Origin of the sequence: Legionella steelei, from assembly GCF_001468005.1 — a bacterium.
Lineage (GTDB): Bacteria > Pseudomonadota > Gammaproteobacteria > Legionellales > Legionellaceae > Legionella > Legionella steelei.
Map to the genome: position 1 here is coordinate 400,116 of NZ_LNYY01000019.1, position 57,671 is coordinate 457,786.

Here is a 57,671-nt window from a genome sequence, read left to right on the forward strand (position 1 = left end):
ATCAGTTTATAGTTCGCTTCAAAACTTGCTTGAGTTCGGTTATTGCCGTCAGAGTATTTACCATAAATCCCTTTGCCCCATAAAGATAAATTTTGTGTCGGCTGATAATACATTGTACCACTATAATCATCGGTTCGTATATTTAAACCAACCGCACCAATCGCTACAATATAATTGTAAATTTGGATACTAAAAGGAGGTTCGGTGTCGATGATGTCAGAATGGTTGAACGTTATAGTTGCATTCAGAGTTTCTGACCAAGAATATTTCAATGCTACATTGCCATTAAGATTATTAAAGCCATTGTTATAAACTTTGTCGGAAATTCCCGCAAACAGCTGCCAATGCTCTGTAAATAGTTTTGACCCTTGCAATTGCACCATATTTCTAGAAACACTATCGAATCCATTTTGCTCGAATCCTGAATAAACTTCTGAAAGATTTAGCCTGGTATTGGTCATTGCATAAAAATCAGCAGCTACACCAACATCTTGGCGGCGAAAAGTATTTGAACTATCATAAAAGTCCGCACTGATTGGTATCATAGGAGACTGATAGTAATCGACCAGCTGCTGCTGCAAAAATGGGCGCTCCCAATTATAAACTTCTTGCCAACGATCGTAGGCAACTCGGTTGCCTTCATATTCATGTGCTGCAGCCGTAGACGATAAAACACCCCATAACGCATCGCTGTTGTAAGGATACTTCTGTAAAACTTTTTGATAATAAATATTTGCCCGCATGTATTGCCCACATTTGCGATAAACATCACCCATTCCCAACAAGTAGCCAGAACTGCGTTTATCCGATATATCCGATAGCAAATAGAATGCGGTATCACAATTTCCTTTTTGAGCTTCTAATTTCGCCAAAGCTTCTTTTGCTTCGGGACTTGGATAATCATCTAGGGATTGGGTTAACATTTTATATGCAGCATCATATTGCCCAAGCTCAACTAATTTGCTGCCCCATTCATAAGAGAGAAATGCATTGTGTGGAAATCGTTGCATAAGCTGCTGATATTGAGCTGCTGCCAGAGCATATTGCTTATTCTTAAACAATGTTCTGGCAAATTCTAGCCGAGTAAAATTATCAGTTTTTTTGTTGGCTATTAAGGTTCTACCGAGCGCGATCGCATGATTATATTCATTATGGTATATGTAATTATTAAACAAATCTTTTTGTAGTGCTAAATTATTTGGATCGCGTGCCAGCTTTTGTTTCAGTTCATAAATTTTTAATTCATTTTCTGTATTGGCCAGCAGAGGAGCTTTAATGAAAGCATTGGTATAGTTACTATTTAGCCAGCGAGAAGAGTAAAAGTGTTTGAAATCTCTTTGAGATTCGGCAAGATTTCCCAAATAAAATTCATCCCAAGCTAAGCCCTGATACATATTAGTTCCTTGGGGGTGGTTCAATGCTTTCTGGAAAGCCACGGTGGCTTGCTCCGTAAAGCCAAATAGATGTAAAAACCAAGCATCATGGGTTAAATAACCAGGATTTTTAGGGTCGAGGGCCGATGCGTTTCGGAAAGCATTTCTAGCTTCAAATGCATATAAGGCTTGCTCATAATTGACCCCCTTGAGGTAGGACTTATATGCAATTGCTTTTGCATTGTCGGCAAAAACAGCACTTGATACTAAATGGAATACAAAAAAGGAGAGTTGTTTTTTAAAAGCTCCATGCATAATATATATACCTTGTGGTAAGTTCTTATCGTCTAGCTATGCATTCAACCCACGGTCTTAATGCCAGTTTGATAATTTCTCTCATTCCATCCGAATCCTCTTTAATCAATTACTATATTTCAATAGGCCGATTATCTCAATCATACTATATTAAAATTAATCATGAATTCAATTATGTAAAGAAAGTTTATTGGCAAAATATTCTATTGTACGTTTTAACCCATCTCGCAAATCAACTTGTGGCTGCCAATTTAACTTGGTTTTTGCCAATGTAATATCCGGTCGTCGTTGCTTTGGATCATCAATCGGCAAACTGTGAAATACCGTATGAGTCGTTCCACCAACTAATTCGATAATAATTTTCGCTAATTCCATAATCGTAAATTCATTAGGGTTCCCAAGGTTAATTGGCCCAGAACACTCTTTATCGGTAGCCATTAATTTGATCAATCCATCTACTAAATCGCTGATATAGCAAAAACTGCGTGTTTGATTGCCTGTCCCATAGACACTGAGATCCTGGTTTTGTAATGCCTGAATGACAAAATTACTGACCACTCGTCCATCATTTGCTTGCATTTTTGGACCATAAGTATTGAAAATCCGGGCAATTTTCACCTCTAGACCATATTTATGTAGATAATTTGTAAAAATAGTTTCAGCACAACGCTTGCCTTCATCATAGCAAGCGCGAGGTCCAATGGGATTCACATTGCCCCAGTAAGATTCTGGTTGTGGATGTATGGTTGGATCACCATAGACTTCTGATGTGGAAGTTTGCAAAATTTTCGCTCTATTCTTTCTAGCCAATTCCAACAAATTGAAAGCGCCAAGAACCGAGGTTTTAATAGTAAAAAGTGGATCCTTTTGATACTGGATGGGTGATGCAGGACAAGCAATATTATAAATTTCATCGATATTTTTTAAATCAAGCGGCGTACAAATATCATGCTCAATAACAGTAAAGTTCTTATTTTCTTGCATAGGAGCAATATTTTCCAATGTACCAGTAAAAAAATTGTCTAAACAGATCACTTTGTAATTTTGTTCAAGCAGTGCCTCACACAAGTTTGTGCCAATAAAACCAGCACCTCCGGCGACTAATACAGTTTTTACTGTTTTCATAAGATTGTGCTCCATGCCTAAAGTGTTTTTCTGAATAAGAAATTGTCATGCGGTTGATAAATCCCTTTTCATTTGAATCTTTCATTGACTTAAATTTATACTATAATTGCTATTGTATCAACTAACTATACATTGTTATCCATTTCCTCACTCGCTTTCAACCAAGGAAGTGAGGAACGAGCGAGGTTGGTCCCTGGTGGCCTTAGGAGCATATGTTTTGCTGTATAAGACATGCGAAAAGGCGTCAGTTATTTGTGGTAGCGCTATTTTTGAACCTCAAGGGGAGCTCAAAAATGAGCGGATTAGGATTGTCCTGGGACTGCCGGAGTTATATTTGTTGCTTGTATTGTTCCTTCTGGGGTTGGATGTTTTGGAAGGCTCTCAAAAACTGGCGACGCGCTTGTGGGAGACCTTTTAAGCATGAATAAAATCACCGTTCACGGAATTGGATATGTGGGACTGGTTTTAGGGAGCGGATTGGCTGAACTTGGTAATCAAGTAATTTGTCTTGATACCGATGAAAAGAAAATTGAACAACTCAATGAAGGCATTGTGTCGTTCTTTGAGCCAGGGCTGGAAGAATTGCTGAAGAAAAATTTAGCGAATAATCGTATCTCATTCACTACTGATCCCGTCAAAGCGGTGCAACATGGAGATTATCAATTTATCACCGTGGGTACACCTCCTGCTGAGGCTGGTTCTGCCGATTTATCTTACGTTTTTGCAGCGAGCAAAAATATTGGTCAATTTATTGACAAAGACTGTATCGTCATCACGAAATCAACCATTCCTATAGGCACAACACATAAAGTAAAAGCCATTATTGACACCGAATTAGCTGAGAGAAAATCAAATATAAAAGTAGGAATTGCTTTTAATCCTGAGTTCTTACAGGAAGGGAATGCTGTTCATAATTTTATGTATCCTAATCGCATTATCATTGGCTCTGAAGATCCTGATATTATTCATAAAATGAAAGAGTTATTTAAAGCAACACTAACTTCTGATAAGCAATTTATTACCATGAGCACCTGTTCTGCTGAACTCGTTAAATATGCCTCTAACACTTTCCTAGCATTGAAAATAAGCTTTATTAATGAAATCGCTAACATTGCTGACTATATGGGTGCAAATATCAATAGTATAAAAGAAGGAATGGGGGCGGATGAACGTATTAATCCTTTTTTTCTTAGTGCTGGCGGTGGTTATGGAGGATCCTGTTTTTCCAAAGATATTAAAGCACTGTTAAAAGCTGAAAAAAGAATTCATTATTCTTTTCCAATACTAAATGCAATCGAGCGAGTAAATGAACGGCAAAAACATGTCTTATTTTACAAAGTGTTTCGATATTTTAATGAGTATTTGTATGATAAAACGATTGCTGTATGGGGGCTGGCATTTAAGCCCAATTCCTCTGATATGCGTGATGCCGTCAGCATTACCTTATTACAAGAATTATGGCAGCACGGCGCCAAGGTTAGAGCTTATGATCCAGCTGCCATGCCTGAAGCTAGAGCCTTATTTGGGACACGGGACGATTTAATTTTCTGCACGAGCAAAGAAGATGCCTTGATAGGTGTGGATGCGCTAATAATTGTTACTGAATGGGAGGACTTCTTAAACCCTGATTTTCAACTAATAAAAAAATCGTTAAAATATCCTGTTATTTTTGATGGTAGAAATATATATAATCGTGAGTATCTAACAAGTTTAGGTATCGAGTATTTAAGTATTGGCAGAGGTACTTGTCGAATCTGTGAGGAAACAAAAAAACACGCCTCCTCTAACTAACTTCATAAACAGTTGAGCTGTGAGAGATGGCGCAAGCCATCGTAAGAACTGGTGAGGTTTATAGCTAATGGTATTGGACTCACACTCAAATAATGGGCTATATCATTTTGTGATTCGCCACTCTAATGCTTCAAGGCCATCGACTATATTGTTAGATGAAAATACCTCATAAGATTTAATGGGTTTAACAAGATCCTTAGCTACAAGAATAGTATCAGGAAGAGCATTTTTTTGCATGTGTCCAGCAATGTCAATGACTCTATCACTAAACTCTTCTAATGGGGTTGATAAATCATAATATACAAAACCAGTATTTATCCCACACCGAATATGAAAATCTTGTTTCATCATTTTAGTTGACTGATTAAAATCAGGTAAACTCGATAGAATGTCTTTTGCCGCTTCAAAGGCTTGTTCTGTTGTATTAAAACAACACATGACTCCGTCAGGTGTCCAGCTTGCTTTAATGTAGCCATGCTCTTTAATCTTGCATAAAATGAAATCATGATATTGATTAAAATCATTTTCAACAATTGTCGGATCTTCGCCAATCTTCATGTTAGTAGAATCTACCACGTCAATTGCTAAAAATGAGAGGTTTCTACCTGTTTTTTCAAGTTCTTTTTTAAGTTGGGCAAATTCCTTTAAAAGCGTTTGTCTGTTTTTTTCCTTAGGTTCATCTTTATCAAGGGTTTCTTCTATCTTTTTAACTAAAGTTTGTTGTTCTTTTGTTATAGCTTGTTTTTTAAACTCATTTAAGCTACGCATCATTTTTGCTTTTTGGATTAAAAGAATGTAATTAGAAAGAATGGAGGATAGAATCAACAAGCCAATTATTGGAATCGCTCTGGAAAGATCCCAACCAGCCACTCGTGTAGGTATATAGTGTTTTATAGTGACATTAATTGCTTTGTCGGTTTGAATTACCGGTTTTAAAAAAGAGTAAGAGGACAAGTTACTGATATAAGGCGCAATAATTCCCAGAAATAGAGTTAATATAAAACACCATACTAGGAGCTTTAGTCCCTTTAGAATATAAATACTGAAGAGATAAACTGCTTTCATATTATTTTATCTAAACCAATTTATTGGTAATTAATATAATTATAGTTGACTTTTTTTAGATCATTTATTTTTTATTATTTACTCACGTACCCGATCTCATTGTGAGTTTGCATTTTCAATGGCGGATAAAAAACGTGGCATTAACTCCAGGTAAATTAGTGTGTCCTGCCCATATTTTCTTATATCATTTTATCAAAATGGGAACACTCTCAGCAGATAGAGCTGTTCTTTTTAGATGTCTCATTGATTAAACTTCCATAGCCAACAATATATCTGGAAGAGTAGGTACATTCATGCAATTTGTACCCTGTAAACTAAAAAGATTGGAGTTATTTTACATAAAGTCTTACTGGCGTCCCGGAGAGGATTTGAACCTCCGACCTGCCCCTTAGGAGGGGGCTGCGCTATCCAGCTGTGCCACCGGGACCTTGATTGACGCGGTAAGTCTACCGTTATCCTTGAAAAATAACAACTTCCGAAGTTATGAATGCATCGAAAATGAATTAATTGTGATCATTTTGCATGTTAATTATGGTATAATGAAATGCCTATTTTTTTGAGCATCTGTAATGGACACTTTCGATCTAAAACATCCATTTCATTCAGCCTGGAATTTTTTATGGCAAGTCATTAAACCATATCGCTGGTGGTATGTTTTAATGTTTCAGGCACCGTTGCTCACCGCGTTTTATATTTTTGCGAATAATTATTCTTTTAAACTGCTGGTTGATGCATTTTCTAATGAAACGATCACTTCATACTACCAATTAGTGTTTCCTATTGTGCTGTTTATCACCGCACAAATTGTATTGGATGTTGTTTGGCGCATTAGTGATTTTGCTGAATGGAAGGCAGAGCCATATGCACGGCAAAGATTGTTATCTTCTGCTTACAATTATGTACAGCATCATTCGTATACCTATTTTCAAAATACGCCTAGTGGTACGGTACTTAGTAAACTGAAAGGGTTATTGGATGGATACGATAGTGTGTTCGCCAATCTTCATCATATTGTTGGAAAACATCTTTGTGTCGTTGTTGTTTCTGTTTTTGTCTTGCTGGTTGTCAATTTCAGTGTGTTTTGTTTTATGTTGGCTTGGTGTGTGTTGGTTATGATAATCATGCTGCCCATGGCGCTTAAATTGAATCAACTGTCGAATGATATGGCAGAGAGCAAACACCAGGTCATGGGGTCTTTTTCAGATAATATTACCAATATTTTTTCTCTATTTTATTTCGCAAAACGACGTGCCGAGCATCGACGGGTGAATGAGCTGATGTCAGATGATTTTGTGCCTCGGCAAATTGCCCTTTATCAGTATGATTTTAAATTTAATGTTGTTGGATCCGTACTTTATTGGTTCATGCTGATTGCCATTTTTATATTTATGATTTATCTACGAACACATGGGGTGATCTCTACAGGAGACTTTTTGTTTGTCATGCTCACTGCCATTGCTATTTCTTTTGATTTATGGGCACTTATGAGCAGTCTGTGTACGTTTTTAAAAGAAATAGGGGATTTCAAATCATCTTTTAGTATTTTAGCGATGCCACATGATGAGATTGATGAACACCATGCACAAGCATACTCAATACATCAGGGGAAAATTGAGTTTCGCAAGCTTTCTTTTGCATATGGCGAAGGAACTTCTGTATTTAAGAATCTTAATTTATTAATCAAACCAGGAGAAAAAATTGGCTTGGTTGGTCATTCTGGTGCAGGTAAGTCAACACTGATTTCTTTATTACTCAAGAATTTTAGGCCAACTGAGGGACAAATCTTAATCGATGATAAACCGATTTCTGAGATTACTTCAGATTCTTTGCGCCAGCAAATAGCACTTATTCCCCAAGATATTATGCTTTTTCACCGTTCTATCGGGGAGAACATTGGTTATGCGAAAGAAAATGCAACACTTGAAGAGATAAAGCGCGCTGCTGCGATGGCGAATATCGATGATTTTATTGAATTATTGCCAGAAAAATATGACACCTTAGTTGGTGAGCGTGGCGTGAAGCTTTCTGGAGGACAGCGTCAACGTATTGCAATTGCACGTGCTTTTTTGAAAAATGCGTCACTTGTGGTTTTAGACGAAGCGACCTCAAGTCTGGATACGCTGTCAGAACAAGAAATTCAACAATCGATTAATGCAATGCTCGAACAAAACAATGCTACGGTCATAGCAATTGCTCATAGATTGTCTACAATTCGACACATGGATCGAATTGTAGTGATGGAGGGTGGGGCGATTATTGAAGAAGGGACTTTTAATGAATTAGTAAATAAGGAGCAGGGCTATTTCAAAAGGCTTTGGGACAGTCAGGTAAATGGAATGGTTTTATAAAGAGCGTAACCGAGAATTATCTCGGCTATGCTTTATATAGAGCTTTTAGTGGAGTTTACTCTGAATAACAATATATATTGTTTCCACCAGGAATACCAGCACGGAATATGAGCGCATTAACACCAACAATGTCTTTTTTCTCTTTTAAACAACGGTAACCTGGGTAAGTATAATAAAACTCACCTTCAGGCAACGCGACTCCTTTTTCAATAGTATAAGTATGAGCCTGTTCATTTACAGTGATAGGAACACTTTGCCAACTTTTGGTTTGTGTAACAATCACACTGTCGTCAGCTAATGCAGCTGTAGTGAATGTTAATAGTAACGCCGTTAGTAAAATTTTCATTTTGAATCCCTCCTACTTTTCATATGTCCATAAGTAGTATTTTTACATAAAATACGATTGGTCAATTATAGCACAAAAAGGTGGGTATTTCCTCTTTGTGAGGATAAAATGAAATGTATGTGCCCACGAATATACATTATCTAAAATGTAGAGAAGCTCCGGTTACATTGCTGGGGCCTATGTTTATTTTTTGACAACAACGGGTAGCCTGGGTGAAGGTCCAAAGGACCGAAACCCGGGTTTCACGTTCGTTCCACCCAGGCTACAAGAACATTGATTATTGGGAAATGAACTCATTTAAAAAGGCCTATGAGCGCCATCATGACCATGCGTATGGTTGCCATCATGACCATGTGTATGACTTCCATTGTGGCTATGACTGTGCATGCTATCGTGCACAGGAATAGTACCTTGAGAAGAAGGATGTCCGTGTGAGCGTTCGCTACCGATGTATACGCTACTATTGGCATCGGTATCATAATAAGAAGAATAGCCAGGATCAGTGGAATAAAAACTATAATTTCTGTACCCTCTGTATCCCCCGTAACCTCTATACCCAGGAGTTGTGGTCGTTCTTATCGTAGTCTGCGTGTTGTTGTTACAACCAAATAAAAAGGGCAATACAAATAAGAGTCCAACCGCAATCAATGCAATTGGGGCTACAGGTGTAAAAGCAAAGGGTGATAAAAGCAGGGTTTTCGCAGCGATTGCTGTGGCTGCTGCAGCAGATTTTAGTATTACTGCGGCAATAATTCCTGCTGCAACTAGAGCTGCGGTAGTGAGTGCAGCCATGTATTTGAGTAAAAAGCTATAATTAGTATCATCTTCCTTGTTCTTGGCCATAGGTCACCTCATGTGTTGTGCCAGATTAAATAAACAATTCCATTTGTGCTTGTCGATTTTGTATTCGACTGCTTTAAGATTGTACTATAGGAATATAGTAAAGAAAAATGCCATCTTTTTTACTTGTTGAAGGAGTGAATTTTATTGAGATGTCGTTACTTGAATTACGAGGGGACTATGATCATTTCTACGTCCCGCGCATAAAGCACGGTACGTAGACTATCGGTTTAATAAAAGAATTAATCTTCGTCATCCCAGCTTAAAGTACCACCTGCTTGATATTCAATGACGCGAGTTTCAAAGAAATTTTTCTCTTTTTTCAAGTCCATCATTTCACTCATCCAGGGGAATGGGTTTTCAGCACCAGGGTATTGTTCTTGCAATCCAATTTGGTTTAAACGACGGTTCGCAATGAAGTGTATGTATTCTTCAAACATTTCTGCATTCATTCCCAATATGCCTTGAGGCATGGTGTCTTTGGCATATTGATACTCCATTTCCACACCTTGACGGATCAGTTGGATTATTTCTTCTTTGAATTCAGGTGTCCATAAATGTGGGTTCTCAATTTTAATTTGGTTGATGACATCAATACCGAAATTCATATGCATGGATTCATCACGCAAAATATATTGGAACTGCTCTGAAGTTCCTACCATTTTATTGCGACGCCCCATGGAGAGGATTTGTGTGAAACCAACATAGAAGAAGATTCCTTCAAATATTACATAGAAGGCAATTAAATCACGCAATAAGCGCTGGTCATCTTGTATGCTACCGGTATGGAATGTTTCATCACCCAAGCTTTGAGTAAAGGGTAATGCCCAAGCGGCTTTAGTCGCTACGGATGGGATTTCACGATACATATTAAAGACTTCTGCTTCATCAAGTCCCAAACTTTCAATGACGTATTGGTACGCATGCGTATGCAATGCTTCCTCAAATGCCTGACGTAATAAGTATTGTCTGCATTCAGGATTCGTAATATGTCGATAAACGGCGAGTACCAGATTATTCGCAACCAATGAATCTGCTGTTGAGAAAAATCCCAAATTACGTTTGATAATCAAACGCTCGGCTTCTGTAAGTCCATTAGGATCTTTCCAGAGCGCCACGTCAGCGCTCATGTTGATTTCATTGGGCATCCAGTGGTTTGCACAAGCAGTTAAATACTTATCCCAAGCCCATTTATATTTAAAAGGGACGAGTTGGTTTAAGTCAGCCCGGCAGTTGATGATACGTTTATCATCAACGTGAATACGTGCTGCGCCCATTTCAAGAGGTTCATATCCTGTTGCACCAGTATGAATTATATCTTGTTGTTGTATGATATTTTCTGACATTTAAATTCTCCTGATTATTGGCACGCTTCACAGTCTGGATCGAGAATGGAGCATACCTTAGGTTCCTCCGCTATTTTAACCGCATTGAGTGCACCATCAGTCACTGTGGATTTCTCTGCGTTGGATGCACCTAAGCTACGCAAATAATAAGTAGTTTTTAATCCACGTATCCATGCATGCATGTAGAGTTGGTCCAGTTTTTTACCTGATGGTTGAGCCATGTAGATGTTCAATGACTGTGCTTGATCGATCCATTTTTGACGACGAGAAGCCGCATCAACTAACCAAATGGGGTCAATTTCAAAGGAAGTGGCATAACGTTGTTTTAAGTCAGCAGGAATACGGCTGATTGGTTGTACGCTACCATTAAAGTATTTCAAATCATTGACCATTACTTCATCCCAAAGATTCAAGGCTTTCAAATCCGCAACCAAATAAGGATTTACGACAGTGAATTCTCCGGACAAATTGGATTTGACATACAAGTTCTGGTACGTAGGCTCAATGGATTGTGATACGCCACAAATATTGGAAATTGTAGCTGTAGGTGCTATAGCCATCACATTGGAGTTACGCATTCCCTGGGTACGCACTTTAATGCGTAAACTTTCCCAGTCTAAACGTTGTGAACGATCTTGTTCTAAGTATTTGTTACGTGCTTGTTGTAGCAGGTTAATAGAATCAATTGGTAGTATGCCTTTACTCCATAAAGAACCTTCGTAACTGGAATAACTACCTCGTTCTGCAGCCAAATCACAAGAGGCTTCAATTGCATAATAACTGATTAATTCCATGGATGAGTCTGCAAACTCCACAGCTTCTGGGGAAGCATAATCAATTTTTAATTCATACAAAGCATCTTGGAATCCCATTAAGCCTAAACCAATTGGTCTATGCTTCAAGTTGGAGTTACGTGCTTGTGGCACAGAGTAATAGTTAATATCAATGACGTTATCCAGCATACGAATAGCTGTTTTAATGGTGCGCTTTAATTTTTCAGTATCCAGCTTGCCCTTTGTGATGTGCGCAGGAAGATTGACACTGCCCAGATTACATACAGCAATCTCTTCTTCGGAGGTATTTAACGTAATCTCCGTACACAAATTCGAGCTATGAACGACACCAGCATGTTGTTGTGGTGAACGTAAGTTGCATGGATCTTTAAAGGTCATCCATGGATGGCCAGTTTCAAAAAGCATGGATAACATTTTACGCCACAGCTTGACTGCAGATAATGTTTTTGCATTTTTTATGAGACCTTGACGTGCTTTTTCTTCATACTCACGATAGAGTGCTTCAAAGGCTTTACCATATTGATCATGCAAAGTAGGTACTTCATCAGGTGAGAATAAAGTCCAATCCCCATTTTCACGTACACGAGCCATAAATAAATCAGGTATCCACAATGCAGTATTCATATCGTGCGTACGACGACGATCATCCCCAGTATTTTTTCTTAACTCAAGGAACTCTTCTACATCTTTATGCCAGCATTCCAGATAAGCACAGACTGCTCCTTTGCGCTTACCACCTTGGTTGACTGCAACTGCGGTTGCGTCAGCAACATTTAAGAAAGGAACTACGCCTTGTGACTTCCCATTGGTGCCTTTAATGTGTGAACCCATTGCACGAACTGGAGTCCAGTCATTACCCAAACCGCCAGCATATTTGGAAAGCAGGGCATTATCTTTAATGGCACTATAAATACCATCCAAATGATCAGGAACAGTAGTCAAGTAGCAACTGGATAATTGAGGTCTAACGGTTCCTGAATTAAACAGAGTCGGTGTTGATGACATGTAATCAAAAGAAGACAGCAATTGATAAAACTCAATGGCTTTATTATCTTTATCTTGTTCACGCATAGCTAACCCCATAGCAACACGCATAAAGAATGCCTGAGGCAATTCATAACGTACGCCATGGTCATGAATGAAGTAGCGATCATATAAGGTTTGTAAACTCAAATAACTGAACTTCATATCGCGTTCAGGTAACAGGGCTTTGCCGAGTTTTTCTAAATCAAAGTCGGCCATTTTCGCATCCAGCATTCCTTGTTTGATGCCGTGAGCAATATACACTTTGAAATAAGCTGGATAGAGTTTACTCATCTCATCAAAGGTTGCATCTGCTTGGATTTCTAGTTTAGCGAGTGCTTCTATACGCAAGCTGTCTAATAACAAGCGGGCACTGACATAGGTATAGTTCGGCTCTTTTTCAACCAATGTGCGTGCTGCCATAATCAATGCTTTGTGCACATCTTCAAATTTTGCTTGATTGTAAAGGTTGCGCATTGCGTCTTTGATGACAGGCTCTGCTTGAACATGTTCTAAATTACGACATGCTTCATCAACAATCGTGTTCAAGCGCTCAGTATCCAATGGCTTTAATTCACCATCAGGCATTGTAATTAAAAGGGATTTATTGTCATTAGCTTGTTGTTTTAATTCATTTGCGCGTGCTTTACGATGTTCTTCTCGGTACAACACATAAGCGCGAGCAACTTTGTAATGACCAGTGCGCATGAGTGCTAATTCGACTTGATCCTGAATGTCCTCAATATGAACTGCACCACCACTGGGTAAGCGACGTTTAAACACTTGCGTTATTTGATGGGTAAGTTCTTCAATTTGTTGATGAATACGATCTGAGGTAGAGGCTGTACCACCTTCGTCAGCAATAAATGCCTTAGTGATTGCCACTTTAATTTTCGAATCATCATAATTTACTACTTTACCATTGCGCTTAATGGTTTTTAATATACCAGGGGCATTAGCGGTCAATTCCAGTTGACTCGCTTGCGGTACATCATTTACCGGATCAAGAGTTGCGGACATTTTTCCTCCACGCATTTTTATTGTTATTTTATTATTAACAGGCAACTAAATTTATTCACTATTAATCTGATTATAGCACAACATATTGGGTTGTTCTTGGTGTAAAATAACAAGATAATGTGTTTTTGCTTAATGGTCAAGAGAATAATATGGGAGTATATTGTGGATAAGTTGTGGGTTTATTCACATTGTTCTTTATAAAAGAGATGTATCCTGGATTAGGGTAAACCGTAACTTGAGGAAACTATGAAAGAAAAAATCAGTTACGATTAACGGCTAACCTTAATTACGTTTTTTTACAATAATTGCATCACTGACATTAGAAAAGCCGTGAACATTTAGCAAGAATGAGCCAATGTGAGCATAAAGTTGGCTTGAGCTTCCTCCATCCAGGTTAATCGCATCAATACACGATAAGGGCGGGGATTTAAGTAATTGAGCAAGCTTGTTCGTAGTCATTGCTGTATTAGTTGAAACCAGAATAATGACTCTCCCATCAGCAGTGATTCCAAGCGCAGAACGGTCAGCTATGCCTGGTTTGAGGGAGGGGATTTTTCCTTTAATTAATAATCGTGGTCCACTTTGAATGGCAAAATCAATATCACTGTCATGGCTAAAACGGTTTAAGCTGGAAATATTCGCTGTATTATTTTTTACGTAAAAAATTCCCCACCAACTAATTCGTTTTAAAGGATTGATTAATTTCTTATTATTGATTCTTAGACCAAGTGGGTTAAATTCATGATCAAAAAAACCCCCATTAATACTCAAAAGAGCTTTACTGTGTTCAGCAAATTGATCTGCAGAGGCATTTTTTAAGGATAGTTTTTTGGCGCTGATCAAGGCCAGTTTATTTTTATTGAGATCAATACGAAATGCATAAATATGTGCCCAGGGTGAAAGAATACCACCAGAAAGATCCTGATATTCAATGCCGGCACTTAATTTACGCCAGTATCCTTCAGCATAGGAAGAATGAAGGGGTGTAAAGACGATACAAAGAACAAAGAGTAAACGGAACAAATATGATTTGTTTGCAGGATAAACATTGGTTTGTGAAGACATGTTATTGTATCCTTATGTACATCATTCAATACCACGGAATCTCTTATGCAAATAAAAACGCAACATAACAATAGTGAAGCACATAAGTCAACAACAGATTTAACCCGTTTGATGAATGAGGTGCTTGAACTTGCTAAAAAAGAAGGCGCAACTGACGCTATGGTCGCAGTAAATAATGATAAGGGTTTTTCAGTTGATGTGCGTATGGGAGAGGTTGAAACTGTTGCATTTAGCGAGGATAAAGGTGTTGGTTTGTCGGTTTATATTGGCCAGCGTAAAGGTGGGGCAAGTAGTACAGATACGTCACCTGCAGCTTTGGAGGCAATGGTAAAAGCAGCATGTGACATCGCGCGAGTCAGTGCCGAAGATCCATGTTTTGGACTAGCAGATAAAGAATTGATGTCTAAAAATCATCCAGATCTTGATTTATATCATCCTTGGGATATAAATCCACAACAAGCAATTGAAATGGCTTTAAAATGTGAAAAATATGCATTATCACTAGATAAGCGAATAACTAATTCAGATGGTGTGAACGTATCGTCTTATGAATCACATCATGGATTTGCTAATACACATGGTGGATCTGGATTCATCCATAGTACCCGTCATGGGCTAAGTTGCTCCTTAATTGCAAAATCAGGCGAGGAAATGCAACGTGATTATGACTATACAACGGTACGTAATTCACAAGATTTAGTTGACCCTTATATTATTGCAAAAAATGCCGTTGATCGCGCGATAAGTCGTTTAGATGCACGGCAGATTGCAACTCAAGCAACCCCTGTTATTTTTTCGTCACGTATTTCTAGTGGTTTATTTGCAAGTTTTATTAGTGCAATTAGTGGTTCAAATCTTTATAGAAAAAATACGTTCTTGTTGGATTCTATAGGGCAACAAGTATTTCCAGAGTTTATTCGTATTTATGAGCAGCCTCACTTACTAGGTGCTTTGGGTAGTTCCCCATTTGATAGTGAAGGAGTTCCAACACGACCTAATATTCTGGTTGAAAATGGTCGTGTGATGCAATACACATTAGGTAGTTATTCTGCTCGCAGAATGGGATTAAAAACCACTGCAAATGCCGATGGAGTTCATAATTTAACAATTGATCCTACAGCAGGCGATCTGGCCGATGTATTAAAAATAATGGGCAAAGGGTTATTGGTTACCGAATTGATGGGACAAGGAGTAAATATTGTAACGGGTGATTATTCACGGGGCGCCAGCGGCTATTGGATTGAAAATGGTAAAATCCAATATCCAGTTGATGAAATTACTATTGCAGGGAATTTAAAGGATATATTCAAAGCCATTCTTGCTGTAGGTAACGATATTAATCCAAATATTGCAACACGATGTGGATCCGTATTAATTGAAAAAATGATGATTGCCGGAAAATAAGTTCAGGATTTAATACCTGAGGTATTCTCACTTTTTTATTTCCCCTCATCCTAAGGAGAGAGGCGAGCGAAAATGTGGATACCTCAGGACTTAATGTCCTGTGTATATCCTGCAAGAAAATCTCAAAAAAATTTACACAATGCACTTGGGTGTGCTCATTAATGTAAACGTAAGTGCGCGCTTGACAAAGGCAGCACTTATTATAATTTCCGAAGTCTATTTAAATGGCATTGTGTCCTTATTAAAATCATTGTTACTTGCTTTGTTGATTCTTTATTCTACGCTTTAGGTAAGAGGATTGATCGGAGACAACGGCATGCGCAGGGTAATTTTGGCAGCATTGCTGGTAGTGAATACTGCTTTTGCAGGGAGTGAGATTGTTGGTTTTGCAGCCTATGAAAATGGAGATTACACCACTGCTTATCCTTATTTAATGCAATCAGCACGGGATGGAAATCCTGAGGCCATGTATTTAGTTGGCCGCATGTATCAATACGGTGAAGGTATCGCTAAAAACTATACTGAAGCAATAAGTTGGTATCAAAAATCAGCAGATAAAAATAATGCTTTGGCACAACTGAGTCTCGGTTTTATGTACGATCTGGGACAAGGAATAAAGCAAAATTTTCCAGAGGCATTTAAATGGTATATGAAGTCAGCAAACCAAGGTAATGCGATCGCACAGAGAAACATTGGTCTAATGTATGTAACGGGTGATGGTGTTAAAGAAAATAAAAAAACTGCCTTCGAGTGGTTCGAAAAATCTGCAAAGCAAGGATACAGTAAAGCACAGGTAAATCTTGCCTATGACTACATTTTGGGTGAAGGAACTACAAAAGATATTAATAAGGCTTTATATTGGTATCAGAAAGCTGCAGAGCAGGGTGATGTGCGAGCTGAGTATAGCTTAGGTCTTTTGTATACCGGACAACAACCAGGTGTTGCTCAAGATGATAAACTAGCATTTTATTGGTTTTCCCAGGCAGCCAATCAGGGACATGTCAAAGCAGAAACTTATCTGGCTTATTACTATCTTAAAGGCTATGGCGTTGAGGCAGATCCACAAAAAGCTGCATACTGGTACCAGGCTGCAGCGCTTAGCGGACAATCTGAAGCGCAAGTCGAAATGGGGCAATTACTTCTAACAGGAACTGGAATTGATAAGGATTACGAACAAGCGGCATATTGGTTTACTAAATCTGCTGCTCAAGGAAATCCAGTTGGACAAGCCAAATTAGGTTATATGTACCTTGCTGGATTGGGTGTTGATAAAGATTGGATAAAAGCTTATGCCTTGTTTAAGATTGCGGCACAGAGCAAAAATCAGGAAGCAATAAAAGAGCTGAAGATGTTGAAAAATAAACTATCTGATGCGGACGTTAAAGCAGGGAATGAGTTGGCCAAAGAAATATCTCAAAACAATAACTTTAAGCCACCTAAAAAAGAAAAATAATTGCACTCTTGGAGTGCAACATTCATTTACGCGAGCATATACGTGTCTAGCACATATCCTGGATTGTTAACTTTTTGTAAAAATTGTTAAAGTGCAATAATGATATTCTTTATTACTGTTTAAAATAAATACTATTGTAATTTAAGGGCTCATGATCGAAGAGATCATTTCTATGAGCTGAAGTGGTGTTTTATGCTAGAACGACAGGAGTTAATGAAAGAAATGCTTAATAATGCAAATACTCCTGCATTATCGTTGTCTTGGTGTCAAAAAGGCACACGCAATGCTGTAGCTTATGGAAAGACTGACACCTCAGCACCAAGTACTGTTGATACAAATACTTTATTCCAAGCAGCATCTTTAAGTAAGCCGGTATCATCAGCTATTATTTTAGATTTGGTTCATCAAGGTCAATGGGACTTAGACACCCCTTTGGCACTTATTACTGAATATGGCCCCCCAGAGCTTACAAAAGATCCTCATTATCGAACGCTTACAACTCGTATGGTCATAGGACAATGTTCTGGACTAGCAAACTTTGGCCAACCTGGTGATGATGGAACAAAGTTTATCGAAATACCTAATACTCGATTTACCTATTCAGGAGTTGCACTAGATTTTTTAAAAGAGGTTGTTGAGAAAAAAACGGGAAAAAAATGGGAAGAAATTGCCCAGGATTTTTTTAAAAGAGCTGGTATGAAGAGCTCTACCTTTCAGAGGCAGTTGCCAGATGACTATCTGAATGGTATTCGTCGAGATGTTGCCAAAGCGCACGAAGTGGGTCCATCTCCTGATGATCATTTCACTCCTTTACCACCATTACCAGACAATACACCTGGGATTCCTGCAGGATCTATGCTTACCACCGCCGAGGACTACATCTCCTTTCTGCAGTATTGCTTTAAAAATGATTATCTTAAATCAACACTACTGACAGGCGCTCTATCAGAACTACCCCAAACAACCTCCCCTGAAACCACACAAATTCAATGGGGTTTGGGAATGGGAGTTTATAGTAGCAGAGATCTAGAAAAGACTATTGCATTTCATTGGGGAAATAATAAAGGCTCTGTTGCATTTTGTGCGATGGATATGACGACCGGTGATTGTGCTGCAAGCTTTTCAAACTCAATGAACGGACCGTCTGTGTTTCAGCAGGTAGCAGAATCTATTGTTGGTGATATAAAACCATTATTTCAATGGTTATCTACTTATTGTTGTTTTAAAGATGTAAACGAACCCAAAGCACCAGCCGCCATTGCAGAGACAGTTCACTCAATTCACGCATTAACCGATATAAGTTCTGTGGCGCATGGCATAGAAATAACAAATCACTTCAAACAAGGAGTGAAACAATTACAGAACGGTGATCTCACTTCCACTATTTCTTCCGATGATGGCAAAACTTTTATAATGTAATGAGTGATGTTTGTATATAGCAAACGTAGATCGGGTCAATTTTTTCGGGTACGCATAGGCGGCACACATATGTTCGCGTTAGTATGGCGTGATAAATTGCCAACAGCCTAATAAACATTGAAACTTTGTCGAATTACATTGACCGAGATTTTTCCATTCTTATCTTTGGTTCTTTTCAACACGGTATATACGGTAAAATTTAGATTATCGCTCTTTGCGTTGGCTACACTGAGGAAGTAACTACTCTCTAGAGTTATTTGATCACTAGCTATATCAAGTTTTTTGAGTAATTCTGAGATTTTTGCTAAGTCTTTAATTCCCTCTTCTTTTCTTACCTTGATTAGTTCATTAAGCTGAGTTTCCTTCATGCCGCTACCTAGTGATTTGAGTACTTTGATGGGGGCTGTATTAATATTAATTGGCGTGGCTTCAGGTAAGGCAGTAATTAACGGCTCTAGTGCTAAATAAAGTGGCGCATTCACGTCTTTGACTAGACGCAATTCAGACTTACTGCTCATGAGCTGATGACTGGGATAATAGGGAGGTTTTTGATTCGTGTAATAGGATAAATAGTTATCTTTACCTCGTGCGAGATCATAAGTGGAGATCCAATCATTAATTGCTAATGCTAACTTTACTTTTTCTGATTCAGCATTTTGTGGCATGGCAGCGCTGATAAGATTTGTAAAACCTAGCATCGATTTTCTATTTCCTAAGTTATTCACATTATATTGGGCCTGTAAATCATAAAGCGCACCTTTCAATGCAACAGTGTTGTAAAAGTTTTCCATAGTAGGCGGATAAATGCTGACAATTCCCTGAGGTGTCGCTTTATTAAATTTATTCTTTTTATCTGCTAATTGGCCCATAGCCCAAAAAGTAACCGCTTGTGAAGCAAGATAGAGCCTATCGTGAGTGACTATCAGTCTTGTACGGTAAATGTCTAATTGCACCTTGGTACTCATTGCGGTGGCGACAATTGCAACTAGAGTCATAATAAACAGCGCGGTGAGGAGGGCACTACCTTTTATTTTAGTTCGTAGCATAAAGCGCACCTGGTAGAATAAAAAGTAAAGTGATTTCGCCCTGGTCTTGCAAAGTCATATTTACCTGTATGGCTTTGGGAAAGGGCTCTTTACTTTGGTTTGAGCCTACAGCTTGTTCTCTCCATTCAGGCAGTATCTGTAAATTTTGATTTAAATAACCGAAATGACAATGAGTAAGGCGAGTCAACAAAGACTTATCTTCATAAATATTTTGATTGATTCTATCAAGCGTGCTCCAGGTTCTGCGAATTAAAGCGCCTTGCTGACAGACATAAGCAACCCGCTTTAGTGTACTACGCTTTTCGATGTTACCAGGGTTTACATCCCCATCACGAGTGAACTCTACGTAGCTTGTTTGCCCTATAAACGCAGATAACAAGCGCATATCATTGCTACGAATAGGACGCTCCACTGTTTGGCTTGTATCTTGTTGAATGAGACTTATCGCAAGTTGCAACTCATTTAAACGTTCACTTTGCTCATTGACTCGGGTGCGTGTTGTAAATGCATTATACAAAACGGAAGAAGTAATTGTTGCCAAAATGGCAAACACAGCAAGCGCGATTAAAATTTCAATGAGAGTAAAACCATGAAGCACTGCTGAATTGATATTCTTTTTCATGATACATACCGGAACGCTTGTAGTTCTTCTCTAAACTGACTTGATTTTTCTTTGCTCACTGATATCACTATTTTTTGAATATTTTTTTGTGGCGTCGAACTTACTTTGGCTCGCCAGTACCAGTGTTCTCCCAACATGGTTGTATCCTGAGTTGTTTCTTGGCTTTGATTAATCTGTAATAAATTGAGCTGAATCATCGCCACACCTTGCATAGCTACCCAATGGCTCACTGTCTTTTCTTTAACGCGACGAGTTGTTTCTACATTTTGTGATATTGCTTTAAGCAGGGCAGTTAATGCAATTGCTATTATAGAAAGTGCTAATAATACCTCTATTAAAGTGAACCCTGACTTATTTGATTGTGTACTCATTTAGTGCGTACCAAATTAAGTTGTAACTCGCCATTACGTTTGCCAATCAATGAGCCTAAATTTTCCTGCTTGATTCCAAAATTCAAAGTGAAAGGGGTCATATCACCACTTGCAGAGATAATAATGGCAGGAGTGCCTATCGAAGTGGCGTTATTGGTTTTCAAAGTAATATGTGTGCCTTGGGGAAAATAAGTCATTTTAAACACCCCTTTTTCGGAAATGGGTTTCCATTGAGCATTATTATTGAGTTGTAAAACCTGATAACTGACATTATCAATTCGCAAACCAAGTGTACCGGTTTCTAAAATGGCCTGCTGTTGTGCTAGACGCAGTGTATTGGCTAATTGTTCCGCAGAAAACAAGACACGTCGACTTTCACCAAAATCACCAAAAGCAATCAAGGCAAAACCAAAGGTGATGCCTATAATCACTAAAACAATCAAGATTTCAATTAGGGTAAAACCTTGATTCGATTTCTTCGGGGCTGTTGCTACCGTGGAGCGCTGCATGGAGCATAGACGCTCACGTACTTGTGTATACACATTGGCCTTGCGCGCTGTTTTTACTTGCACTTCTTTCTCGGTAGCTTCTTGCTGAAGAAATCTATTTTTTCTCATCCCAGTTACCAATTTCGGCATTAATACCCGTACCTCCAGGTTGTCCTTCAGCACCGTAGGTGAATATATCAACATCACCATGTTGACCAGGATTTAAATATAAGTAGTCTCGGCCCCATGGGTCTTTGGGGAGTGACTTAAGATATTGTTTCCAATTATTTGGCGTTGGATTTGACGTGGGTTTTTCAACAAGTGCCATTAAGCCCTGATCAGTAGATGGATAATTACCATTATCAAGCTTATATAAATCCAGAGCATTTTGTATCGCAAGTACGTCTTGCTTGGCTTTTACTTTTCGCGCTTCATCTGGGCGTCCCATAATTTTAGGTACAACTATAGAAGCTAGGATACCTAATATAACAACAACAACCATGATTTCAATTAATGAGAAACCTTTTTGTCTATTCATTTTTACTCCAATTAAACGTAGACTGAATTAAACTTCGAAAAAGCCGTTAAAGCTTTAGCGTGCTCGCCATTGTTTCAACTATTTTCCTAAGTTAAATGATGAGAAACCCGATACTTAACAGGCTACACGTTTTTAACTTTAAGTAATTAATTGTTCCATTGAGAAAATAGGTAATAATGTCGCGAGTACAATAAACAGGACAACCGCTCCCATTATCAAAATCACCAAAGGTTCCAATAATGTTAATGAGGTGTCAATTAACCGCTTAACTTCATTATCCAGATGTACGGCTGCACGCTCCATCATATTGGATAACTGGCCACTTTTCTCACCACTGGCAATTAAATGGATTGCCATAGGACTAATATAACCTGTTTCTTTTAAGGCTTCACTAATCCCACATCCTTCCCTAACTTTAATTGTAGCAGTATCGAACGCCTGCCGCATCACGACATTAGTTACTAGACTTGCTGCAACACGCATGGTTTCTAGAACGCTCACACCCGCTGCGAAAAGTATACCAAAAGTATGTATGTAACGCGAAATATTAACTGTTTTTACTAAGTATGAAACGATAGGTAATTTCAATAATAGGCGATGCCAAAGAGTTTTAATTTTTTCATTGGCAAGGCTTTTCTTAAAGCCAATACATATCAGGATAATGCCAATTAAAGCATATAGGCCATAATTTTTAATGAAATGGCTTATATTAATTAGTATTAGCGTCATTTCAGGAAGGGTTTGTCCTCCGCTGGTGAAAACCTCGATGATTTTAGGAACTACAAAACTCAGCAAAAAACAAATAATAGCAATTGAAACGAGGATCATAATAAGCGGATAAATCAAGGCTTGCTGGACTTTTTGCCGTGTTTGCTGTTGATTTTCAGTGTAATCAGCTAATTTTTCTAAAACTACATCGAGGTGTCCAGTTTGTTCACCTGAGCCTACCGTGGACCGATATAATTCTGGGAATGCATGTGGAAATTGTGCCATAGCTTGTGCTAATCCATAGCCTTCAAGTACTTTTGCGCGAACACCGATAATCAGTTCCCTTACTTTATCTTTTTCTGTTTGCTCACTAACCCCGCGTAACGACTCCTCAACAGGGATGCCAGCGGCAAGCAAGGTAGCTAATTGACGAGTGAATAGCGCAAGGTCAGCTGCAGAAATTTTACCTTTGGCTTGGCTACCTGAACGTTGCTGGGCTAACGCACGAATTTGGGTAGGAATAAGTCCTTGATCACGCAAAAGTTGGCGCGCGTGACGTTCAGAGTCTGCTTCCAATACACCTTTAGTTGCGTTACCGCTTTTTTGAATGGCCTGATATTGATAAGCACCCATAATTTTTATGGTTTATGTTAAAACATAGAGTTTAATCTATTGGGTTTAATAAGTCACTTAAGGTACACTATATACCCAGACTATCCTGGAGAGCAATAATGAGCAAAAATACAGTACTTGAGGCGATTAAGGAACATGATGCCAAATTAATTGATCTGCGATTTACAGATATTCGCGGAAAAGAACAGCATATCACCATTCCAGTTTCATCTGTGGATGACGATTTTGTGGAAAATGGGAAAATGATTGATGGATCATCTTTTGAAGGATGGCAGAAAATACATCAGTCTGATTTGGCTTTAATGCCTGATCTGGAAACAATTAAGCTTGATCCTTTTTTTCAAGACAATACGTTATTTATTCGATGTAATGTAGTTGACCCAAAAACCATGATGGGATACGAACGTTGTCCCAGATCGCTTGCTTTGCGAGCTGAAGCTTATTTGCAATCTACTGGTATTGCAGATACTTGTCTTTTTGGACCTGAGCCAGAGTTTTTTGTTTTTGATAGCGTACAATGGGAAACAACCATCGGTGGCGCTTTTTATAAAATCGACTCAGAAGAGGCTCAATGGTATTCAGGAAAAGCGTTAGAAGGGGGCAATATCGGCCATCGCCCAGCAATAAAAGGTGGTTATTTCCCTGTTCCTCCAGTAGATTCCTCGCATGATCTGCGTTCTGCAATGAGCTTAACTCTTGAATCATTGGGCATGGTAGTCGAAGCACACCATCATGAAGTTGCTACGGCAAACCAATGTGAAATTGCTACTCGATTTAATACGTTGACAAAGAAAGCAGATGAACTGCTTATTTTAAAATATGTAGTGCATAACGTAGCCCATAATTATGGAAAAACAGCTACCTTTATGCCTAAGCCTTTAGTTGGTGATAATGGAAGTGGGATGCATTGCCATCAATCATTAGTTAAAGATGGGGTGAATCTGTTTTCTGGTGATCAATATGCTGGTCTTTCAGAAACAGCACTTTATTATATTGGTGGAATTATCAAGCATGCTCGTGCTTTAAACGCATTTACTAACCCATCAACTAACAGTTACAAACGCTTAGTACCAGGTTTTGAGGCTCCAGTTCTACTGGCTTATTCAGCAAGAAATCGTTCTGCTGCGATTCGTATTCCTCATGTGAACAATCCTAAAGCGCGTCGTATTGAAGTACGTTTCCCTGATCCTACAGCAAACCCATACTTAGCATTTGCTGCTATGATGATGGCAGGATTGGATGGAATCCAACGAAAAATTCATCCAGGCCATGCAATGGATAAAGATCTCTATGATTTACCTCCAGAAGAACTTGTTGATGTACCCACAGTATGTGCTTCTTTGGAACAATCTATGGAAAATCTGGCAATGGATTATGATTTCTTGTTACAAGGTGATGTGTTTACCCAAGATTTCATTAATAACTACATTAGTATGAAGCAAAAGGAAATTAGTAAAATCAGAAGCCTGACTCATCCATACGAGTTTGAGCTTTATTACAGCCTTTAGGGATAAACGGTGATGAATAAATTTTTTGTTTTTCTATCATTGACGATGGTGATTTGCGCATCTTATGCGCAAATTTACAGATGGACGGACAGCCAAGGAAATGTTCATTTCAGCGATACCCCACATCCGGGAGCTGAAGTAATAACGATTCCTGATGCACAAAGTTTTTCATCACCAACCCCTTCAACTGCACCAACAGAACCAGAACATGGGGAGCATGCAGTAAAGTTAAAACATACTTATACTAAATTAGCGATTGCCCAGCCTCAAACAAGTACAACAATTCGTAATAATCAAGGGTTTGTTGCAGTGACTGTAGAAGTAGAACCTGATTTATTCCCAGGGGATAAGTTGCAATTAATATACGATAACGGTGCCCTTGGCGAGCCGCAAAGAAATCCTGTGTTTGAAGTAAACGGTATGTATCGAGGAACTCATACATTAGCAGTACAAATTTTGGATGCAGATGGAAATGTGATTGAAACAAGCGATCCTATAACTATTTATGTTTTTAGACCACGAGTAGGCATGGTTCCTGGTGGAGGAGCACGTTAGGTCTGTAAATAGGCTCTAAGTTTCTAGGGAAAAATAAATTATGCTAATTCTATTATCGCCAGCTAAAAAATTATTAAATACTTCTAAACCGTATACTGAAACTACATCGCAACCTATATTTTTGGATAAAACAAATACTCTTGCTCAATTGATGAAAACAAAATCAGTGACAGAGATAGCTGCTCTGATGGATTTGTCTAAGGATTTAGCTGAATTAAATTATCATCGTTATCAATCTTTTGATTTGGATAAAAAAGTATTGCCACACTCATATCCTGCTTTATTTTTATTTCAGGGAGATGTGTATCAGGGTTTAAACGCGGCAAGCTGGGAACAAAAGACTGTGGCATATTCACAAAATCACCTGCGAATATTATCTGGGCTCTATGGTTTATTGAAACCTCTTGACAGCATTCAGCCTTATAGACTTGAAATGGGGGTACGCTTAGAGAATCCTTCTGGCAAAAATCTATATGATTTTTGGCAAGAAGCAGTGACTCATGCACTGAATCAACAATTGGCTATGCAAAATAATCCTGTGTTGATTAATCTTGCCTCCACGGAATATTTTAAAGCAGTTGATGAAAAAAAATTGAATTATCCAATTGTTACGATTAATTTTTATGAAAAGAAGAATGAGCAACTGAAAATGATTGGCATTCATGCTAAAAAAGCTCGCGGAACAATGGCAAAATTTCTTATGCAAAATCAATTTGATGATTTGACCCAGCTTAAGCAATTTAATGAATTGGGCTATAAGTTTCATAAATCAACTTCAACTGAGCAACATCTTGATTTTGTCAGGGATGCTCATTAATTATTATTTCACATGTAGCTTGGTGTCGCGCAGCGTTTAGTAAATATGATTTCCTGGTTTCGCTACGCTGCACCCAGGCTACATGTATCATTTATTTTATTCTTATGTGGAATTTATCCAGTCGAGTACATCACTTAAATCATTTTCCTGCTCAGGAGGTGAATTGTTATGTTAAGCGTGATGATGAGTTAGGATGTGGTATTAGTGGGTCAAAATTGCGTAAATATGCCAGTCTTTTCCCTTTTTTAATAAAGCAGGGAATACAGCACTTAATTATTATTGCAGGACCACAATCTAATAATTTACTCGCCGCACTACAGTTGGCCAGAGAGTTTAAGCTAAATGTTACTGTTTTTCTAATTCAGCCCTGGAAATTAGAGCTACAGGGGAACTATAAATTAAGTCGTTTATTTCTCGATGAACGGGAGATTGTGTGGGTTAATCGTGATCAATGGCCACAGGTTAATGAATTGGCATATAACTACTTACACGCACTAAAAGAACCTGGATTTGTTTTAGAGGAAGGCGCAAGTGTTCTAGAAGCAATGAGCGGAGCATTGACCCTCGCTGATGATATTATTTTGAATGAGCACTCTTTAGATTTAAAATTCCAACATATTTTTATGGACGCAGGCACTGGGTTTTCAGCTACAGCTCTGATTAATGGATTGAACCGATTAAATCATTTAGCACAAGTTCATGTACTGCTGCTTGCTGATAACGAATCAATTTTTAGAAATAAATTAGAACAATGGATTGGATTTATCCCTCAAAATTTTCTTTGCTTTTACCCTACTACAGCAAAAGCTTTTGGTTCTGTAAATCAAACCATTAAAAATGAAGTCAAACGCATGGCGCGAGAGGAGGGTATTTTGGCTGATCCCATCTATGCAGCAAAGCTATTTTATGAATCAAGAAAATGCATTGAAAGCCAGAAATTAAAAGGCAATGTCTTAATTATTCACTCCGGCGGTACTTTAACGATGCCTGGGTTTAATTACATAGAGAACAAATGATAATTTCATTCTATTTCCCCCTTGAAATTTATTAAATCAAACCCTATATGTAGAACATCATCATAAAATGTGTAACTAGGAGATCAGGTAAATGTCGAGTAAGCAACAAACTATGGGCTTTCAAACAGAAGTAAAGCAAATGTTGCATTTGGTAGTGCATTCGCTTTATAGCAACAAGGAAATATTTTTACGAGAGCTGGTATCTAATGCTTCGGATGCATTAGATAAATTAAGATTTTTGGCTTTATCAAACAGTACACTTTATGAAAATGATTCTGATTTAAAAATTACTATTGATGTGAATGAAAAGTTAAAAACAATCACCATTAAAGATAATGGCATTGGTTTAAGTTGGGATGAAGCGGTTGAAAACTTAGGAACAATTGCAAAATCAGGCACTAGGGAATTTATGAGCCATTTAACAGGTGAAAGTGCAAAAGATTCACAGTTAATAGGGCAATTTGGTGTAGGTTTTTATTCAGCATTCATCGTTGCAGATAAAGTCACTGTAAAAAGTCGACGCGCAGGCATGAAACCTGAAGAGGGAATCGTTTGGGAATCTAATGGTGAAGGCGAATTTACCATTGCCTCTGAAAATAAAACAACACGCGGTACGGAAATTACCTTACATATCAAAGACGATTGTGATGAGTTTCTTAGTGATTGGCGTTTACGAAGTATTATCAGCAAATATTCAGATCATATTTGCTGGCCTATCATGATGAAGAAAGTTGCTGAAGATGATAAAGAGTCAAACGAATATGAAACGGTAAATAAAGCGACTGCTTTATGGACGATGCAAAAATCAGATATTACCGATGAAGAGTATAAACAACTCTATAAACACATTTCACATGACTTTCAGGAGCCTCTCATCTGGTCTCATAACCATGTTGAAGGTAAGAATGATTATGTTTCTTTACTTTATATTCCTGCTCATGCTCCGTTTGATATGTGGCAAAATGAAATGAAGCATGGTTTAAAACTTTATGTGAAACGTGTTTTTATTATGGATGATGCCACCCAATTTTTACCTCGTTATTTACGTTTTGTAAAAGGTATTGTTGATGCGAGTGATTTACCACTTAATGTGTCACGAGAAATTTTACAAGACAACAAACAAGTAGAAAGCATTCGCTCTGCATGTACAAAACGTGTTTTATCAATGCTTGAAAAAATGAGTACACAGGATAAAGAAACGTATCAAAAGTTTTGGAATGAATTTGGATTGGTTTTAAAAGAAGGCCCCATCGAGGATTTTACTAATAAAGAAGCCATTGCCAAATTACTTCGTTTTGCTACGACTGCGACTAATTCAGAGAAGCAAGAAGTTACATTAGATGAGTACATCAGTCGCATGAAAGAAGGGCAAGATAAGATTTATTACATTACGGCTTCCAGTTACAATGCTGCAAAAAATAGCCCTCATTTGGAAATTTTTAGGAAAAAAGGAATAGAAGTATTATTGCTGAGTGATAAGATCGACGAGTGGTTGGTTGGTTATTTAAGTGAATATGCTGAAAAGAAACTACAGTCTATTTCCAAGGGAAAAGTTGAATTAGATGATGATTCTTCAGAGCAAATTAAAGAACAAGAAAAAACACTCGAGCCTTTATTGAAGCATATTAAGAAGGTTTTAGATTTGCGAGTTAAAGAGGTGCTGGTGACAAATAGGCTAACTGATTCGCCTGCATGTATTGTTGCGGATGAGCAAGATATGGGCTTAGAAATGCAACGCATCCTACAAGCTGCTGGCCAACAAGTACCTGTGAGCAAACCTGTGTTTGAAATTAATCCTGAACATGCCTTAATTAAACGTTTGGATGATATTCAAGATGATGATTTATTTGAATTATGGGTCACTATGCTATTCGAACAAGCTGTTTTAGCTGAAGGCGGACAATTAGATAATCCTGCCGATTTTGTAAATCGAATCAATAAGTTATTGGTTTCATCTGCAGTGTAACAACAATTCTTCGCAGCCTGGGTTAGGTGTAACCGTAACCCGGGAGAGAAGCCATTCATTTATTAAAATCCCGGATTACGCTGTGCTAATCCGGGCCATAAATGAATCCGAGGCACAACCAACTAAAAAGTAAGTGCTTCTTTTTTATCTTCATCTTCCTCTTCCTCTGCCTCCATAAATGGAGCTGATGGTTGAGTTGACGTTTGAAATGTATCTTGAGACGTTTGCTCAATAAAGAGTTGCTGTTGGCTGGGTTTTGTAATGGTTACAAGTTTTGCCGTATTAAGTTGGAGTTCGGCCAGTTGGTGTAATTCATTGATGCGTATATCAAGTGTACTGAGATTACGTTCAGCGTCACTTATTTCATTGCTTATTGCAGGAATTGTTTCTTTTTCAAGTGAAATTATGTTGCTGCTTTGTCGCTCAATTGTGGCGAGATTATCTTTTATTGTTGTTTGGTTTTTACTTAATTGATTGCTGTCCATATTGCTCTTGATTGTATAAACCAATGCCGCAATGAAAAGACTCAACGTGATAACACCAAGCACAGCAGCAGGGGCTAAAAGTAGGGAAACAATCAATCCTCCTTCAATAACTATCCCTGTTACGGCAGCCCCACTAGTAAAAATAAGAAAAAGTAGTCCTATTTGTAAAAGGCTATTTCTATAGCCATGTTGCACTTCAATGGTTAGTGCTAATTGTTTATTTTGTTCTTCTAATGTTACATTTTGTAATGCGAGTTGTGGGTTTGTTCTTTTAAATTGAACAACAATATTTTCTTTTTGACGCTTTTCCCCAATTAATTTTTCTTTCTTAAGCTCCGCTGCATTATGCTCAAGTATTACCTTTTGTTCTTCTGCTTTAGTTGAAAGATGCTTGCGGATCAAACTAATAATTTGTTTAAGCGAAGAGTTTTCTTGGTAAGAGAGAGGTGTCACTGATTGTAAATAAATTTCAAGTCGGTCCAGATAAGTTTGATAACTGCTTTCAAGTGCTGTCTGCATTAATTGCTGTTGTTTTTTTTGCAGTTCCTTATGTTTTCCTGAAATGGCTTCATTCAATAAATGGAGATTGCTCTGCGAAAGTTGCAATAAATCTGGATCATTAGTTAAACGAGCTCTAGCTCTTGTTTCTCGCTCCAAAGCTCGGTGTTTTCTTTGTGCTATTTTTTCAAGTAGTAATTTTAGTTGAGTTTCATATTCATTATGTTTTTTATGCCCTGTTGAGGAGCTACTTTGGAGTGACTCCAGTTTCGCCTCAAGTTTTCTTTTTAGCACCGCGAGGTCTGATTCTTGGTGGCCATGATGCGATTTTTCTTGATGAGTATGAGTTGTTTTTAAATGCTGAGCAGACTCAGAATGAGCGTGAGTTGTTTTAGCATGCTGTTCAGTGTGTTCTGAATGTTCATGAACTGTTTTGGCATGCTGATCAATGGGATCGGGATGAGCATGAGTTGTTTTGGCACTCTGCTCGGGATGAGTATGGGTTCCTTGGGAGTGTGTATTTTGATGTTGATTTGATTCCTCATCAATTTTCTTACGGGCTTTTTCTTGCAGTGCAATGCGCGTTTTAATTTCTTCAATTTGAAGACCGAGCTCCCACATCTCTCGATCAACGATTCTAATTTTTTCTTGAGTGGAACTTAGATCAAATAATAACTGCTTCGATGTTGCTGAGTCGTTTTGCTCTTCTATTAGATCATCTTTTTCTTCGTTCAAGTCATGCTGTAGTTGTTTTTTACACGCATCTAATGTTAATTGTAACGAAGCCTCTGGTTGTTCCATTTTAAGGCGCAGCTCAAGTCGTCTTTCAACATTGTTGGTTACAGAAGAAATCGGGGACATGAGAATACATGAATCGCGTAGTTCAGAGTAATTAGCATGGCCAATGAATGAATCTGTAAGTTGCTCGACCAAATCTTTAATATTCAGTTTTGATAGTGACATGCTCGATTATCCTTATAAAAAAATGAAACTGATTCTGGAAAAACATACATTCCAGAATCAGTTTAGGGGAGGGATATTCGATGACTAAGCGTATGGAAGTACCAATACGGTTGTTCCTACATCAATGAAATTCTCATTCAGCCATTTTGCTGCACCGGGTAAAACACGGATACAACCATGACTGCTGTTGTATTTAGGAACTTCATAAGCCGCATGAATTGCATAACCATCATGGAAATGCATGCAATATGGCATTTTTGCGCCACCAACTACATGTCCATCTCGAGCAATAGGATATTCATTGGATTTACAGTCAGCACCTTTTTTATTGAACACATGGTAGGTTCCTGTAACTGTTCTACATGATTCATGAATATCATCACAGTAATTCATCCCACCCGATGCGCTGCCAGTCATAACTCTGTTTCCTTGCGCATCATAAGCGGCCCATGCATTAGCCTTAGGGTCAAAAACGAAGAGCTTTTTCCCATGTACATCACGCTTTGTAGAGAAAGCTTTACGCCCTCGTTTATCATCTTTATAAGGGGTTGTGTAATGTAAATTACCCGCATCATCTGTAATAACATCAGGTTTATCGGTCACGCAGGAGGTTAATAGTAAGCTGATTAGAGGGCTTAGATATATTATTTTTTTCATTAAAAATCCTTAAAAACTGTTCATAGACAGCAAAAAAAAGGCTCGAATCTCGAGCCTTTTTAACAGAACTATGGCCTGTAAACAGGTCCTAGTTTCCGAATTAAAATTTATTATTCATCAGTTAGACGAAAATATTTAGTTCCAAAATATCTTTGGAGTTTCTTACGGATGGTGCCACGGCTAATACCCAGCATCTTAGCAGCTTGTAGTTGATTGCCACGACGTTTTTCCATAACTGCTTGCAGTAATGGTGGCTCAACTTCAGATAATATCATGTCGTAAAGGTCATCAATGTTTTTGGTCTTGTTTTCAGCAAGAAAACGAGTAACTAAATTGTAGACTAAATCTTGGAGACCTTGGTCTTGCTTAGTCATGCTTAGAGTAGTATCAGGTGTTTCAATGACAGTCATCTTAACTTCCTTATTATTAATTAAATCACACATTCCAATTGCTAACATTTAAAATGAAAGCAAAATTAATTGTACATGAAGGATAATTGATATTCTATATTTTTAAGAGAAAACTATGCATTATTTTCGAGCAATTCATTCACCACAAGACCAAATAATGAGCGATCAGATTTTTCTGAGGACAATGATTTTTTTACCTTGGATAATTTAGAAATCATCTTTTGAGGTTGTTCTGGATCATTATAAAAACGATCAATATATCGAGTTAATTCATAGGCATTGCAATCGTATTGTAAAAATTCAGGAACAATCATACTGTTCGCTAAAAGATTGCACAGACCAAAAAATTTTACTTTGATGAACTGCATTGCTAGGGCGTAGGAAATAAGTGACGATTTATAAATAATACACATAGGCTTTTCTAATAAAGCACACTCAAGAGAGGCGGTTCCGGATGCAACAATGATAAAATCTGCGGCGGCCATGCAGTTTATTGCCTTACCTTGTACAAAGCTGATAGGCAAATTTGTATTAGAAAAATAATGTTTAATTGTTTCTGGATTAATTGTATCTGCAACGGGAATTACAAAATGCAGGTTAGGGTAGCGTTGTTGCAAAATTTGCGCCGTATCACGCAGTATTGGCATATGATATTTAATTTCGTTAGTACGACTTCCTGGAAGCAGTGCAAAAATATTGGCGTCCTGAGGAAGTCCCAGTGCTGTACGTTGAGATTGACTATCGTCTACCGATATTATTTTTTCTACTAAAGGATGGCCAACGAAGTTTACTGGAACTTGAGCCTTTTCGTATATCGTTTTCTCAAAAGGCAGGATAACTGCCATTTGGTCCACACATTTTTTTATAATATGAATGCGATTTGCTTTCCAAGCCCAAATTTGAGGGCTTATATAATAAAGAATTTTGATACCTAATTTTTGTTTTGCATATTTAGCCAGCCTCAAATTAAAGCCTGGGTAATCTACTAAAATAAGCAAATCTGGTTTTTGTTGCTTTAAATGTTTTTTGATGGCAGTAAATGCTTTACGAATTACATTAAGGTGGCGAATAACCGCTGTAAGTCCTGTAACTCCAAAACGCGCCAGATCAGAAATGATTTGGGCTCCGGCCTTTTGCATATGGTGACCACCAATTCCACTAATCTCTATATCGGGATAGGTAGATTTTAATTGCCTAATTAAAACTGATGCATGAACATCACCTGATTCTTCACCCGCAATAATGACAACGCGTTTAGATTTTTGCATGACGTTCCATCAAATTATTCTGAATAAGCGCAGTAATTTTCTCTGCGGTTTCGAGCGCAAGACGACCATCTTCACCAGTAACCAATGGTATGCTGTTTTCTTCAATACATTGGAGGAATGACTTTATTTCTTCAAACAAAGCATCGCCTTTTTCAAATTCTTTTTCATCACGAGCGATATCAGGAATACCAGGAAATAATTCGCCATTTCCTTTTTTAAATACAGCAAATTTTTTGTTTTGATAATCGATTGAAAGATATGAATTAGGCTGAAATATCCTTGTTTTGCGTTCTGTTTTAAAGCTTACTCGACTTGCTGTAATATTGGCAACACACTGATTGGCAAATGTAATATGGGCATTGGCAATATCGATAGCATTAGTAATGACTGGCGTCCCGTGGGCATGAATTGATGCAATAGGACTTTTTACTATATTTTGTACTAAATCGATGTCATGAATCATAATGTCAAGAATCACGTTAACATCTGCACCTCGTGGGTTAAATGGAGCTAAGCGTTCTGATTGAATAAATAAAGGTGTATCTAAATATTCATCTAAAGCCAAACGCGCAGAGTTAAAGCGTTCAAGATGACCTACTTGCAATTTCACATGGTTTTTCTTGGCAAGACGAATTAATTCTTCGGCTTGCTCTATGGTTTCAGTAATTGGTTTTTCAATTAACACATGTATGCCATGTTCTAAGCATGCTTTGGCGATATCAAAATGCTTATTAGTCGTTGCGGCAATGCTTACTGCATCAACATTACCAAATAAGTCTCGATAATCATTATAGCCTGGTACCTGTAATTCTTGTGATACGGCCTTTAATGCTTGCTGATTTAGGTCGCAAACCCCAACTAACTCGGCATTTGGAAGGAGTTTATATTTTTGTGCATGAAATCTACCCAAATAACCTACACCAATTACTGCGCAACGAATTTTACTCATTAATGTCTATATGCTAATTATTTGTGCGAATGATCGCATTTCCTGGATGATAAATCAATTTTAAAAGAGTATTATTAGTCAACATTAAAGCCATGGCTATACTGAATTTAAAGAACGAGAAGAATATTATGCTTATAGCTGGAGTAGATGAAGTAGGACGTGGTCCTTTGGCAGGTGCAGTGGTTACCGCAGCAGTTATTTTAAAAGAACCTATTGATGGTCTTGCAGACTCAAAAAAATTAAGTGCGAAAAAGCGTGAATTGTTATCTGCTCAAATAAAAGAGCAAGCTATAGCTTATGCATTTGGTAGAGCAGAAGTAGATGAAATTGATACCCTCAATATTCATCATGCTACTTTGTTGGCGATGCAACGCGCAGTTGAAGCGTTACCAATTCAGCCAGATCAAGTTTTGGTTGATGGCATACATCTCCCGAAGTTAAGTATTCCTTGTAGGGCAATTGTGCAAGGTGATAATTTGATTCCTGAAATTAGTGCTGCCTCTATTCTTGCAAAAGTATTTAGGGATGCAGAAATGGCTGAGCTTGATGCGATTTATCCTGGATATGGATTTGCGGCACATAAAGGATATGCGACCGTAGCGCATCAGGAAGCTTTAAACCGACTCGGCCCGTGCATTATTCATCGTCGAAGTTTTGAGCCAATTGCAGCATTGCTTTAGGTTCCTGTCGAACTCAATAACCGTAGGCTGGGCTTCTAAGCCCAGCATGTAACAAGGTCAATGTATGAACATTATCGATAAGTTACTTGTTAATTGAGATAACAGTGATGGACATTATGAGGCGCTCAGCAAATGCTGGGCTTAACAACCCAGCCTACTACAGGGTTTCGCTGCTGCGCCAGGCTATCTTAATTCAGGCGATTAAATAAAATCTTATGTGAACTAATGGACATTAAGATCCCGAAACTCGCCAAAAAGGTAACCATTGCTGTACCGCCATAACTGACTAGAGGCAAGGGAATACCAACAACAGGAATAATTCCCATAACCATGCCAATATTAACAAATCCGGACATAAAGAATGACATGGCAAGACTTGCGGCTAAGAGACGAGTATAAGTAGTCTGTGCGTGTGACGCGATGTTTAGACTTCTTAGTGAAATTAAAACAATCAGTGCGATAATAGCGAATCCACCTGCGAATCCAAATTCTTCACTTGTTACTGCAAAGATAAAATCTGTAGCATGTTCTGGTAAAAAGTTAAGATGAGATTGGCTTCCTTGCAACCAGCCTTTTCCTGCAAGACCTCCTGAACCGATGGCGATTTTGGACTGAATAATATGATATCCAGCTCCTAATGGATCTTGTTCAGGGTCAAGCAGTGTATAAACACGTTGTTTTTGATAATCATGCATGACATGCCAAACTACGGGGATTGTCGCACCGACTAAGAGCATGAGTAATAAAATAATCTTAAAACGAATTCCAGCTAAAAATACGACGCATACACCAGCAGCAGCGACCATAATTGCGGTCCCCAAATCGGGTTGCTTGGCAATAAGCAGGGCAGGGACACAGATAATGAGCCCCGCGACAGCAAGTGATTTAAAACTACTGGGCCGTGCTTGTCGATCAAAATACCAAGCAGCCATCATAGGAACGGCCAATTTCATGATTTCGGAAGGTTGAAAGCGAAACAAACCCAGTTCAAGCCAGCGTTGCGCTCCCTTACCAATTTTTCCCATAAGCATCACCGCGATTAATAAGGTTAGTCCTACACTATAGATCCATGGAGTCCATATTTTATATTTATGAGGCGGAATAAAGCCAAGCACAATCATGATGAGCGATGCAAAAATAAGTCTCATTGATTGTCGTAAAATCATGCCTGCATTGGCATTGGAGGCGCTGTATAATATTAAAAGGCCAAAAGCACCTAGTACAAGCAATAATCCCAATAAGGGAAAGTCTAGATGAAGTGATTTTGCGGTAAAACGATAAACGGGTTTACTGTGTCTTCTGTTCATGAGTTTTCATCGGATAAAGTTGGTAGTAAGTATCGAGTACTTTGCGTGCGACTGTGGAAGCAGCAACATCATTCTCAACAACAACTGCAAGTGCAATTTCAGGCTCTTCGACTGGAGTAAATGCGATAAACAGTGAGTTATCGCGCAATGCTTCAGGAATGTCCTCATATTTTGCTTTTTCATATTGTCTACCGCTAAATACTTGTGCGGTACCGGTTTTTCCTGCAACTGGATAAGGGGGATTACGTCCAAAGCGATATCCCGTACCTTCATTGCTGATTAATACATTATGCATTGCATCGGCAACAATATCCCAATTTGCTTCATCTTTAAGATAAATGGGATACTCTTCAACAGGCTTATACTGTTTGGTTTCACCACTATCGCTGTTTACAGTTTTTGTTAATAAATGAGGTCTAAATCGTTGTCCATGCTGACTTAAAGATGCTGTTGCATTAGCCATTTGTAACGGTGTAGCCAACATAAAACCCTGACCTATAGAAGAGATTAAGGTATCGCCAGGATACCAGGGTACACCTTTAGTCTGTTTTTTCCACCGCAAGCTGGGCACAATACCTGAGGCTTCCTCATAAAGATCAATATGACTTAAATGACCTAAGCCAAATTTGACGAGCATGTCTTCAATATTTGAAATACCCATTTTATTGCCGAGTTGATAAAAATAGGTATCACAAGACACAGTGATCGCACGTTTAAAATTGATCATTCCATGGCCTGTTTTTTTCCAATCTCTATAAATGTGGCTGGCAGTAGGGAGTTTATATCGGCCTGGATCATAAATGGTTGTTGCTGTTGTGACAAAGCCTTTATCCAATCCTGCTAATCCCACAAACGGTTTAATTGTTGAAGCGGGCGGGTATACACCTCGTACTGCTCGATTAAACAAAGGCCTTTGTAATGTATTGGAGAGTTTTTTATAATCTTTAGAGCTGACACCGCCTACAAAAATATTAGGATCAAAACTTGGAGAGCTTACCATTGCTAAAACTTCTCCATTCTTAGAGTTAATCAGGACAACCGCTCCACGTTTGTCTTTTAGCGCTTCATAAGCTGCTTGCTGCAGTCTAGCATCAATACTTAGGTAGAGTTTTTCTCCTGAGCGCGGATTAATTTTATCAACGACTCTTAGTGTTCGCCCACTGACATCAGTTTCCACCATTTGGTATCCAACTTTGCCATGGAGTACATCTTCATAATATTTTTCTATGCCGGCTTTACCAATAAAGTTTGTAGCACGATAATTGGTTGGATCGACTGCTTTTAATTCTTCAATATTAATCCGGCCGACATAACCTAAAACATGGGCGGTTATCTCTCCTAAAGGATAATGACGCATCAGGCGCGCTTTAATACTGACGCCAGGAAAATGATATTGATTGATAGCAAAAAGGGCTACTTCTTCTTGAGTTAATTTCAATTTAATTGGTATGGGTACAAAAGATCGGTTTTGTTTTCGAATTCGTTTGAAATTTTTTATATCTTCATCGGAGATTGAGGGAATGAGTTTTTGTAATTCGATTAATGTTTGATCGATGTTTTTAACATGCTCAGGAATAATTTCCAGAACATAAACAGGAATATTTTCTGCAAGTAATACTCCATTCCTATCAAGAATTACTCCTCTAGGTGGCGCGATGGGAATAATACTCATCTGGTTTTTTAAAGACAATGTCTGATATTTTTTGAATTCAGATATTTGTAGAAATGCGAGTCTTAAAACAAGAATTAAGGATAAAATAATAAGGAACGCAACCAACAAGTTAATTCTAAAAAGTTGGTGCTGAGATTCTGACCGGTAATTTTTAAAAGATTTATTTAGACTCATTGACGCACAGTCAGTTAAGCTGGACCCAAAAACACGGAATATTAACTTAAAATTTGATTGTTTACTAGCACTGTAGTCTTGGAGTTAGGCTACAACGATTACTTATGATATGGATGATTGTTAATAATAGACCAAGCTCTATATAAAGTTTCTAGCAAAATAATACGTACTAATGGATGAGGAAGAGTGAGTTTTGATAAAGACCAGCGGTCATCACATAATTTTAGAATGTCTTGTGACAGCCCCTCTGGTCCTCCAATTAAAAAGCAGAGATGACTTGTTGTTTGATTCAACTGCGAGATTTTTAGGGCTAATTCTTCACTACTAAATGCTTTACCTTCTATTTCTAAAGCAATAATTCGAGCGTTATTGGGTAAGGCATCTTTCATTAAAGCAGATTCTTTCTCCATTATCCGCGACAAATCTGATGACTTACTGCGTCGAATTAGAGGTATTTCAATTATTTTTAGTTGAATGCCATCATTGAGTCGTTTGGCATACTCATTCGATCCTTGAGTAACCCAATCGGGCATTTTATTGCCTAAAGTAATAATCGTGATTTTTAGCATAATGGATTATCAGTCTTTCGGAGATTCTTCCCACAGACCTTCCAGATTATAGTATTGCCTGTACTCAGGTTGCATGACATGAACTATAAAGTCGCTAAAATCAATAAGAACCCAATCACCAGTTTCCAAGCCAGTACAATTCATAGCTGGGGAACCAGCAGCTTTCATATCTTCCATTAATTTTTGTGCGATTGCTTTGACATGGCGAGATGCACGTCCTGAAGCAATAATCATATAGTCAGTAATTGTTGTTTGCTTTCGAACGTCAATTACTTTAACGTCAATGGCTTGATTATCATCAAGAAGTTGCAATAGTTTTGTTAATGTTGGATTTTGATCTGACATAAGTACACGAATTATTTATAAAAAGCGCTGAATGATAGCAGCATTTTCTCTATATAAAAAGAGTTGAAGCGGATCCTATTGTTTGTTTCCACGTAATTTCCTGAATTATAAAAAATATATTATATAAATATCAAAGTTGGGTGAAACAAAAAGAGCCTACTGGCTACACTTTATTTCACCCTAAAAGTGTTTATTCTGTTAAGTGAACATGGGTTAATAAGAATTTAATTACTGCAAATAGCACCAAACAGCCTAAAGCAGCAATAAACAGTATTCCTAGTTGCTGAGTGAATGCAGCAGCATAAAGCGTTTTTAATATAGCAATGTTTTTTTCACCTGAAGGAATAGCGGTTAATGAAGCAAGTTTGCCTGATAGAAACCCACCAATCCCCAAAGAAACAAAAAAGATCCCCATTAAGGTGCTCACTTTATTCTTATCTGCTAGAAGTGTAATAGCAGATAAACCCACGGGAGATAAAAGAAGTTCTGATAATGAAAACATTAAATAAGCTGGGATGATTAAAAGTGGAGAAAGTAGTGCATTTTTGTCAGTGAAATTACTCACTAAAGCGATCACTGCATAGGCTATAGTAGTAATACATATAGCGAGCAGAAATTTTTTCCCAATACTTAACCCACGTTCTTTCAGATTAAGCTTAGGATTTTTTCTTGCTAGAAAGTAGCCAATAATCAACATCCCAAAACTTTGAATAGTCACGTAATACGGTGGTGGAAATTGAATCCCAAGAAATGTTGGCTCAACAACTCGTGAAATAAACAGAGTTAATGACATAAACATTTGAAAGTAAAAGGACCAGAATACAACAGAAATAATACACAATAAGCCAATGACTAGAGTTTGTCTGGATTGATTTGCATTTTCTTTGCTTACTGAATAAAAAATGTAAGCAGCAGAAAATAAAACAACAAGACCAAAAATAATATTAGCTAATTGTGGCGAATTGAGGATATAAAAAGATAAAGACCACAAAAACACCATGAGTAGAGCAGCAGCAATAATTTTTTTATATTGAAAAACAAAAGGATTGTAATCTTTAATGTTGTATTTTTTGACTCCATAAAAGAAAATGAAAAAGGCGATAACCATACCAATCGCCGCACTTATAAATGAGGCTATCCAACCCAAGTGTGTGTTTAAGATACTTGGGACTGTAGTACCTAAAATAATACCGGTGGTAATTCCCATATAAAAAATAGTGAAACCACTTTCACGACGTGCAGAACCCATAAGATACTCGTTACCCAACAGTGAAGAAATATTGGGTTTGAGTAAACCTGTCCCTACGGCAATTGCAGCTAGTGAAGCAGTAAGTACTGTAGTGTTATCCACGAGTGATAAAATACAGTAGCTTATAAAAAGTACGGTGGCCCCAAGCAAAACAGCTCTTTTTTGACCTATTAATTTGTCTGCTATCCATCCACCCACTACTGGAGAAAGATAAGTCAATGCAGTAAATGAACCCACTAAAGCATAAATTTGCTTGTCAGGCCATTTAAAGTGTAAGGCTAAATAAAGTGCTAGAAGCGATTGAACGACATAAAAACCGTATCGTTCCCACATTTCAGTAGCAAAGAAAATACGGAGTGACTTGGGATGTTTTTCAGAGTAGGTGTGCACTGTACTTACATGGTTCGTTAACGTAAGCCGGAGTATACCATATAATCTTGTATAACAATAGACAATGTGTGCTCATAATGGTCACTGTGAATACAGTGGTTTAGGTTGATTTATGAAGTAAATGATTACAAAAAATATCCATTGAACTGACTCAGATTTCTCCTAAGTTTCTAATACTCAAATTGTATCTATGCGCTGAAATAGCTCTGGTGTATGATGCTTCTATTTTTAGTTCATTACGGAGCATTCTTAATGGAAGAATACACTACGAATCGAATCATTAAAGCAAATCACGGCACAGAAAAACAAGCCCAAAGTTGGCTTACTGAGGCGGCACTTCGCATGTTGTGCAATAATCTGGACCCAGATGTGGCAGAAAACCCTGATTCTCTAATTGTTTATGGTGGCTTGGGAAAAGCTGCACGTAACTGGGATTGTTTCAATAGAATTGTAGAAGTGCTCAAAACCTTAAATGATCAGCAAACTTTATTGATTCAATCGGGAAAACCTGTGGGCGTTTTTACAACTCATGAAGATGCTCCCCGAGTGCTTATTGCTAATTCCAATTTGGTACCTCGTTGGGCTACCTGGGAACATTTTAATGAATTAGATAAAAAAGGTTTAATGATGTACGGGCAGATGACTGCTGGGAGCTGGATTTACATTGGCTCGCAGGGCATTGTGCAAGGAACGTATGAAACTTTTGTTGCGGCAGCTCGTAAACACTATGCAGGAAGTCTAGACGGACGTTGGATCCTAACCGGTGGGCTAGGTGGTATGGGTGGTGCACAAACCTTAGCCGGAACAATGGCTGGAGCCAGTGTTGTAGCTGTTGAATGTGATCGCTCACGAATAGAAAAACGTATTAAAACCAGATATCTAGATCGTTATACAACGGATTTAGAAGAGGCTTTAAAGTGGATTAATGAATCCTGTCAGAAAAAAAGCCCAATATCCGTTGCTATTTTAGGAAACGCTGCAGAAATTTTTCCTCAGTTAGTAAAACTGGGGGCTGCTCCTGCCTTGGTCACTGATCAAACCAGTGCCCATGATCCTTTAAATGGTTATCTTCCAGCAGGCTGGACCTTGGAACACGCAGAAAAAATGCGAAAAACGGCACCAGATGAAGTGGTTGCCGCAGCGAAAAAATCTATGGCAGAACAAGTACATGCAATGCTTGAATTCCAAAAAAGAGGCATTCCTGTTTTTGATTACGGTAATAATATAAGACAAATGGCTTTTGAGGCTGGTGAAAAGAATGCGTTTCAATTTGAAGGGTTTGTGCCTGCATACATACGTCCTTTATTTTGCGAAGGAATAGGGCCTTTTAGATGGGTTGCTTTATCTGGGGACCCGGAAGATATTTATGCTACGGATGAAATGGTTAAAAAACTTATTCCTGATAATAAGCATTTGCATCATTGGTTGGATATGGCGAAAGAAAAAATTGCATTCCAGGGCCTGCCTGCGCGGATCTGTTGGGTTGGATTGAAGGATCGAGCGCGTTTGGCATTAGCTTTTAATGAAATGGTGCGCACCGGCGCTGTAAAAGCACCTATAGTGATAGGTCGTGATCATTTAGATTCAGGCTCTGTTGCCAGTCCTAATCGTGAAACTGAGGGGATGATGGATGGTAGTGATGCAGTATCTGATTGGCCTTTACTCAACGCTTTATTAAACTGCGCGAGTGGTGCAACCTGGGTTAGTATTCATCATGGTGGTGGTGTAGGCATGGGATTTTCTCAGCATGCCGGTGTAGTGATCGTTGCTGATGGGACAGAAAAGGCCGCACAGCGTTTGGCAAGAGTGCTGCATAACGATCCTGCTACTGGGGTTATGCGTCATGCAGATGCAGGTTATGAACTTGCAAAAAAATGTGCTAAAGAAAATGCACTTTGGTTACCTATGGAAGCTTAGTCTAAATTTTCGTTAGGGGTTTTAAGTCGCAGTAACATGATTATTAAATTGTGATCTCATGTTGGGTAAGATCCAATCTATTTTAAGGAGGTAGGTAGTGCAAGAGTCTTTTATTCTTCAACCGGGTGAGTTGAGCTTGCATTCAATCAAACAGATTTTTGCAAAGCAATTACATTGTGCTCTTGCTAAAGAGGCATATGAACGGATTGAGGCGTCACATCAAACAGTTAAAAAAATAATTCATAATAAAAAAACGGTGTATGGCATCAATACAGGTTTTGGATCATTAGCGAATCAGACGATTTCAGTAGAAAATTTGAAACAATTACAGCGCAATATTGTTCTTTCTCATGCTTGTGGGACAGGCGAATTGCTCTCTGATGAAATCGTTGGATTAATTGTACTCCTTAAAATAAATAACTTAGCGCAAGGATATTCTGGAGTGCGCTTAGAGCTTATCGAAGCTTTGATTTCCTTATATAACCATAAAGTTTATCCTTGTATTCCTTCTAAAGGTTCTGTAGGTGCTTCTGGTGATTTAGCTCCTTTAGCTCATATGGCTTTACCTTTATTAGGTGTTGGCGATGTGCGCTATCAAGGGGAAATTATTCCCGCCATATTGGGGCTGAAGATTGCAGGTTTAAAACCTATTGAATTGGAAGCAAAAGAAGGACTAGCACTTTTAAATGGTTTGCAAGTGTCAACGGCAATTGCCTTAAATGCTTTGTTTACTTCAGAAAGCTTGTTTGAAACCGCTCTTATTGCAGGGGCTTTATCTGTTGATGCGGCAAATGGGAGTGACGTTCCATTTGATGAACGTATTCAAAAGGCGCGTGGCTATCAGGCTCAGCAAGATGTAGCAACATGCTATCGAAAGCTATTGGCTGGAAGTGAGATTCGTGCAGCTCATCTTGATTGTGCTCGAGTTCAGGATCCATATTCCTTAAGATGCCAACCTCAAATTATGGGTGCAATATTGCATCAAATCCGCTTTGTAAGAGAAACCTTACAGGTAGAAGTTAATGCAGTCTCTGATAACCCACTTGTTTTTAGTGAACAAGAACAGATAATTTCAGGCGGTAATTTCCATGGGGAAATGGTTGCTATGGCCGCAGATAACCTTTCTTTAGCAATTGCTGAAATAGGGGCGGGATCGGAACGGCGCATTGCATTATTAATTGATAAAAGCTTTAGTAGCTTACCTGCATTTTTGATTAAAGAAAGTGGATTGAATTCAGGATTCATGATTGCTCATGTTACTGCTGCTGCTTGCGCTAGCGAAAATAAAGCCTTTGCACATCCTCATTCTGTTGATAGTCTTCCAACATCTGCAAATCAGGAAGATCATGTGTCTATGGCGACCAGTGCTGCACGTAGATTGCATGCTATGAACGATAATACAGCAACTATTTTAGCTATTGAGTTATTGGCTGCGTGCCAGGGACTCGAATTTCATAAGCCTTTAAAATCATCAGCATTATTAGAAGATGCTTACAAACGATTACGTTCTTATGTAGCAGCTTATGACACTGATCGCTTTTTTGCACCTGATATTGCCGTAGTCAAACAAAAAATTCTGAATGAAGAGTTTATCACTCCATTTTTCCATTTATGGGATAAAAATTAGGGAATAAAGTGACTATTGAAATTTATACCGATGGTGCATGTAAAGGAAATCCAGGCCCTGGAGGTTGGGGGGTATTGCTTCGCTACAAGGGACAGGAAAAAAAATTATATGGCGGAGAAGCTCATACCACTAATAATCGTATGGAGCTTATGGCAGCTATTAAAGGCCTTGAAGCCTTAACACGTCCTTGTACCGTTAATTTATATACTGATTCCCAATATTTGAGGCAAGGGATGACAGATTGGTTAGCCAATTGGAAAATAAACGGCTGGCGTAACTCAAAAAAGGAACCTGTAAAAAATGCAGATCTATGGAAATTATTAGATGAATTAGCTTCTCGTCATCAAATAAAATGGCACTGGGTCAAAGGGCATTCGGGGCACACAGAAAATGATTTGGTTGATGCTTTGGCAAACCAAGGAATTGAAGAGTTAAGTGAGTAAATAATGCGACAAATTGTTTTGGATACGGAAACTACAGGTATTGGACACGAACATGGACATCGTGTTATCGAAATTGGTTGTGTGGAACTATTTGATAGAAAATTAACAGGGAAGCATTTTCATGTGTACCTTAACCCACAACGTCAGGTTGATGAGGGCGCTTTTCGTGTCCATGGAATTAGTAATGAATTTTTACAGGACAAACCATTATTTGAAGACAAAGCGGAGGAGTTTTGGGAGTTTATTGTTGGTGCAGAGTTAATCATTCACAATGCCCCGTTTGACGTAGGCTTTTTAAATTCCGAACTAAAACTGATTCAATGGAACAAAAAATTAGAAAATTTTTGTACTATTATTGATACTTTAGTTTTAGCCCGCGATAAATATCCTGGACAGCGAAACAGTTTAGATGCCTTATGTAAACGATTTGGAATAGATCATTTCAATCGGGACTTGCATGGCGCTTTGCTTGATGCTGAGATTCTTGCTTATGTTTATTTGGCTATGACCGGTGGTCAAACCAGTTTATTTGCTGAGGTTGAAGAAACATCAATTCATACTAAGACCAAAGTACAAGAGGTTGCAGCACTCAATTTGATAAATCCTATAGTTTTACCGGCAAATACCGAAGAGCTTGAATTGCATCAAGATTTTGTGGGATTTCTGAGTAAGAAATCGGGAGTGAATCATTGGGAAGAGAATTGATTTTATTAAGTTAGATTTCACCTCAATTCAAACTCATCTCTTCCCAATACTATTTAGATCTAACTTTTAGGAATTAGGTATTTTATTGCAAAATCTTTACCAATACATTCACCTAGTGATTTTCCCCAAACAGCTGCACTGTCGTCATTGATTTTATCAGGAATACTGCCATACAGTTGTTGTTGGCACTTACTGACACTATCAGGAATTGCAGCGACGCACTGGTCATAGCTCATTTTGATGTCATCAAGTCGTTTTTTTAACTGAGGGTCATTTTCGAATCCTTTACATATAAGATCGGGCAATAATGGTGTCACTGATTTTAGCCAACTATCTTTCGATATTTCTGAGCTTCCAGGTGCAGCACCGGTATTACTAGTACTTTTAGCATTGGGGCTTGTAGTGCTAGTACTAGTTGATTTATCTTCAGCATTTGCAGTGAAAGAAATAAGTGTACATCCTAAAAACACATATAAAGCTGCATGCAATTTTTTAGTCATGATTGAATACCTTTTATAATCACCTCATTGAAATATTAGAACATATATTGCTAAATTGCTTAAAAATAATTTGTTTTGATTAAAAAATAAACTAAAATGAAAGTGACGATGGATAAATATTTAGGAATTATTATGGAAAAACAAAGTTCTATTTTATCACCATTAGTGTATTTTTTATTCGTTCCCTTATTCCTTTTTCTTTTCTGTTCTTCCTCTGCTTTAGCGAATACGTTTGTTTTCAACCCAAATACGCTGACGTGGAAAGCTATTGATTCAAATGGAAAAGTAGTACGAACTGGAAAAGGATCTGGAGGCAGACGATATTGTCCAGACATACATCGAGGATGCAAAACTCCAATTGGCGTTTTTACTGTTTGGAGTAAAGGAGGAGCAGGTTGTAAATCCTCTCGTTATCCTGTAGGTAGGGGGGGCTCGCCAATGCCTTATTGTATGTTTTTTACCAAATATTATGCGGTACATGGTTCTTATGAAGTGCCAAATTATAATGCGAGCCATGGTTGTATACGAGTGCATCCAAGTGATGCTTATTGGTTAAGTAAGAATTTTATCAGAATAGGAACAAAGGTTGTTGTTAAACCTTACTGATTTTAACCACATCATCCCGGGCTATGCTCAGGTTGATGTGGAAGTACAAATTTTAATAATCATCTTCATCATCAATGCTAAATGATGAGCCACATCCACAAGTAGTTTTTGCATTTGGATTACGAATAACAAACTGTTCGCCTTGTATGCCTTGAACATAATCAATTTCAGCATCATGCAGGTATTGATAACTCATTGAATCAACGAGAAGTTTAACTGAGGATACACCATCTGAGCATTGTTGAATCACTACGGTATCATCTTCATTGATTTCTTCATCAAAACTAAATCCATACTGAAATCCTGAGCAGCCTCCGCCTGTAATTGAGACGCGTAGATTTAAATTTAAATTATCTTCTTCTTTTATTAACTCAGCTACTTTGTCTGCTGCGCTTACAGAAAAGCGGATGTCACTGGTAGTAGGGGATATATTAATAGCAGCCATTTTAACTCCGGTTGTTTAATCCTAGAAAAATAAGTAGGTCTTAACTGTTTTTTTTCTAGGGTAATACAATTATAACGTAATTATCTAATAATTTGTTCAATAGTAGCGCCACCCAGGCACTGGTTTTTATCATAAAAAACCACGTATTGTCCTGGAGTAACTGCTCTTTGCGGGTTTGAAAACATGACATAATGCTGGTCTTCATTTTGAGGCGAAATCATGCAGCCTTGTTCTGCCTGTCTATATCGTGTTTTAGCATAACAGGTAAGCGGTAATTTATCCTGGCAATCAGCTAACCAATGGATTGGACCACATATCAGGCCTTGTGCATATAGCCTGGGATGTTGGCTGCCTTGAGCAACATACAAAGTATTTGTAGCTACTTCTTTATCGACCACATACCAAGGATCATCTGTCGAATTTTGTAAGCCACCAATTCCCAGTCCTTGTCGTTGGCCTAAGGTATAAAACATTAAGCCATCATGTTTTCCTAGGGTTTTGCCATCCGTGCTTTTTATTTCACCTGGTCGCGCTAAAATAAATTCTTGCAAGAAAGATTTAAACCTTTTTTCACCAATAAAACATATGCCAGTTGAGTCTTTTTTGGCTTGGGTTACTAAACCCAGTTTTTTAGCAAACTCTCTAATTTCTGGTTTCGTGTAATCTCCGATAGGAAACAACGTTTTGGCCAAGGCTTTAGGGGCTACTGCATGCAAAAAATAGGTTTGATCTTTATCACGGTCTTTTGCTTTATATAAAAACCCGATATCACCCTCAATTTTATTTTTAGCATAATGTCCTGTTGCAATGTAATCCGCACCAAGTGTTAACGCATGATTTAAAAAAGCGTTAAATTTGATTTCTTTATTACATAACACATCAGGATTAGGTGTTCGTCCTTTTTCATATTCATTTAAAAAATGCGTGAACACTCTTTGCCAATATTCTTCGGAAAAATTAACTGTATGCAGAGGAATACGCAATTGATTACACACAGCTTGAGCATCAGCAAGATCTTGCGCTGCGGGACAGAATCCATCTTGATCATCTTGTTCCCAGTTCTTCATGAACAAGCCTTCAACATGATAGCCTGCTTCTTGCAATAACCAGGCTGCAACTGAGGAATCAACACCTCCAGACATTCCAACAATAACTTTAGCTTTCATAAAATTGAGATACCGCTTAAAATTCTAATTTTCAAAAATCGTAGCTTGAATGTAGCAAAGCAAAACTTGGGGAATCCATAAGTCTTGATTAAACCTTAGGTTTTACTTCGATGCATTTAGACTACGACTCTGATAATTTATATAAAAATATAACCCTTTAGGATACGATAATAATGCTGCATTTACAAGAAATGGTTAAACACGGCCAGCAAACTAAGACAGTAATGCTTAGTGAACGTTTGCCAAATTATATTACTACTTCCTGTCCACTTGAGGTGACTTATCATGTTGAAGCAAAAGAAGATTTTTATCTGATTAACCTTCATGTTAAGGGGGATCTACCTCTTCAATGCCAGCGTTGTCTAGACGAATTTAATTTTCCATACGATAATATGACTGTAATTGCTGTATGTCGTAACGATGAGAGGGCAGAGCAGATACTAGAACATTATGAATGTATTGTTTCTGAGAATTTGCAAGTGAGTTTGGAAGACATTTTAATTGATGAGTTACACCTCTACGCGCCACAGTTTCATCCTGAAATTAATGATTGCAGCAGTGAAATAAACCAAATTTTAGCGGGAAAAAATGAATTTTATTGAAATTTTATCTAATTAACACTAATATTCCCGCTTTATGAATGCAATTTGTTTAGGAGTAATACAATGGCCGTACAACAAAATAAAAAATCACGCTCACGTCGTGATATGCGTCGTTCACACGATGCTTTAACAAAGCCGACACTTTCTGTAGATTCTACTACTGGTGAAACACATCGTCGTCATCATATGACTGAAGATGGTTATTACCGTGGTAAAAAAGTTATTGATACTGATACTGTTTACGAAGAAAAAGAGTAATTTTCTTGAAAAATATCACCATTGCCATTGATGCGATGGGTGGGGATCATGGCTTAAGTGTCGTGGTTCCTGCCTGTATTCGCGCAGCAAATAATAATCCTAATTTGAAACTCATTCTTGTTGGAGTTCAGGATAAGATTCATGCTTTTTTAAAAAAGCATGATATGGCTTCTTCAAATCAATTTTCTATAGTGCATGCTTCTGAAGTGGTGGCTATGGATGAATTGCCTTCACATGCTTTGCGCAATAAAAAAAATTCTTCTATGCGTGTAGCCATTAATTTGGTGAAAGAGGGAACGGCACAGGCTTGTGTGAGTGCTGGGAATACTGGCGCTCTTATGGCTACCGCGCGCTATGTTTTAAAAACTTTACCCGGAATTGATAGGCCCGCAATTGTTTCTGAATTGCCAACCATGCGTGGTCGAACATGGGTTATCGATTTGGGGGCTAATGTTGATTCATGTGCAGAACATTTATTTCAGTTTGCAGTTATGGGATCCGCATTAGTGCAAGCAGTAGCAAATAAACCCAAGCCTAAAATTGCCTTATTAAATATTGGCGTGGAAGAAATGAAGGGAAATGATCAGGTAAAACGTACGGCACATATGCTCGCTGAATGCGATGTTATGAACTATGTGGGCTATGTAGAAGGTGATCATTTTTATACTGGAGAAGTAGACTTGGTTGTCTGCGATGGTTTTGTGGGTAATGTTGCTTTAAAAGCGAGTGAAGGCCTTGCAAAGTTTTTTGTGAGTTTACTCATGGAGTCATTTAGCAAGAATTGGTATACCAAACTTTCTGCTTTAATTGCACGTCCAGCATTAAGACACCTTAAGAAACGCTTTGATCCTTCGCGTTATAACGGCGCAAGTATGCTCGGATTAAATGGTATTGTTGTTAAAAGCCATGGTGGTGCTAATGAGTTAGGATTTCAACACGCTATTGAGCAGGCAGCTCTTGAAGCTGAAAATAACGTGGTTGATCTAGTGCGTGCCCAAATAAATGATTTTATAAATCAGGGATTGCTGTTATGAAAAATGCTGTAATAAGTGGTACTGGAAGTTATATTCCTGAAAAACAACTTACAAACCTTGAACTTGAATCAATGCTGGAAACTAGTGATGAGTGGATTGTCTCTAGAACTGGGATCAGCAGTCGTAGTATTGCACAACCTTATGAAACTACTTCATATATGGCTTCCAAAGCAGCTGAACAGGCATTAAATGCTTCAGGTTTGGATGCTGATGAAATTGATTTAATATTAGTTGCCACCTGTACGCCAGATCATTTTTTCCCAGGAGTTGCTTGCTATGTGCAACATGCTTTAAAGATTAAGCGTCCGATACCTGCTTTTGATGTTGGTGCTGCATGCAGTGGTTTTGTATATGTCATGGATATTGCAAAACAGTATATTACATCTGGGGCAGCCAAACATATTCTTGTTATTGGTAGTGAAAGCATGTCCAGAGCCGTAGATTGGACTGACCGTGCAACGTGTGTTCTATTTGGCGATGGTGCAGGGGCAGTGGTTTTGAGTGCTAGCGACAAGCAAGGCATCATGGGTAGTGTGTTACACTCCTCTTACGATGCAGAAAAATTACTAAACCTGAGTAACGCAACATTTGATCATCAACGTGCTACGATTAGTATGCGTGGTAACGAGGTTTTTAAAATTGCTGTTAAAATTATGGGTGATGTTGTTGATGAAGTTTTAGAAGCCAGTCATTTGAAAAAATCAGATATTCAATGGCTGATTCCTCATCAAGCAAATATGCGTATCATTCAAGCAATCGCTAAAAAACTTGACCTTCCTATGTCACAAGTGGTTGTTACTATTGGTAGCCAAGGTAATACTTCGGCTGCGTCTATTCCTTTGGCCCTGGATCATTCTATTCGAACCAATCAGATTAAAAGAGATGAGTTATTATTGATTGAGTCGTTTGGTGGTGGAATGACTTGGGGAGCAATGGTAATTCGCTATTAATTAAATGAGTCATTTTTTTGCATTAAACTTTTAGTTCGGAGCTATTTTTAAGATGGTAAAAGCAGCATTTGTATTTCCTGGGCAAGGTTCACAATCAGTGGGTATGTTAGCTGATTTTGAGTTGCAGTACCCTGTTGTTGTTAAGGCGTTTGCAGAAGCATCTGAAGCAGTAGGTTACGATCTATGGAAGCTTGTGCAACAAGGGCCTGAAGATAAGCTAAATCAAACGGAGCATACACAAGTTGCAATGCTTACGGCTGATGTTGCTGTGTATAGAGTATTGATGCAACATGGTGTTGCTCAACCTATGATTATGGCAGGCCATAGTCTTGGTGAATATGCTGCTCTGGTTTGTGCTGATGCATTATCATTGTTTGATGCTGCATGTTTGGTAGCACGTAGAGGACAAGTAATGCAAAATGCTGTCCCTCTAGGCTTGGGTGCTATGGCGGCAATCGTTGGTTTAACCGATGAGCAAGTAAAAGCTTTATGCGAGCAAGCCAGCCAAGAAAACGAGGTAGTCACTCCAGCAAATTATAATGCGATTGGCCAAGTTGTTGTAGCAGGGCATACTCCGGCGGTTACTCGAATAATTGGCTTGGCTGAAGATGCTGGTGCACGACTTGCTAAAGTGATTCCGGTAAGTGTTCCTTGTCATTGTCCTTTATTGTCTGAGGCTGCGGAGTCTTTTGCTGAGTATCTCGCTAAAATTGAATTCAATACTACAAAAACAGATGTTGTAAGTAACGTAGATTTAAGTATTTATAATTCGGCACAACATATTCGCAAACAATTAAAAGAGCAGCTATACAGCCCTGTGCGTTGGGTCGAAACGATTCAGCTCTTTAAAAACAGTGGTGTTGAGCTTGTTCTAGAGTGTGGGCCAGGAAAAGTACTGAACGGATTAGTTAAAAGAATTGATAGAAGCTTAAATACTCTTAGTGTTTACGATACTATTAGTTTAGAACAGCTTGAAGAGCAATTTGCATAGTCTGAGTGTATTGATTGACGCTTTGATGTAGGGCGGGCATAACGCGTATATTCAATCTGAACTGTGCTCAGTCTATAAGAAATAAACATCTTCTATAGAGGAAAATAAATGACAAGTCTAGAAGGAAAAGTTGCCTTAGTAACAGGGGCAAGCCGAGGAATAGGTCAGGCTATAGCTCTTAAATTAGCGCAACAAGGTGCTTTTGTTTTTGGTACAGCTACTACAGAGCAAGGTGCTCAATCAATAAATGCTTATTTTGAGCAAGAAAAATTATCTGGTAAGGGACTTGTTCTGGATGTTACTAATTCAGCGCAAATAGAAAAAGTAATTGGCGAATTAACTCAAGAGAATCAATCTCCTTCAATATTAGTCAATAATGCAGGGATCACATCAGATAATTTACTGCTGCGCATGGATGATGACGAATGGTATAAAGTTATTGAAACAAATTTGAATTCAATATACAAAATGTCTAAAATTTGTATAAAACCCATGTTTAGAGCACGATGGGGACGAATTATTTCTATTGGGTCAGTAGTTGGTTCAAGTGGGAATTCAGGTCAGGTAAACTATACTGCAGCAAAAGCCGGTATTGTTGGTTTTAGTAAGTCCTTGGCGCAAGAAGTTGGAAGCCGGGGGATTACCGTTAATGTTGTTGCACCTGGTTTCATTGATACCGACATGACTGCAGCTTTACCTGATATGGTAAAGGACGAAATGTTAAAAAGAATTCCTATGCGAAAGCTGGGAGAGCCTAGTGATATAGCTGAAGCAGTTGCTTTTTTAGCATCAGAAAGCGCTAAATATATCACTGGTGAAACAATTCATGTCAATGGCGGCATGTATATGGATTAAATGCACTTGCGTTATCTGTATAAATGAATAAACTATACCACTTCCATTTAACTTTGGTTGTTTGGTGTTTGAATTGCTTCTAAGTTAAGTGATTGATTGGGTTGAAAATGATGGCTAAATGGATGTTTATCCGGTTAGCTATTTGAAGCGAATGGAGTGACCTAACTACTGTTAAGCAATCAAAGTTAAGTGGAAGTTGTATGTTAAATAATCTGGAATTTTTTTAAATTTCTATCAACCGAAAGAGGAAAATCAAGTTATGAGTACAGTTGAAGAGCGTGTTCGCAAAATTGTTGTTGAGCAGTTAGGTGTTAAAGAAGAAGAGTTAAAGAACGATGCATCATTTGTTGATGATTTAGGTGCAGATTCTTTAGATACTGTGGAATTGGTTATGGCTCTCGAAGAAGAATTTGAAACAGAAATTCCTGATGAAAAAGCTGAAAAAATCACCACGATTCAAGAAGCGATTGATTATATTGAATCTAATTTAAATAAAGAAGAAGCATAATCATTTGCTTTTGTCTCTTCCTCTCCTGCGAATGCGGGAGATGGATGGGCGTTGTTTTACGAGGAGCCTTCATTGAATAAGCGGCGTGTAGTAATTACTGGCATGGGGATGATTACCCCTGTTGGGCTTAATGTAGAAGAAACTTGGCAGAATATATTAGCTGGTGTAAGTGGTGTTGTTTTGGCAGATGAGTTCGATGCCAATGAATACAGTACTCGAATCTGGGCTAAGGTTAAGAATTTTAATATTGAGAACTATGTCCCGCTTAAAGATGCTCGGAAAATGGATGTGTTTACCCAGTATGGTGTTGCGGCAGCAGATGAAGCAATGCTGGATTCAGGTTTGAAGATTGATGCGAATCTATCAAATCGTATAGGTGTAGCTGTTGGTGCAGGTATCGGCGGCATCCAAACAATTACCAATAATCAAGACAAGCTGGTGGCAGGTGGACCTCGAAAGGTTTCTCCATTTTTTATCCCAGCAGGTATCATTAATATGGTTGCTGGGCAGATTTCAATAAGACATCAGCTCAAAGGGCCTAATATTTCCGTTGTTACTGCGTGTACTACGGGTACGCATAATATTGGGCTTGCTGGGCGAATGATTGCTTATGGTGATGCTGATGTTATGGTATGTGGTGGGGCTGAAATGACCTTAACCCCACTATGTTTAGCAGGATTTTCTGCTGTGCGTTCTTTATCTAAGCGTAACGATGAGCCTGAAAAGGCATCAAGACCTTTTGATAAAGATAGAGATGGTTTTGTTATGGGTGAGGGTGCTGGTATTCTTATTTTAGAAGAGTATGAACACGCTAAAGCCCGTGGCGCGAAAATTTATGCCGAACTTGTAGGTTTTGGCATGTCGGGTGATGCTTTCCATATAACTGCTCCTGATGATGATGCAGATGGTGCTGCTCGTGCGATGGAAGCGGCCATACATGATGCAAGCATTGACCCAGAGCAAGTTGATTATATCAATGCGCATGGTACTTCTACTTATCTTAATGATTTGAATGAAACAAAAGCCATTAAACGTGTGTTTAAACAACATGCTTATGATTTGGCTGTAAGTTCTACAAAATCAATGACAGGTCATTTATTAGGTGCTGCTGGTGCTGTTGAGGCAATATTTAGTGTTTTAGCACTCAGAGATCAAATTGCTCCTCCAACTATTAATTTGGATAATCCTGATGAAGGATGTGATTTGAATTATGTACCATATACACCTCAAAAAAGAGCTATTAATTATGTTCTGAGCAATTCACTTGGTTTTGGTGGAACAAATGGTAGCTTGTTATTTAAGCGGATCTAAATGACATTTCCAAGACATAAAAAACTGATAGTTTATGTACTAATACTGTTTTTTATGTCTTTTGTTCTTTTCTTTTTTAGTACTTATATTCAGTTAGCAAAGCCTCTTATTCCCAAAGAAGGCTCACCAGTGATTATCACACTTGACCGAACTGCTACAGCATCACAATTTGTAAAAACGCTGAAAGAAAAAAATCTAATCCATTCTAGTTCCGCATTGCTCATTATGATTCGTTCTTCTGGTTTGTCATCCCAACTCAAAGCGGGTGTATACCAAATCATGCCGGGTGAAACTGCAATGCAGTTTGTACATCGAGTTGTGGCAGGAGATGTCTTAACTCAAAATTTTACAATTATTGCTGGTACTACCCAACAAAAAATTTCTCAGGATTTGGCAAAAGCGGCATATTTAAATTATCGTCCCGAGGATTGGAGTTCAATTAAGGACAATCATACTAATGCTGAAGGATTATTGCTTGCTGATACTTATCAATATCGTGGTGGAAGTAGCGGCGCGAATTTATTAGAACATGCCCATCGTAATTTAATTGACTATTTGAATCAGAGTTGGACTAATAGAGCGCCCAATTTACCCTATAAAACCCCCTATGAATTACTTACAGCTGCTTCAATTATTGAAAAAGAAACAGCTATTCCACAAGAACGTAAGTTAATTTCTGGTGTAATGGTTAATCGATTGAATAAAAAAATGCCGTTGCAAATGGATCCTACTGTCATTTATGGCTTGGGTTCTGCATATAAAGGAAAGCTATCTCATAATGATATGCTGATTGATTCACCCTATAATTCCTATCATTATAGAGGTTTGCCACCAACGCCTATTGCTATGGTTGGTAAAGAAGCTTTGGATGCTGCAGCCCATCCTCAACTTTCCAACTACCTATATTTCGTTGCGAAAGGAGATGGTACACATCAATTTTCTGAAACGTATCAACAACAAAAACAAGCAATTAATCAATATAAACGCAAGGATCTCTAATGTCATCTTTAGCTGGGAAGTTAATTGTTATTGAAGGATTAGAAGGTGCTGGTAAATCTACTGCAATAAATACAGTGACCGAACTTCTCGAAAAAAGACAAATCCAGACCCTAACCACTCGAGAGCCAGGTGGCACAATAATAGGGGAGATTTTGCGTGATCTGATTAAAAATCCTAAATATCGAGAAGTTTTAGATGACCGCAGTGAATTATTATTGCTTTATACCGCGAGAATTCAGCTTATTGAAGAGGTTATTAAGCCTGCTTTAGATCAAGGAATTTGGGTTATTGCAGACCGTTTCGAACTTTCAACTATGGCATATCAAGGTGGAGGACGAGGATTGGACCAAGAGATTATCCATCAGTTATCTTCTTTTGCGCTTAGGGGATTTAAACCGAATTTGACTTTATATTTGGATATTAGTCCCGAAGAAGGAATGCTGCGTGTTAAGTCCAGAGGAGAGTTTGATAGGATTGAACAACAATCAATTGATTTTTTTCATCGTGTCCATGAACGCTACATACATCATGTTCAAGCGGATCCAAATGCAGTAACTATTGATGCACGAGGCTCTTTAAATGAAGTGCAACAAGCAATTCAATGTACAATGAACGAATTTATTGGGCATCAATGATGAGCCATTTGAATGACCTATCTAGATGTTCATCATCGGAGCAAGAAAACACATATCAAACACAATGGAATCAGCTACAATCTGCATGGGTCAATAATCGTATTTCACAATCTATGTTATTTGTTGGCTCGTTTGACTCTTCTTTTATGGCCTTGGTAAATAAATTAACTCAGCTGGTTTTCTGTAAAAATGAAGACAATGGGCTTCATTCGAAACCCTGTTTTGCCTGTGCTGATTGCCAAATGGTTGTACGCGGCGAGCATCCAGATGTGACGTGGGTTAAGCCTGAAAAAAGTGGCGGTGCAATTAAGATTGATCAGATACGAGAATTACAAAATGATGCTTATTTAACACCCCAGCGCACTAAATATCGTTTGATTGTTATTGAGTCTGCTGAGCGAATGAATACCTCTGCTGCTAACTCATTATTAAAAATTTTGGAAGAACCTCCACCACAGACAATATTTTTGCTTTTGGCACAGCAACTAAGTACTTTATTGCCTACAGTCTTAAGCCGATGCCAAATAGTACGTTTTGTGTCATACAACGAGACGACGGCGATTAATTATCTGCGATTGGCTGAGTCCTATCCAGAAGAGTCTGAACAAGCAATGATTATAAAACAGTCAGAATTTATTTTAGATGGTTTAATAGCGGTAATAGAGCAAAAAGCGCATCCAAGTAGTATTGCTGGCCAATGGAGCCAGTTTGATTTAGGGACATTACTTTGGTTTCTGTATTTAGTTTATGCACAAATACACATGATGCAAATCAATAAGCCGGCCGATCTTGACTCAATTGTACCGCAGTTGCATTGTTTAATGTCTTTATTAAATCCCATAATGATTTTTTCTCAAATTGATAAAATAAATACATTGCGACGAAAATTAAGCCATAATATGAGTGTAAATCAAACTTTGGCACTGGAAGACTTATTGTTAACAATATGCAGTGAATCTAGGGGCTGAGCGCTTTCTCATAATCAAGCGACATGTAGAATGCTTTGGTTTTATGAAGTCCAGAATGTTTAAGGAAAATATATGATGGATACAATACAACAAATCAATTGCTCATTTCTGACTGAGTCAGCTCTTTATGCCGCGTATATGCCTTTTGTCAAAGGAGGAGGCTTGTTTGTCCGCACTAAAACAAATTATCCATTTGACTCGGATGTTAAACTACTGATCAAATTAATGGATGAAGATGAATTCTATGTTGTCGATGGTAAAGTAATCTGGATTACACCTAATGGCGCACAGGGAAATAAAGTACCAGGAATAGGAGTACAATTTATCGGTGAAAACAGCCGCTATTTATGTAATAAAATAGAGACCTATTTAGCTGGCATGTTAAAATCCTCCCAAATTACAGATACAATTTAAGAGGCCATCTATGTTAGTTGATTCGCATTGTCATTTAAACTTTCTCGATCTGACTGATTTTAATAACGACATGGCCAATGTTTTGGCACAAGCAAAAGCGAATGATGTGCAGCATTTTTTATGCGT

56 protein-coding genes and 1 tRNA gene (2 of these 57 cut by a window edge) are annotated in these 57,671 nt (G+C 38.2%); 29 read left to right on the plus strand and 28 right to left on the minus strand.

Features of this window, described 5'->3' with window-relative positions:
* Both Lste_RS05945 and Lste_RS05950 read right to left on the minus strand, forming a co-directional pair.
* Positions 1-1,688, minus strand: the 5' portion of a protein-coding gene (locus tag Lste_RS05945) for a tetratricopeptide repeat protein (protein ID WP_058510140.1). 385 nt of this gene lie to the left of the window's left edge; the window shows 1,688 of its 2,073 coding nt (coding positions 1-1,688); it begins with the start codon at positions 1,686-1,688; the stop codon falls past the left edge of the window.
* 168 nt (positions 1,689-1,856) lie between these two features.
* On the minus strand, positions 1,857-2,813 hold the full coding sequence (locus tag Lste_RS05950; protein ID WP_058510141.1) for a UDP-glucuronic acid decarboxylase family protein: 957 nt from the start codon (positions 2,811-2,813) through the stop codon (positions 1,857-1,859).
* Between the two features lie 420 nt (positions 2,814-3,233).
* Between Lste_RS05950 and Lste_RS05960 the strand changes: the two genes are divergently transcribed.
* A complete protein-coding gene (locus Lste_RS05960; protein WP_058510143.1) occupies positions 3,234-4,604 on the plus strand; it encodes a UDP-glucose dehydrogenase family protein in 1,371 nt (456 codons plus the stop codon).
* A 102-nt stretch (positions 4,605-4,706) separates the two neighbouring features.
* On the opposite strand, the gene Lste_RS05965 is transcribed toward Lste_RS05960, so the two are convergent.
* Positions 4,707-5,669: an adenylate/guanylate cyclase domain-containing protein gene (locus Lste_RS05965; RefSeq protein WP_058510144.1), complete on the minus strand. Its 963-nt coding sequence runs from the start codon at positions 5,667-5,669 to the stop codon at positions 4,707-4,709.
* Positions 5,670-6,019: 350 nt separating this feature from the next.
* Positions 6,020-6,096 (minus strand) — tRNA-Arg (locus tag Lste_RS05970).
* Between the two features lie 142 nt (positions 6,097-6,238).
* Between Lste_RS05970 and Lste_RS05975 the strand changes: the two genes are divergently transcribed.
* A complete protein-coding gene (locus Lste_RS05975; protein ID WP_058510145.1) occupies positions 6,239-8,017 on the plus strand; it encodes an ABC transporter ATP-binding protein in 1,779 nt (592 codons plus the stop codon).
* 55 nt (positions 8,018-8,072) lie between these two features.
* On the opposite strand, the gene Lste_RS05980 is transcribed toward Lste_RS05975, so the two are convergent.
* From Lste_RS05980 to Lste_RS06000, 5 genes are all read right to left on the minus strand, one after another.
* Positions 8,073-8,363 carry a hypothetical protein gene (locus Lste_RS05980; RefSeq protein WP_058510146.1) on the minus strand — a complete coding sequence of 97 codons (291 nt, stop codon included), beginning with the start codon at positions 8,361-8,363 and terminating at the stop codon, positions 8,073-8,075.
* Positions 8,364-8,660: 297 nt separating this feature from the next.
* Positions 8,661-9,206: a hypothetical protein gene (locus Lste_RS05985; protein WP_058510147.1), complete on the minus strand. Its 546-nt coding sequence runs from the start codon at positions 9,204-9,206 to the stop codon at positions 8,661-8,663.
* 239 nt (positions 9,207-9,445) lie between these two features.
* Positions 9,446-10,549 (minus strand): ribonucleotide-diphosphate reductase subunit beta, encoded by a 1,104-nt coding sequence (locus Lste_RS05990; protein WP_058510148.1) that lies wholly within the window; start codon positions 10,547-10,549, stop codon positions 9,446-9,448.
* Positions 10,550-10,563: 14 nt separating this feature from the next.
* A complete protein-coding gene (locus Lste_RS05995; RefSeq protein WP_058510149.1) occupies positions 10,564-13,386 on the minus strand; it encodes a ribonucleoside-diphosphate reductase subunit alpha in 2,823 nt (940 codons plus the stop codon).
* A 282-nt stretch (positions 13,387-13,668) separates the two neighbouring features.
* The gene (locus Lste_RS06000) at positions 13,669-14,451 is read right to left on the minus strand and encodes a phosphodiester glycosidase family protein (RefSeq protein ID WP_058510150.1); all 783 of its coding nucleotides are present in this window, start codon (positions 14,449-14,451) and stop codon (positions 13,669-13,671) included.
* Positions 14,452-14,496: 45 nt separating this feature from the next.
* Between Lste_RS06000 and pmbA the strand changes: the two genes are divergently transcribed.
* The 3 genes from pmbA (at position 14,497) to Lste_RS06020 (ending at position 18,727) form a co-directional block, all read left to right on the plus strand.
* A complete protein-coding gene (gene pmbA, locus Lste_RS06005; protein WP_058510151.1) occupies positions 14,497-15,855 on the plus strand; it encodes a metalloprotease PmbA in 1,359 nt (452 codons plus the stop codon).
* 316 nt (positions 15,856-16,171) lie between these two features.
* On the plus strand, positions 16,172-17,308 hold the full coding sequence (locus Lste_RS06015; RefSeq protein WP_058510153.1) for a tetratricopeptide repeat protein: 1,137 nt from the start codon (positions 16,172-16,174) through the stop codon (positions 17,306-17,308).
* A 192-nt stretch (positions 17,309-17,500) separates the two neighbouring features.
* Entirely contained in the window at positions 17,501-18,727 is a 1,227-nt protein-coding gene (locus tag Lste_RS06020; RefSeq protein ID WP_083503918.1) for a serine hydrolase domain-containing protein, read from the plus strand.
* A gap of 107 nt (positions 18,728-18,834) precedes the next feature.
* Here Lste_RS06020 and gspK read toward each other — a convergent pair whose 3' ends face one another.
* The 6 genes from gspK to lspF form a co-directional block, all read right to left on the minus strand.
* Entirely contained in the window at positions 18,835-19,773 is a 939-nt protein-coding gene (gene gspK / locus Lste_RS06025; RefSeq protein ID WP_058510155.1) for a type II secretion system minor pseudopilin GspK, read from the minus strand.
* The gene (gene lspJ, locus Lste_RS06030; RefSeq protein ID WP_058510156.1) at positions 19,760-20,395 is read right to left on the minus strand and encodes a GspJ family T2SS minor pseudopilin variant LspJ; all 636 of its coding nucleotides are present in this window, start codon (positions 20,393-20,395) and stop codon (positions 19,760-19,762) included. Before lspJ ends, gspK begins: the two co-directional genes overlap by 14 nt.
* Positions 20,392-20,766 carry a GspI family T2SS minor pseudopilin variant LspI gene (gene lspI, locus Lste_RS06035; protein WP_058510157.1) on the minus strand — a complete coding sequence of 125 codons (375 nt, stop codon included), beginning with the start codon at positions 20,764-20,766 and terminating at the stop codon, positions 20,392-20,394. Before lspI ends, lspJ begins: the two co-directional genes overlap by 4 nt.
* Positions 20,763-21,383 carry a type II secretion system minor pseudopilin GspH gene (gene gspH, locus Lste_RS06040; RefSeq protein WP_272947115.1) on the minus strand — a complete coding sequence of 207 codons (621 nt, stop codon included), beginning with the start codon at positions 21,381-21,383 and terminating at the stop codon, positions 20,763-20,765. The genes lspI and gspH overlap by 4 nt, the downstream gene beginning before the upstream one ends.
* Positions 21,370-21,792: a GspG family T2SS major pseudopilin variant LspG gene (gene lspG / locus Lste_RS06045; RefSeq protein WP_058510158.1), complete on the minus strand. Its 423-nt coding sequence runs from the start codon at positions 21,790-21,792 to the stop codon at positions 21,370-21,372. The genes gspH and lspG overlap by 14 nt, the downstream gene beginning before the upstream one ends.
* A 138-nt stretch (positions 21,793-21,930) precedes the next feature.
* A complete protein-coding gene (gene lspF / locus Lste_RS06050) occupies positions 21,931-23,133 on the minus strand; it encodes a GspF family T2SS innner membrane protein variant LspF (RefSeq protein ID WP_058510159.1) in 1,203 nt (400 codons plus the stop codon).
* Between the two features lie 98 nt (positions 23,134-23,231).
* Here lspF and glnA point away from each other — a divergent pair, with 98 nt between their 5' ends.
* From glnA to htpG, 5 genes are all read left to right on the plus strand, one after another.
* Positions 23,232-24,641 (plus strand): type I glutamate--ammonia ligase, encoded by a 1,410-nt coding sequence (glnA, locus tag Lste_RS06055; protein ID WP_058510160.1) that lies wholly within the window; start codon positions 23,232-23,234, stop codon positions 24,639-24,641.
* Positions 24,642-24,653: 12 nt separating this feature from the next.
* Positions 24,654-25,196, plus strand: a complete 543-nt coding sequence (locus tag Lste_RS06060) for a DUF4124 domain-containing protein (protein WP_058510161.1) — start codon at positions 24,654-24,656, stop codon at positions 25,194-25,196.
* Between the two features lie 40 nt (positions 25,197-25,236).
* Entirely contained in the window at positions 25,237-26,013 is a 777-nt protein-coding gene (yaaA, locus tag Lste_RS06065; protein ID WP_058510162.1) for a peroxide stress protein YaaA, read from the plus strand.
* Between the two features lie 104 nt (positions 26,014-26,117).
* Positions 26,118-27,029, plus strand: a complete 912-nt coding sequence (locus Lste_RS06070) for a hypothetical protein (RefSeq protein WP_058510163.1) — start codon at positions 26,118-26,120, stop codon at positions 27,027-27,029.
* Between the two features lie 91 nt (positions 27,030-27,120).
* Positions 27,121-28,995 carry a molecular chaperone HtpG gene (gene htpG, locus Lste_RS06075; protein WP_058510164.1) on the plus strand — a complete coding sequence of 625 codons (1,875 nt, stop codon included), beginning with the start codon at positions 27,121-27,123 and terminating at the stop codon, positions 28,993-28,995.
* Positions 28,996-29,117: 122 nt separating this feature from the next.
* On the opposite strand, the gene Lste_RS06080 is transcribed toward htpG, so the two are convergent.
* The 5 genes from Lste_RS06080 to Lste_RS06100 form a co-directional block, all read right to left on the minus strand.
* Complete coding sequence (locus tag Lste_RS06080) at positions 29,118-30,941, minus strand: hypothetical protein (RefSeq protein WP_058510165.1); 1,824 nt, start codon at positions 30,939-30,941, stop codon at positions 29,118-29,120.
* A gap of 84 nt (positions 30,942-31,025) precedes the next feature.
* Positions 31,026-31,598: a L,D-transpeptidase gene (locus Lste_RS06085; RefSeq protein ID WP_058510166.1), complete on the minus strand. Its 573-nt coding sequence runs from the start codon at positions 31,596-31,598 to the stop codon at positions 31,026-31,028.
* Positions 31,599-31,708: 110 nt separating this feature from the next.
* Positions 31,709-32,008 carry a helix-turn-helix domain-containing protein gene (locus Lste_RS06090; protein ID WP_028380363.1) on the minus strand — a complete coding sequence of 100 codons (300 nt, stop codon included), beginning with the start codon at positions 32,006-32,008 and terminating at the stop codon, positions 31,709-31,711.
* A gap of 113 nt (positions 32,009-32,121) precedes the next feature.
* The gene (gene lpxB / locus Lste_RS06095; RefSeq protein ID WP_058510167.1) at positions 32,122-33,276 is read right to left on the minus strand and encodes a lipid-A-disaccharide synthase; all 1,155 of its coding nucleotides are present in this window, start codon (positions 33,274-33,276) and stop codon (positions 32,122-32,124) included.
* Entirely contained in the window at positions 33,263-34,225 is a 963-nt protein-coding gene (locus Lste_RS06100) for a Gfo/Idh/MocA family protein (protein WP_058510168.1), read from the minus strand. The genes lpxB and Lste_RS06100 overlap by 14 nt, the downstream gene beginning before the upstream one ends.
* A 128-nt stretch (positions 34,226-34,353) precedes the next feature.
* Here Lste_RS06100 and rnhB point away from each other — a divergent pair, with 128 nt between their 5' ends.
* Positions 34,354-34,905: a ribonuclease HII gene (gene rnhB / locus Lste_RS06105; RefSeq protein WP_058510169.1), complete on the plus strand. Its 552-nt coding sequence runs from the start codon at positions 34,354-34,356 to the stop codon at positions 34,903-34,905.
* A gap of 188 nt (positions 34,906-35,093) precedes the next feature.
* On the opposite strand, the gene rodA is transcribed toward rnhB, so the two are convergent.
* The 5 genes from rodA to Lste_RS06130 all read right to left on the minus strand — a co-directional run bounded on the left by rodA (position 35,094) and on the right by Lste_RS06130 (position 40,611).
* The gene (gene rodA / locus Lste_RS06110) at positions 35,094-36,212 is read right to left on the minus strand and encodes a rod shape-determining protein RodA (RefSeq protein WP_058510170.1); all 1,119 of its coding nucleotides are present in this window, start codon (positions 36,210-36,212) and stop codon (positions 35,094-35,096) included.
* The gene (mrdA, locus tag Lste_RS06115) at positions 36,193-38,058 is read right to left on the minus strand and encodes a penicillin-binding protein 2 (protein ID WP_058510171.1); all 1,866 of its coding nucleotides are present in this window, start codon (positions 38,056-38,058) and stop codon (positions 36,193-36,195) included. Before mrdA ends, rodA begins: the two co-directional genes overlap by 20 nt.
* Before the next feature lie 98 nt (positions 38,059-38,156).
* On the minus strand, positions 38,157-38,627 hold the full coding sequence (gene rlmH / locus Lste_RS06120; protein ID WP_058510172.1) for a 23S rRNA (pseudouridine(1915)-N(3))-methyltransferase RlmH: 471 nt from the start codon (positions 38,625-38,627) through the stop codon (positions 38,157-38,159).
* A 9-nt stretch (positions 38,628-38,636) separates the two neighbouring features.
* A complete protein-coding gene (rsfS, locus tag Lste_RS06125; RefSeq protein WP_058510173.1) occupies positions 38,637-38,972 on the minus strand; it encodes a ribosome silencing factor in 336 nt (111 codons plus the stop codon).
* Positions 38,973-39,162: 190 nt separating this feature from the next.
* The gene (locus tag Lste_RS06130; RefSeq protein ID WP_083503919.1) at positions 39,163-40,611 is read right to left on the minus strand and encodes a peptide MFS transporter; all 1,449 of its coding nucleotides are present in this window, start codon (positions 40,609-40,611) and stop codon (positions 39,163-39,165) included.
* Positions 40,612-40,863: 252 nt separating this feature from the next.
* Here Lste_RS06130 and hutU point away from each other — a divergent pair, with 252 nt between their 5' ends.
* From hutU to dnaQ, 4 genes are all read left to right on the plus strand, one after another.
* Complete coding sequence (gene hutU / locus Lste_RS06135) at positions 40,864-42,528, plus strand: urocanate hydratase (RefSeq protein WP_058510175.1); 1,665 nt, start codon at positions 40,864-40,866, stop codon at positions 42,526-42,528.
* A gap of 97 nt (positions 42,529-42,625) precedes the next feature.
* Entirely contained in the window at positions 42,626-44,155 is a 1,530-nt protein-coding gene (gene hutH / locus Lste_RS06140) for a histidine ammonia-lyase (protein WP_058510176.1), read from the plus strand.
* 8 nt (positions 44,156-44,163) lie between these two features.
* Positions 44,164-44,598 carry a ribonuclease HI gene (gene rnhA / locus Lste_RS06145; protein WP_058510177.1) on the plus strand — a complete coding sequence of 145 codons (435 nt, stop codon included), beginning with the start codon at positions 44,164-44,166 and terminating at the stop codon, positions 44,596-44,598.
* A 3-nt stretch (positions 44,599-44,601) separates the two neighbouring features.
* Complete coding sequence (gene dnaQ / locus Lste_RS06150) at positions 44,602-45,303, plus strand: DNA polymerase III subunit epsilon (protein ID WP_058510178.1); 702 nt, start codon at positions 44,602-44,604, stop codon at positions 45,301-45,303.
* A 59-nt stretch (positions 45,304-45,362) separates the two neighbouring features.
* Here dnaQ and Lste_RS06155 read toward each other — a convergent pair whose 3' ends face one another.
* The gene (locus Lste_RS06155) at positions 45,363-45,803 is read right to left on the minus strand and encodes a hypothetical protein (RefSeq protein ID WP_058510179.1); all 441 of its coding nucleotides are present in this window, start codon (positions 45,801-45,803) and stop codon (positions 45,363-45,365) included.
* Positions 45,804-45,935: 132 nt separating this feature from the next.
* On the opposite strand from Lste_RS06155, the gene Lste_RS06160 reads away from it, so the two are divergent.
* Positions 45,936-46,409: a L,D-transpeptidase gene (locus tag Lste_RS06160; protein WP_058511664.1), complete on the plus strand. Its 474-nt coding sequence runs from the start codon at positions 45,936-45,938 to the stop codon at positions 46,407-46,409.
* A gap of 52 nt (positions 46,410-46,461) precedes the next feature.
* On the opposite strand, the gene erpA is transcribed toward Lste_RS06160, so the two are convergent.
* Entirely contained in the window at positions 46,462-46,854 is a 393-nt protein-coding gene (gene erpA, locus Lste_RS06165) for an iron-sulfur cluster insertion protein ErpA (RefSeq protein ID WP_058510180.1), read from the minus strand.
* Positions 46,855-46,934: 80 nt separating this feature from the next.
* Positions 46,935-48,020 carry a tRNA 2-thiouridine(34) synthase MnmA gene (gene mnmA / locus Lste_RS06170; protein ID WP_058510181.1) on the minus strand — a complete coding sequence of 362 codons (1,086 nt, stop codon included), beginning with the start codon at positions 48,018-48,020 and terminating at the stop codon, positions 46,935-46,937.
* 173 nt (positions 48,021-48,193) lie between these two features.
* Between mnmA and Lste_RS06175 the strand changes: the two genes are divergently transcribed.
* The 13 genes from Lste_RS06175 to Lste_RS06235 all read left to right on the plus strand — a co-directional run.
* On the plus strand, positions 48,194-48,622 hold the full coding sequence (locus tag Lste_RS06175; protein ID WP_058510182.1) for a YceD family protein: 429 nt from the start codon (positions 48,194-48,196) through the stop codon (positions 48,620-48,622).
* 63 nt (positions 48,623-48,685) lie between these two features.
* Positions 48,686-48,880, plus strand: a complete 195-nt coding sequence (rpmF, locus tag Lste_RS06180; protein ID WP_058510183.1) for a 50S ribosomal protein L32 — start codon at positions 48,686-48,688, stop codon at positions 48,878-48,880.
* Positions 48,881-48,885: 5 nt separating this feature from the next.
* Positions 48,886-49,914 (plus strand): phosphate acyltransferase PlsX, encoded by a 1,029-nt coding sequence (plsX, locus tag Lste_RS06185; RefSeq protein WP_058510184.1) that lies wholly within the window; start codon positions 48,886-48,888, stop codon positions 49,912-49,914.
* Positions 49,911-50,864, plus strand: coding sequence for a beta-ketoacyl-ACP synthase III (locus tag Lste_RS06190; protein WP_058510185.1), 954 nt, complete (start codon positions 49,911-49,913; stop codon positions 50,862-50,864). The genes plsX and Lste_RS06190 overlap by 4 nt, the downstream gene beginning before the upstream one ends.
* 52 nt (positions 50,865-50,916) lie before the next feature.
* Positions 50,917-51,855, plus strand: coding sequence for an ACP S-malonyltransferase (fabD, locus tag Lste_RS06195; protein ID WP_058510186.1), 939 nt, complete (start codon positions 50,917-50,919; stop codon positions 51,853-51,855).
* Between the two features lie 108 nt (positions 51,856-51,963).
* Positions 51,964-52,710, plus strand: coding sequence for a 3-oxoacyl-ACP reductase FabG (gene fabG, locus Lste_RS06200; RefSeq protein ID WP_058510187.1), 747 nt, complete (start codon positions 51,964-51,966; stop codon positions 52,708-52,710).
* 259 nt (positions 52,711-52,969) lie between these two features.
* Complete coding sequence (gene acpP / locus Lste_RS06205) at positions 52,970-53,218, plus strand: acyl carrier protein (RefSeq protein WP_003631752.1); 249 nt, start codon at positions 52,970-52,972, stop codon at positions 53,216-53,218.
* Positions 53,219-53,290: 72 nt separating this feature from the next.
* Positions 53,291-54,529 (plus strand): beta-ketoacyl-ACP synthase II, encoded by a 1,239-nt coding sequence (gene fabF / locus Lste_RS06210; RefSeq protein ID WP_058510188.1) that lies wholly within the window; start codon positions 53,291-53,293, stop codon positions 54,527-54,529.
* Complete coding sequence (gene mltG / locus Lste_RS06215; protein ID WP_058510189.1) at positions 54,530-55,528, plus strand: endolytic transglycosylase MltG; 999 nt, start codon at positions 54,530-54,532, stop codon at positions 55,526-55,528.
* Entirely contained in the window at positions 55,528-56,163 is a 636-nt protein-coding gene (gene tmk / locus Lste_RS06220) for a dTMP kinase (RefSeq protein WP_058510190.1), read from the plus strand. The genes mltG and tmk overlap by 1 nt, the downstream gene beginning before the upstream one ends.
* A complete protein-coding gene (locus Lste_RS06225; RefSeq protein WP_237760439.1) occupies positions 56,160-57,131 on the plus strand; it encodes a DNA polymerase III subunit delta' in 972 nt (323 codons plus the stop codon). Before tmk ends, Lste_RS06225 begins: the two co-directional genes overlap by 4 nt.
* Before the next feature lie 72 nt (positions 57,132-57,203).
* Positions 57,204-57,545: a PilZ domain-containing protein gene (locus Lste_RS06230; RefSeq protein WP_058510191.1), complete on the plus strand. Its 342-nt coding sequence runs from the start codon at positions 57,204-57,206 to the stop codon at positions 57,543-57,545.
* A 10-nt stretch (positions 57,546-57,555) separates the two neighbouring features.
* Positions 57,556-57,671 carry the 5' end (the start) of a TatD family hydrolase gene (locus Lste_RS06235; RefSeq protein WP_058510192.1) on the plus strand. Its footprint extends 661 nt past the window's final position, so the window shows 116 of its 777 coding nt (coding positions 1-116); it begins with the start codon at positions 57,556-57,558; the stop codon falls past the right edge of the window.

Coding starts and splice junctions, on each gene's coding strand:
- dnaQ (WP_058510178.1), top strand. CDS start 44,602: ATGCGACAAATTGTTTTGGATACGGAAACTACAGGTATTGGACACGAA.
- lspI (WP_058510157.1), bottom strand. CDS start 20,766: ATGAGTACACAATCAAATAAGTCAGGGTTCACTTTAATAGAGGTATTA.
- Lste_RS06060 (WP_058510161.1), top strand. CDS start 24,654: ATGAATAAATTTTTTGTTTTTCTATCATTGACGATGGTGATTTGCGCA.
- lspF (WP_058510159.1), bottom strand. CDS start 23,133: ATGGGTGCTTATCAATATCAGGCCATTCAAAAAAGCGGTAACGCAACT.
- Lste_RS05975 (WP_058510145.1), top strand. CDS start 6,239: ATGGACACTTTCGATCTAAAACATCCATTTCATTCAGCCTGGAATTTT.
- mnmA (WP_058510181.1), bottom strand. CDS start 48,020: ATGAAAGCTAAAGTTATTGTTGGAATGTCTGGAGGTGTTGATTCCTCA.
- pmbA (WP_058510151.1), top strand. CDS start 14,497: ATGCAAATAAAAACGCAACATAACAATAGTGAAGCACATAAGTCAACA.
- fabG (WP_058510187.1), top strand. CDS start 51,964: ATGACAAGTCTAGAAGGAAAAGTTGCCTTAGTAACAGGGGCAAGCCGA.
- tmk (WP_058510190.1), top strand. CDS start 55,528: ATGTCATCTTTAGCTGGGAAGTTAATTGTTATTGAAGGATTAGAAGGT.
- acpP (WP_003631752.1), top strand. CDS start 52,970: ATGAGTACAGTTGAAGAGCGTGTTCGCAAAATTGTTGTTGAGCAGTTA.
- glnA (WP_058510160.1), top strand. CDS start 23,232: ATGAGCAAAAATACAGTACTTGAGGCGATTAAGGAACATGATGCCAAA.
- rlmH (WP_058510172.1), bottom strand. CDS start 38,627: ATGCTAAAAATCACGATTATTACTTTAGGCAATAAAATGCCCGATTGG.
- Lste_RS06175 (WP_058510182.1), top strand. CDS start 48,194: ATGCTGCATTTACAAGAAATGGTTAAACACGGCCAGCAAACTAAGACA.
- gspK (WP_058510155.1), bottom strand. CDS start 19,773: ATGCTACGAACTAAAATAAAAGGTAGTGCCCTCCTCACCGCGCTGTTT.
- Lste_RS05985 (WP_058510147.1), bottom strand. CDS start 9,206: ATGGCCAAGAACAAGGAAGATGATACTAATTATAGCTTTTTACTCAAA.
- Lste_RS06020 (WP_083503918.1), top strand. CDS start 17,501: ATGCTAGAACGACAGGAGTTAATGAAAGAAATGCTTAATAATGCAAAT.
- Lste_RS05960 (WP_058510143.1), top strand. CDS start 3,234: ATGAATAAAATCACCGTTCACGGAATTGGATATGTGGGACTGGTTTTA.
- mrdA (WP_058510171.1), bottom strand. CDS start 38,058: ATGAGTCTAAATAAATCTTTTAAAAATTACCGGTCAGAATCTCAGCAC.
- rodA (WP_058510170.1), bottom strand. CDS start 36,212: ATGAACAGAAGACACAGTAAACCCGTTTATCGTTTTACCGCAAAATCA.
- mltG (WP_058510189.1), top strand. CDS start 54,530: ATGACATTTCCAAGACATAAAAAACTGATAGTTTATGTACTAATACTG.
- Lste_RS06000 (WP_058510150.1), bottom strand. CDS start 14,451: ATGTCTTCACAAACCAATGTTTATCCTGCAAACAAATCATATTTGTTC.
- rnhB (WP_058510169.1), top strand. CDS start 34,354: ATGCTTATAGCTGGAGTAGATGAAGTAGGACGTGGTCCTTTGGCAGGT.
- Lste_RS06225 (WP_237760439.1), top strand. CDS start 56,160: ATGATGAGCCATTTGAATGACCTATCTAGATGTTCATCATCGGAGCAA.
- Lste_RS05950 (WP_058510141.1), bottom strand. CDS start 2,813: ATGAAAACAGTAAAAACTGTATTAGTCGCCGGAGGTGCTGGTTTTATT.
- gspH (WP_272947115.1), bottom strand. CDS start 21,383: ATGAGAAAAAATAGATTTCTTCAGCAAGAAGCTACCGAGAAAGAAGTG.
- lspG (WP_058510158.1), bottom strand. CDS start 21,792: ATGAATAGACAAAAAGGTTTCTCATTAATTGAAATCATGGTTGTTGTT.
- Lste_RS06190 (WP_058510185.1), top strand. CDS start 49,911: ATGAAAAATGCTGTAATAAGTGGTACTGGAAGTTATATTCCTGAAAAA.
- lpxB (WP_058510167.1), bottom strand. CDS start 33,276: ATGCAAAAATCTAAACGCGTTGTCATTATTGCGGGTGAAGAATCAGGT.
- htpG (WP_058510164.1), top strand. CDS start 27,121: ATGTCGAGTAAGCAACAAACTATGGGCTTTCAAACAGAAGTAAAGCAA.
- fabD (WP_058510186.1), top strand. CDS start 50,917: ATGGTAAAAGCAGCATTTGTATTTCCTGGGCAAGGTTCACAATCAGTG.
- erpA (WP_058510180.1), bottom strand. CDS start 46,854: ATGGCTGCTATTAATATATCCCCTACTACCAGTGACATCCGCTTTTCT.
- Lste_RS06070 (WP_058510163.1), top strand. CDS start 26,118: ATGTGGAATTTATCCAGTCGAGTACATCACTTAAATCATTTTCCTGCT.
- Lste_RS06090 (WP_028380363.1), bottom strand. CDS start 32,008: ATGACTGTCATTGAAACACCTGATACTACTCTAAGCATGACTAAGCAA.
- rpmF (WP_058510183.1), top strand. CDS start 48,686: ATGGCCGTACAACAAAATAAAAAATCACGCTCACGTCGTGATATGCGT.
- rsfS (WP_058510173.1), bottom strand. CDS start 38,972: ATGTCAGATCAAAATCCAACATTAACAAAACTATTGCAACTTCTTGAT.
- Lste_RS05995 (WP_058510149.1), bottom strand. CDS start 13,386: ATGTCCGCAACTCTTGATCCGGTAAATGATGTACCGCAAGCGAGTCAA.
- Lste_RS06100 (WP_058510168.1), bottom strand. CDS start 34,225: ATGAGTAAAATTCGTTGCGCAGTAATTGGTGTAGGTTATTTGGGTAGA.
- yaaA (WP_058510162.1), top strand. CDS start 25,237: ATGCTAATTCTATTATCGCCAGCTAAAAAATTATTAAATACTTCTAAA.
- Lste_RS06230 (WP_058510191.1), top strand. CDS start 57,204: ATGATGGATACAATACAACAAATCAATTGCTCATTTCTGACTGAGTCA.
- Lste_RS06160 (WP_058511664.1), top strand. CDS start 45,936: ATGGAAAAACAAAGTTCTATTTTATCACCATTAGTGTATTTTTTATTC.
- Lste_RS06080 (WP_058510165.1), bottom strand. CDS start 30,941: ATGTCACTATCAAAACTGAATATTAAAGATTTGGTCGAGCAACTTACA.
- hutU (WP_058510175.1), top strand. CDS start 40,864: ATGGAAGAATACACTACGAATCGAATCATTAAAGCAAATCACGGCACA.
- lspJ (WP_058510156.1), bottom strand. CDS start 20,395: ATGAAAAAGAATATCAATTCAGCAGTGCTTCATGGTTTTACTCTCATT.
- Lste_RS05965 (WP_058510144.1), bottom strand. CDS start 5,669: ATGAAAGCAGTTTATCTCTTCAGTATTTATATTCTAAAGGGACTAAAG.
- Lste_RS06015 (WP_058510153.1), top strand. CDS start 16,172: ATGCGCAGGGTAATTTTGGCAGCATTGCTGGTAGTGAATACTGCTTTT.
- Lste_RS06085 (WP_058510166.1), bottom strand. CDS start 31,598: ATGAAAAAAATAATATATCTAAGCCCTCTAATCAGCTTACTATTAACC.
- Lste_RS05990 (WP_058510148.1), bottom strand. CDS start 10,549: ATGTCAGAAAATATCATACAACAACAAGATATAATTCATACTGGTGCA.
- Lste_RS06155 (WP_058510179.1), bottom strand. CDS start 45,803: ATGACTAAAAAATTGCATGCAGCTTTATATGTGTTTTTAGGATGTACA.
- Lste_RS05980 (WP_058510146.1), bottom strand. CDS start 8,363: ATGAAAATTTTACTAACGGCGTTACTATTAACATTCACTACAGCTGCA.